This window comes from Fischerella muscicola PCC 7414, from assembly GCF_000317205.1.
Taxonomy (GTDB): Bacteria; Cyanobacteriota; Cyanobacteriia; order Cyanobacteriales; family Nostocaceae; genus Fischerella; species Fischerella muscicola.
In genome coordinates this window covers 57,672-105,367 of the sequence record NZ_AJLK01000058.1, presented here as the reverse complement: position 1 = coordinate 105,367, position 47,696 = coordinate 57,672, and the positions used below count along the sequence as shown (strand labels likewise).

Below are 47,696 nucleotides of genomic sequence, written 5' to 3'. Positions count from 1 at the left end.
TCAGTGCACCATGTTCTTGCTCATCTTTATCCTATGAGAGTTGTTTTTCTAGATTAAAGTAATTTATGACACCAGTACTTTAGTAATTAGACTTAATTTTTTAGGTAAAAAATTAACTTCAACCAGTAAATATGTGATTCAGGGAAAATGGGGACGATCGCAAAAAATCATCATCCAAAGAGGGCAGAAAGTTAATTTTGTGGATATTAAAACTTCATTTTCAGCCTTTTGCCTGGATACGCCCCAGCGAAGATTTTCCCCCCTTGTCTGCCTTTTTGGGATGCTCCCTACATTCGTACCAACACTTGTCGGATAATATCTGCTGGTACTTGATCTGTTACTGTTACTGCCCCAATTTGGGTTGGTAATACAAACCGGACTTTACCCGCTTTCACTTTTTTATCAATCTGCAATGCTTCAATAATCGCTTCAATATCCAACCCTGCTGGTAATTTAGTTGGTAAACCTGCTTTTTCTATTAAGACATCTTGCCGTTGTGTCTGTTGTTGCGTCCACATCCCTAACTCCACAGCAATCTGCCCTGCTGCTACCATGCCAATAGCAACTGCTTCACCATGCAGTACTTGTCTATAACCTGTTAAGCTTTCTACTGCATGGCCTATGGTGTGTCCGTAGTTGAGTATTGCCCGTAGTCCGGCTTCTTTTTCATCTTTACTGACGACATCAGCTTTGGCTTGACAGGAGCGAGTTAATATAGTGTCAATTAATTCTGAGTGAATATGTCCCATCTCATCCAAACGCTGACTCGCTTCTAACTCGGCAAACAATTGGGCATCCCAAATTACACCATATTTGATAACTTCTGCCATACCTGCGCGAAACTCGCGTATAGGTAGCGTTTTCAACACATCGGGGTCAATTAATACTAATCGTGGTTGATGGAATGCCCCAATCAAGTTTTTACCTTGGGGATGATTGACGCCTGTTTTCCCACCTATGGCTGCATCTACCATTGCCAAGAGGGTTGTAGGCACTTGTATAAAATTAATACCTCGTAGCCAAGTCGCTGCCGCAAAACCTGTCATATCACCGATGACGCCGCCTCCCAAAGCTACCATCGTGGCGGAACGTTCTAAGCGATTTTCCAGTGCTGTGTTGTATAAATTTTCTATTGAAGCTAAAGTTTTATAGTGTTCGCCATCAGACAGGATGTGGCTTGCTACTTCAAAACTGGCAGCTTTGAGTGATGCGATCGCTGTTTCTCCATACAATTGAAAAACTGTCGGGTTAGAAACTAGCAGGACTTTCTTACCTAAGTGCAAATTAGTCATGAATTCGCCTAATTGCTCTAGGCTACCTGGTGCGATCGCAATATCATAAGACTGCTGCGGTAGATTTACTTTAATTACGGAAGCCATCACCAACCCCTTTGCAAGCGCGTGTCGGATATTCTATCGCAATGTTGTGCTAGGTTCACGATTGGATGGCGATGTAACTAAAACCGAAATGATTACTCCTTAAGATATAATCCCACAGGCTATTCGTCCTCCGCCTGCCTCCGCTGCCTCACCGTTAGCTTTTTGTTGATCTGGTAACAGGTGAATGATAATAGCGCTACCATTACCGTCAAACACGCTGACGGGTCCTTCACTGAGGGTAACTCGACTAGTCACTGCATTGTATATTGCCTCTCCCTGTTCATCCACTTCTAAGTTTGGCAAATCACCTAGATGATACGGATGGTTTGCCTCTACAGGAGTTTCCGAACCAAAAGGGCCAGGATCAAAATGTCCACCACTGGTACTAAAAGGAGGATCAGCATCAGAGTCACACACGCCTACAGAATGAATGTGGAGTCCATGCAGACCAGGAGTTAGATTTGCCGGGTTGCCTTGAATCTTACCCCGAATCCGTACCGCCTGATTACCTAGCTGTGTCAGGATGAGTGTGCCATTAATGTTCGTACCCGCAATATTCACTTTTGCTTGCAAGAGATTGGGTGGAAAAGTGGGTCGTGCCAATTGCAGTCCGCACAATAGCACCAAGCACATGGAAATTCCGAAAAAAACAAAGATTTTAACAGTGAAAACTTCCTCACCATGACCTCCGATGGTAGCGATAAATAACTTAATTATCTGAACAGATATCTTTAGTGTTATTGTCAACGTGGCGTAGATGCATTGCGGTTTCTAAGGTGAGCCTAGACTTTTAAGGATTTTATGCTCCTGTTTTTTCTGTATTCTATGGCAAGTCTGCACCTACGCAATCACACGGTTACAGTTATTTATCTCTACACCACCTGAGTTCGACATATCGGTAAATATCCCACTTTTACAGTGATCAGTGAGCAATTATCAGTTATCAGTGATAGATAGCTGACAACTGAATAACTGATAACTAATAACTGTTAACTATTCCCTCGCCCTATTTTCAACCACTAACCACTAACAAATGATTCAATAGACTTTGAGAGTAAACAATTGTGGAGAAACGTAATGTTAGCTGTAGTATCTTATGTCGTCTTCTTGGCTATCTTTTTTGGCATTGCTGTCGGTTTACTTTTTGGTCTGCGTGCCGCGAAGATTCTTTAAAAGATAAGGGAGTGTGAGGGGTGTGAGGGGTGTGAGGAGTGTGAGGAGTGTGAGGAGTGTGAGGGGTGGAAAACACTTGTATTCTCCCCCTACTCCTCATACTATATATTTCTGTCGCTATCAATACCACCGCATAGGATGTGGAAAACACTTGTATTTTTCCCCTACTCCTCATACTCCCCCTACTCCCCCTACTCCCCATCACCCCATCACCCCATCACCCCATCTCTCTACAAAGCTGCGACCTTCTCCTGACTAACAAACGGCGGACGCATTTCTAAACCAAGTAAATTTAGCATTTCTTGGTCTGCGTCATAGCCAGGACAAGGAGTGGTAACGGTCAACATATGTCCGTCATCGCTAGAAAATATAGAATTAGCCCCTGCTAAGAAGCATAAAGCCTGTTCAATTTGAGAAAGTTTTGCCCTGCCTGCACTCAAGCGCACGTCAGAAGCTGGCATAATCAAACGTGCAGTGGCTATCATCCGCACAACATCCCAGATGGGGACGTCTGGTTGATTTTCTAGGGGTGTGCCTTGAACTTTGGAGAGAATGTTAATCGGTACAGACTCTGGATGGGGATGCAAGTTTGCCAAAGTGTGCAGCATAGAAACGCGGTCTTCCACATTTTCACCCAAGCCAAGAATACCACCTGAGCAAACAGTGACGTTGGTTTGGCGGACATTGTTAATTGTATTTAGGCGATCGCCATAAGTTCTAGTAGTGATAATAGTGCTATAGTATTCTGGCGATGTATCTAGGTTATGGTTGTAGGCGTAAAGTCCTGCTGCTTCTAATCGCTTGGCTTGGTTCTCTGTCAGCATTCCCAAAGTGCAGCATACTTCTAATCCTAATGCTGTTACTTCTTTGACCATGTCTAATACTTGGTCAAATTGGGAATTATCCCGCACTTCTCGCCAAGCTGCACCCATACAAACGCGACTGACACCACTATTTTTTGCTTGCTGGGCGATGTTAACTACTGTTTCCTTATCTAAAAGTGCTTGTGGTTTAACTTCTGTTTTATAACGAGAAGATTGGGCGCAGTAGCTACAATCTTCAGGACAAGCTCCTGTTTTAATAGAGATTAACTTACAAACTTGGATTTGTTTAGGGTTGTGATATTGGCGATGCACACTAGCTGCTTGGTAAATCAGTTCTAAAAAGGGTGTATCGTATATTGCCCTGATTTCTTCTTTTTGCCAATCGTAGCGTATTCCCACGGCTTTGCCTACCTTCTTGATCAATTTGCTGATTTATTTAGGTTACGTCACACACTGTGTTTTTGGCGTTAAGCGATCGCATCTGTGATTTTGGCTCAGAAATCAGGTTATCAAGAATTGAGCTACATCGCATGAGAATTTTAACAATAAATGTGGAGTTGATATGAAATAGTGAATAATTTCATTCATCATGGCATTAAATCTTTGTTTCTAGGTAAATAATAAATTTTGTAAATTTAAATATTTTCTTTAGCAAATTACTATTTCAAGACATAAGCAATTTCAAATTACCTCACACCTGAAATTTGAAGTTGCTTTTTTCATTTTCACTGCTAAATTAACAAGAAGAGCAACTCCTACCTCAATTTTTGTAAACTACATCACATTTTCTTTTTACTAACTAAGTCAATGAGTAAAGAAGCTAATAAAATTGTTAAAGTACATGAAGTTTCTGCCACCACATCTTCTACCTTAAGTACTTATATTGATAGAACTGTCGAAACATTAAAATTTAGCATCAGCACTATCAAATTTCCAAAAGAGGTATCAGGGGCAATCCTGACAACATTAATTCTATTAGTATTAGGGCTTTTGCTGATTCTTGGCAATCTCAGCAATACTTTAAATCAACAAACATCTTTAATTAAACAATTTTATACAAATACTGAATCAACAGTTGATTACCAACATCACGTTATTTTATCTGATTACATTAAAACAATTGGGAACATAGTTTTAACAGATAATTCGCAAACAAAGCTAGAAAAATCAGCGATGATTAGAGCTATGACTCAGGCAACATTACAAGAGTTAGACCCAGAAAGCAGGCGTTATGTGGTCATGTTTTTGTATGATATCAATTTACTTAAAACCTCATCAAAAAAACAATTACCATTACTTTTTGGAGCATCTGTAAGAGATGCTAAACTCCAAAATTTAGATTTAAGATTTGCCACTTTCCAAGGTACTAATTTAAGTGGTGCAGATTTACGTGGTACCGATTTAAGAGGGGCTAATTTAGAAAATGCTATTTTGAAAAACGCTTGTTACAACAAGTTGATCTTATTGAATAAAGGTTTTGCACCAATTGCAGTTGGGATGCAAGAAGTATTAGATAGTCAAGAATGTGTTTCAGCGAGATCACGTTGATTGTAAAATTATGGAAATTGAACTACCTGTAATTATCACTAAACGCCTCTTATTACGCATGGCTACCAAAGAGGATATACCTGAGATTATCCAGTATTTTACTGATAACAAAACCTTTTTTACTCCCTTTTATCCTTGTTGGGCTGATTGTTTTTTCACGGAAGAGTATTGGCAGTTGCAGCTAGAATTAAATTTACATGAGTTTAAAAATGATTTTTCTTTACGATTATTTCTATTTTTAAAAGAGAATCCTAGAAAAATCATTGGAACTATTAATTTTAGTAACTTTGTCCGAGGAGTAGCGCAATACTGTAATGTTGGATACGGTCTTGCAGAAGCAGAACAAGGTAAAGGTTATATGACAGAAGCTTTGCAAGCTGCGATCGCATATATATTTAAAGAACTAAATATGCACCGCGTTATGGCAAATTATATGCCTCATAATCAGCGCAGTGGGAATTTATTGAAAAGATTAGGATTTGTCGTAGAAGGATACGCCCGTAATTACTTATTAATTAATGGGCAATGGCAAGATCATATTTTGACAAGTTTGATTAATCCTGATTGGCAAGCTAGGTAATGTCAATTATCAATCGTCATTTGTCCTCCTTGTCTGGTTTGTCTCCCTTATCCTCCTTCCCTTTCCTCGTCCCACACTCCCCCCATCTCCGACTATGATCAACAGAAGGTAAACTAACTTGTACTCATAATGACTCTGGCTGAAACTCCCCATAACACTAATTCTAAAAATCCTTTTCTCAGTCTTAACTACGAACCCGCCTTAGAGTCCTTAGGCGATGACTATTACGACGAAGTTGCACCTGCGGAATTTCCTCAACACATTTTACGGTGGCGCAATGACGCATTGTTACCAAAGCTGGGGTTAAATCCACAAGCAGTCACAGACCAAGACTTTATCACTGCTTTTGGCAAATTTGCAGGACGCAAGCCTTTATTAGCATTGCGATACCACGGTTATCAATTTGGTGAATACAATCCCCAACTAGGTGATGGTAGAGGTTTTCTCTACGGTCAAGTGCGTGGTATTGATGGTGAACTTTACGATTTCGGTACAAAAGGTTCTGGTAGAACACCCTATTCCCGTGGTGGCGATGGAATGCTGACATTAAAAGGGGGTGTTCGTGAAGTTTTGGCAGCGGAAATGTTACACAGAATGGGTGTACGTACTTCCCGCTGTCTCAGCATGATTGAAACAGGTTTATCCTTGTGGCGGGGTGATGAACCTTCTCCTACTCGTTCTTCCGTAATGGTACGGATGAGCAAATCACACATTCGCTTTGGTACTTTTGAACGGTTACACTATTTCCGCCGTCCAGATTTGAGCAAAAAGCTATTAGATCATGTAATTAAAGAATACTATCAACATTTAGACGAGAAACAAGATAAGTATGCTTTATTTTATGCAGAATTAGTTCAACGGACAGCAGAATTAGTAGCACAGTGGATGGCGGTTGGTTTCTGTCATGCAGTCCTAAATACTGACAACATGTCAATTACAGGGGAGAGTTTTGATTACGGCCCCTATGCTTTTATTCCTAATTACGATCCTTTTTTCACTGCGGCATATTTTGACTATTACAAACGCTATTGTTACATTAATCAACCAGAGATTTGTAAGTGGAACCTTGAGGCACTCCAGGAAGCATTAAAAGCTGTGATTCCTCAAACAGATATGGAAGCTGGGTTAGCACAATTTGATGATTATTATTTAGCAGAATATCGTTGTTTCATGTTGAAAAAATTAGGTTTTGAAACACTTGCTAATCCAGAAGCCGAAGAACTGTTAAAAGCAATTATTGAATTTTTAAAGCATTATCCAGTTAGTTATCATCACTTTTTTGCTGATATGGCTACTTGCTTTTCTAGCAAATGGAGAGATGATGCAAGTGTGATTCTTAGTGACTCAGAAATTGGGCAATCTTTAGGCAGATCCGAATTATTTTTAAATTGGTCGGGGATATATCATAGAATTTTAACGAATTTGACGCCAGATGAAATAGAAAAAGTATCTCAAACTCTAGTTCGTTATAATCCTCAAACTGTGATTTTAAGACCTGTGATTGAATCGATTTGGGAGCCAATTACTCAAGAAGACAATTGGCAACCTTTTTATGAATTACTCAATCAAATTCAATCTCAAATTTAATTTATTTGTAGATATGTTCAAATCAGGGTAGGTGCTAGTTGATTGTGAGCATTTTAAGGCAGTCACACCACTACTTAAGATTTACTGGTACAAAGTATGAAAATAACTGAATTTTAGTGTTATGCAAATTCATGCAAAAGTTCTAATAACTGTGCTTCGCTCAATTGGGTAATTCCCAACGCTTCGGCTTTTGCCAATTTAGAACCCGCATCTTCTCCCACAACTAAATAGTCGGTTTTTTTACTAACTGAGTCAGTAACTTTTCCACCTGCTTTTTGAATCAAAGATTTGGCTTCATCTCGTTTCAAAGTGGGCAAAGTACCAGTAATTACAAAAGTTTTACCTGCAAGTTTTTGATTGTCACCATTACCTATTGCTGTGGTGTCTTCTGTGGTGGCAAATTGTAACCCTGCTGCTTGCAAGCGTTGAATTAATGTTTGATTGGCGCTGATACGAAACCATTGATAAATGCTATCGGCGATTTCTGCACCTATACCATAAACCCCTTCGATTTTGGCACTTGATGCTTCTGCTAATTGTTCAACACTTGAGAATTTTTCTGTTAACAATTGGGCTGTGACATTACCAACATGACGAATGCCTAAACCATATAATACTCTTGACCAAGGTTGGTTTTTGGATTGAGCGATCGCATCTACTATTTTCTCTGCCGACTTTTTCCCCATTCTTTCTAATCCACATAATTTGTCGCTTGTCAAGTCATATAAATCGGCAACGGAATGTACTAATTCTTTATCGACAAGTTGATGTACCAGCTTTTCGCCGATACCGCGAATATCTAGGGCATCACGGCTAACCCAGTGTTCAATTGCACCTTTGAGAATAGCAGCACAGGAAGTATTGACACAGCGAGTTACGGCTTCTCCCATTTCCCGCACTACGGGTTGACCGCATACTGGGCAATGGCTGGGCATGACAAAGGGTTCTGTGTCTGGGGGACGGAGTTCTTTGAGGACGCGCACGACTTCGGGAATGATTTCCCCGGCTTTGCGGACAATTACAGTGTCACCGATGCGGATGTCTAATTGGGCAATGCGATCAGCATTATGTAGTGTAGCACGAGATACAGTTGTGCCTGCTAATTGTACGGGACGCATCTCTGCTAAGGGAGTGAGTGCGCCTGTTCTGCCGACATTCACAGCAATATTTTCTACACGGGTGGGTGCTTCTTCGGCAGCGTACTTGAGTGCGATCGCCCAACGGGGAAACTTTTGTGTAAACCCTAGCTGTTCTTGCAGCTTAAAGGAGTTGATTTTTACCACCACCCCATCAGTCATATAGGGTAAATTCAGCCGTTCTGTATCCCAGTGTTGATAATATTCTGCAACTTCTGCTAAAGAAGCACACAGCCGTTGATTGGGATTAACGCGAAAACCCATTTTTTGCAATAATGCCAAAGCTTCCCATTGACTACTTGCAATACTCGCATCGTCCATACCCGGAATTTGTAGCGTGTAGGCAAAAAAATCTAATCTTCTTTGCGCCACAATGCGAGAATCTAGCTGTCTGAGAGTACCGGCGGCGGCGTTACGAGGATTGGCAAATAACGACTCACCTGCTTTTTGTCTTTCTTCATTGATTTGTTTAAATACATCTAAGGGTAAGAATGCCTCACCCCGCACTTCTACTCGTTCAAAATTTTTCAATCCTGCTAAATTTAACCGCAAGGGAATTGAACGAATTGTTCGCACATTTTGAGTGATGTCTTCACCCACCACTCCATCACCCCTAGTTGCACCTCTGGTAAGAACACCATTTTCATAAGTCAAAGCCAAAGCATTACCATCTATCTTTAATTCACAGACGTACTCTGCTGCTGTTTGTGGGGGTACTTGTCGCCGCCAGCGCTGATCCCAAGCCTGTAACTCATCGATATTAAAGGCATTTTCTAAACTGTATAGTGGGATGTTGTGGCGAACCGAAGTAAACTGTGTAGCTGGTTTTTCACCCACACGCTGAGTCGGGCTATCCGGTGTCACCAATTCTGGATACTGGGTTTCCAGGTTTTGCAATTCTCGATACAACTGGTCATAAACTGCGTCCTCCATGATTGGAGAATCAAGAACATAGTAGGCATAACTAGCCTGTTGTAATAACTGTCGCAATTCCTGAATTCGTTGTTTTACTTCTGGTTTTATCAGTTCCACCAAAGATATCTCCTTTTTTGCCCAAACATACAGACTTGTTGCAGAAGTCGGGAAATGGTAAAAGGGAAAGGCAGAGGAGGCGCGGGTTCGCCACCTGTGGGCGAACAAGGAGCGCCGTGGCAGAAGGGGTTCCCCACAAATTCGCGATTCGGAGAGCGAATTTGTGGGGCCCCCGCAGAAGGCAGAAGGACAAATACTAATACTTCATCTTACCCTTCTCTTAACTAGCTATATAGCTTAATCAAATTTAACGAACCCAGTCCTCTACTTCATAGAGGAAACGGGTTCCCCCAATCAACTTGCGATTTGCAGAAGTGCTTTGGACAAAAACAACGTATTTTTCCAGGTTACTGGGTTTGATGCGAACCGTTGCACCCACAGGTAGCCCTAACATTTCTCGGGCTGCTTCCCCTTCAAATAAATCACCTGTTGTTCTATCCATCAAGATAATTTCTTTATGACCTTGGATAGTTTCAGTTTTGGTAAACTCATAAAAACCACGTCCGACTTTAAATTTGAGGTTATTTTCTTCAACAAAAACTTTTATTGAGATATCTTTATCAACTTCTAATACTTGGAAACGTCCAGGTGGAACCGCCCTCAAATCAGCAGCTTCATAATAGGATTTTCCCTCCCGCTTCATCATGGAATTAAATATTTGATTTAATCCCCGACTCATGCGTCCTTGATCAATTACTTCTTGTTCGTAAGCTTGCAATTTGTCATCAGATGATTGCTGATAGCAAACAGCCAAGAATAAATCAGTAATATAGGAAAACTGGTCTAGGTTGACATGAAAACCACCAGATTTTTCTGCAAGTTCTTTATAAAAAAGAGTGGCGTGGGAACGGTTAAGGGCTTGCACTCCATATACCATTACTCCCTTGTCGGCTAAGATATCAACTTCTTGACGCCAATTTAATTTTTGCGGATTGTGTGCTGGTGGATGGGGGACATCATCACCGATTAACACTAGGGATTTGGAAGCACCATCAGACCAAGATAAAGATTGGGCTTCATGTAATACTAGTTCATAACATTCTGGTGCATCACCGCCACCAGTTGGTTCGACGTTTTGGACAAATTCGCAAATTGCATTGATGTCACTGGAAATATCAAATTTTTTGATGACATAGGTGGAACCTTGATCACAATAATCCCCATGAGCGATAATACCTATTTTCATCTGGGGAATTTCGCTCATTAGGCGTGTGACTGTTTCTTTGATTTTTCGTCTTACCTGTGTTAGGCAAGGATACATACTTCCAGTGGTGTCAAAGCTGAAAACAACTTCAATGTTGGTGTTCATGGCTACTTAATAACGAATTTGCAAAATCACTGATGCTTCTACACGGTGTTCACCTGGAATTACGGGTGTAGAGTAACAGCTTGTTCGTGAGATATACAGTAGCTATACTGCGAGTGGCAGATAAGATGCTTTGGAGGCTGCGCTCATAGCCAATTTTTGAAATTGTGCGATCGCCTCATCGGATTGTAACTTATGAAACAGGAATTTGAATGATAAATTCAGTTCCTTGTTCTGGTGATGAAACACATTGTAATTTACCACAATGATTTTCAGTAATAATTTGGTAACTAATTGCTAGTCCTAATTTATTTTCGTGAATTTTAGGTTGTGTTGAAAAAAAAGGTTGAAATATTTGGCTTTGCAATACATCTGACATGCCCTTACCATTATTAGCAATAGTGATTTTGACTGCCTCTTTGTCAATGTTAGTGGAAATCCGAATTTGAGGATTCGCCCTTTGTTTTTTATCCTTTAATGCCCAATGACTTATAACAAATGAATTATCTAGAGAATCAATAGAATTGACCAATATATTCATAAATACTTGATTAATTTGTCCTGAATAGCATTCTATTTTGGGTAAATTACCATATTCTTTGACTACTTGGATGGCAGGACGTTTTGGCTTGGCTTTCAAGCGGTGCTGTAGAATGAGTAAAGTTGTCTCAAGTCCTTGGTGAATATCAACAAGCTTTTTTCGCTCTCCATCAGCGCGTGAAAAATTTCTTAGGGACTGCATGATGCCACGTATGTTGTCAGTTCCTAACTTCATTGAAGATATCAGTTTCGGTAAGTCTTCGAGAACATGGTTTAGATCCATCCGCTCTATTTTATCTTCAATATCACTGCCTGGATAGGGAAAATTATTTTGGTAAAGTCTCACTAGACTAATCAATTCTTCTACATAATATTTAGCGTAATATAAATTTGTAGAAATCAAGCCTATCGGGTTATTAACTTCATGAGAAATCCCAGCAACTACCTGACCTAAAGAGGAAATTTTTTCTGATTGAATTAATTGTAATTGAGTTTTTTTAAGTTGTTCTAGAGCCTGAAAAAGTTCATAGGTTCGTTCTTCTACACGTTTTTCTAATTGTTGCTTTTGCTGATCTAATTCTATATTTAATCGTCGCATTTTTAAGTGTAATTGAACTCTTGCCAATACTTCATTTTGCTGAAATGGTTTAGTTATATAATCAACTGCTCCCAAACTTAAACCTTTAACTTTTTCTTCTATATCTGAAAGAGCGGTAATAAAAATAATAGGAATATCCTTTGTAGATGGATCTGCTTGCAATCTACGACAAGTTTCAAATCCATCTAATTTTGGCATCATTATATCTAATAATATTAAATCAGGTGGATTGTTTTTTGTCTGTTCAATTCCACTGATGCCATCCATTTCCACTAATACTTCGTAGCCTGCACTGCTTAAAGTAGCATACAGTACTTCTAGATTTGTAGGGCTATCATCTATGGCCAAAATAGTTGCTGTGTTACTATTTTTCTCTGATTCTTTTTCAATAAATAACTGTTGTTGAATATTAGTATCTTTTACCATTTTTGATGAATGTAATAAATTTATGGAATATTTTTTTGAAGAAAAATACGAATTTGTTTGATATTAAAACACTGAACTAATGAGTCTAATTTTTTGACAAATTCCTGATATTGCTCATCCATTGTTGCTAGCTTCTCTAATTCTTGTTTAATTCCTTTAATTTGTCCCTTCTTAGCATACTCTAATAACATAGCTAATTCTGCCTTTGGTGGTACCACCATTGTTTGTGAACTCGATAATTTTTCAGAATAGTCTTGCTGCTTATTTTCTACCTGTTCATAAATCCAATTTAATTGGAGATATTTTGAAAGCATACGGTAAAGTTCTTTTACTTTTACTGGTTTGACTAAAAAGTCATTTGCACCTGCTGCTAAACTTTTATGTCGCTCATTATCAAATATACTGGCAGAAGAAAGAATGACTATAGTATTTTGCATTGTTTCTGACTGTCGTAGTTGTGATAGCATTTCTCTGCCATCCATGATCGGCATTGCGGTATCGGAAATAATTAAGTCTGGCTGATATTGATGAGCTTTTTCTAACCCTTCTTGCCCATTACTAGCTTCTATAACGGTGAAGCCAAGAGTTTGTAAAAGATTAACAATTAATGAGCGGTTTTCCCAACGATCATCGACAATTAAAATTGTTTTTCTGCTACCAGAATAAGCAATGATTTTCCCAGTGCTAGTAATAATACTACTTTCTGTCCAATCGTCAGCAGTTGGACATTCTATTTCAAATTCAAAGATACTACCTTTGCCTAACTCGCTCTTGACGGATATACTACTACCCATGATTTCTACAATTTTTTGACTAATAGTTAATCCTAGTCCTCTACCTTCATTTTGGCTTTTGTAATCTCCTAGTTGCTCAAAGGGTAAAAATATTTTTTTTAACTGTTGTTTACTAATACCTATGCCAGTATCTTCTATTGCAAAATACATGTGTACATGGGAAGCTTTTTCCTGGCTCTCTCTAATTTTTACCTGCAATGTTACACTTCCTGTATCTGTAAATTTAATCGCATTGCTAACCAAGTTGATTATGACTTGCCGTAATCTTTTTTTATCAGTAGTAATGCCTGATGGTAAATTTTCTGGGGGTTGGTAAATAAATTCAATATCTTTTTGTTCTGCTTGTATCCGGCAGATTTCTACTATTCCTTGTAGAAAAGAAGGCAGATGAAAATCTGATGGAAAAAGCTGCATTCTATTTGTTTCTATTTGGGAAATATCCAGAATATCATTAATTAATGTTAATAAATGAGAACCACATTTATGAATAATTTCAATACCACGTTGTTCTCTTTTGGTTATATTCTGAGAACGCTGGAGGATTTCAGCATATCCTAAAATACCATTTAGTGGTGTGCGAAGTTCGTGACTCATATGAGCCAAAAATTTACTCTTGGCATGATTAGCAGCATCAGCAGCAAGTTTGGTTTCTTTTTGTTCTTCTAAAAGGGTTTTAGTATAGCCAATCAGTTGATTCAAACTAATTGCTAATTTTCCCAACTCATCAGTTGTAGTTACAGGCGCTTGCAAGTCAAAGTTAGATTCTCTGATCGCTTTTTGAGCAACATCTGTAATTGTTTGAACTGAACGAGTGATCGCTTGATGGGTATAAACTATTAAAAGCACAGTAATGCTGAGACTTAATCCTATGCTGGCAACAATGATTAGTATTCGTAGTCTTTGAGCTTGAAGTAAAGCAATCTCTGCTTGCTCCTCTTGTTTTTCAGCTACTACAATCACAGTTGCTAGTTCATTTTGGAATTGCAACATTTTATTGCTATTCTCACTCGCTGCAAATTCTGCTAGCAATTGATTAGCTTTTTTAAGCTTATTGGCATTGAAAGCTAGTGGTTCAATCTGACGTAAGGTTAATTCCAAACTAGAGGAGAAGTTCTTCCAGGTGCTGTGATGCTTAATTAGTAGCGGTTTTAGTTCTTTGATTACTGAATTTGCAGCAGATGAATTAATTTGTTTAAGTAATTTTCTTGCTGCGGTAATTTGTTGAATTGCTGCTAATTCTGCTTTCTGAAAAGTTTGTGGAGTTTGGAAATTAGCAGAAATTTTTGGGAATAACTGTAAGTTAAAAAGAGTATTTTGGAGTTTACTTAACTGCTGACGCTCTTGACGAATGATTCTTCTTTGCTGATCTGCACGATGCAGGTAAGAATCACCTGAAACAACCCCTACAGTAGTTCCCAAAACCATAATACCAAGTGCGATCGCATAACCAAAATATATCTTGGTACTGATGCTAAAATGATTGATTACCTGATTAACTTTATTTTGAAGATTAGATGGCCAGCTAGATAGATGCAGAGAGGTTTGTTCATCTCTGTTGGCATCAGACTGAGAAATTTTCTGCCTAGAAGCTGGATAAGTCATGCGTTTATGGTGGTTGCATGTAGCTATTGTGGAAAAATCTATAAGTTTTAATTATATTCAGGTGCGATCGCTTGCGTATCTGGTTACATTTGTTATGGTTCCCGTAGGCAAAGAAAAACTAACACAGTGAAGCGATGATAGTCAGGGATAATTACAGATTCATGGGAATAGCGATCGCGAGTTCTGTTGCTTCTCCCACTTTGCAACCTTAGCAAGATGTTAAATATGCTACTTCGGCTCGCAACTGCACTATATGTTACTAACTTTCATCGTGAAATTCCGGAAATAGATTACTGTTTGTAGAATTATCTAGTGATGAAGTGAGGATGTTTACACAAAAACCGGGTTTTAATCATAGAATTAAAACCCGATTTCTTGACTGAGGTTGCACAATTTAAACTAATCTATTGAGTTTCCATCCACGCAATACACTTGTGCATTTGCTCTTTCATAGTTTCTGCATCTGTGTGATACCTCCGACCATGACCTGGAAGCACCCACTCAAAAGTATAATTAGCCAACTTCCGCATAGACTGAATTACTTCTGACCAAGAATAAAAACAATAATTACGGAAGGCTATTAGCTGCTGAAGTTCATCATCCCAAGCCAGATGATCCCCAGCAAAGAGAAACTTATTTTTGTAAAGTAGAACTGTGTGTCCTTTACTGTGACCGGGAACTGGGATAATCAATAAATCGGGAGCAAGCTGAACAGGTTCCGAACCAGCCAATTGAATTTCGACATTACGAGTATCCCGATTGATATCATCTTTGTGTAGAATACGTTGACAGCCAAAATGCTCTGCATACTTTTGATGATCCGCTACATCATCCATATGGGTTAGGAACATATAACGTATTCCCCCCATTTCTTCTAAACGCTTGACTAAAGGCGGTGTAAAGCGAGGAGAATCTACTAAAACATTACCTTCTGATCGTTGAATAAAATAGCCAGCTCCACCATAGGATTTTTCCGAATGGTAGCCACAATCGTAAACATTTTCTTCTACAGGAATCGGAAAACTTAGCTGAACAATTTTGATATCTTGAGGCTTCTCAACAGTACCAATTGAACTAGTCGGACAAGATAAAAGTGCTTGCAATGCTTTTAATCTTTCTTTGTCGTTTGTTGGTTGATGATAAACTGCTGACATGCCCTCAGCTTCAATAAATACCTCCGGAGCCATCCAACGACAAGTGTCACAGTCGATACAAGTGGTATCGACATAAAAATCGCCACTAACATTTTGAGGGCGACGCAGATTTAAATGAGCCATATTAAACCTGTGAATTTCTAGATACGGTAATTAAGCTTGTATTACTACGCTAGCAAATGTGAAAGCTTAAGATATTAAGTAACGTTTTGAGTAATGGGGCTAAAACTATAATTATTTTTTTATATTATTTCTTGATTTGTAATTGATTGACCTATGACTGAAATTGTCTTCTTAGTTGAAGATGATCCAGATAGTGGTTACATTGCAAGGGCGTTAAGTGAGTCTATTTTTACTCAAGCTGATGAGTTGAAAAGTCTGCGGAAAATGGTATGCAATGATATTCATTGCCATTTCCTGATGAGCAAATCCTTCCTCAAAACATTAGTTTGCAAAAGTCAGCATTTAATTCATAGCGCTTCCCACTCTTCTCGGCTAATCTTAGCTTGACGTAAGATTCTACTTAGTAAACTTGGGCTGATGTCTCCCTGATGTGGATTGGGAATTGTTAACTTAAGTTCTCCTTTGACCATGTATTGATGTTTCCCACCAGGATAGGGGCCATCAAAACCAGCTTCTTTCAGGTAATAAACTAAGTCACGCCGACTAATTGCTCCAAATGGTGGCATTAGGCGGCCTCTTTGCTAAAATTCAGGTCAATACCATCAATGATTGGTAGAGTATGACCTAAACGCAGTCCTAAAATAATCCATCCCTCCAAGGCGTCTTGCAACTCTTCTCGACAAGCTTCCAATGTCAAAGCACTTGCCCAAACACCCGGACACTCTGGAATTTCACTATAAAAAGTTCCATCCTCAAGCAACTCGTAAATTGCCTTATGCATGGCTGCACTGATGTAATTTGTTAGCATTTTATCTAGCGATCGCTCTCCAATTTTGGTTCAAAGCTGTGTCATCTTTAGTGTTCATCTCACAGTTTAAACTAAATATCAAGAATAACCATCGCCTTCCAACCATCATTTATTTTTTCTACTTGAAATTGATGTAAAGTAACAGCTTTCACATCTACTAACTGTTGATGGCGTTGAGGGTCAAGTTTTTCTCCTTGGAGTACAGCAGTAAGGTGATATTTACCATCTTTCTCCTCAAAATTAATTTGCTGTGTTCGTAACAAAAGTTGTTCGCTGTCTTTGTAATAAATCAGTTCTTGCAGGAAATTAAACAGTAAGAGGTCTAATTCATCATCATCCAAGCTGATATTTCGCGTTTCTTTTGGTTCTATCGAATCCAAATTTTCAATCATAGTATTGATTGTGGCATTACCTGCGGCTTTGAAAAGCTTTTGCAAATCTTCTCCCCAAGCACAAAAAGCAGTATCAGCAGTAGCAACATCTTCCAAAAATTCGTAATGCATAAAATTCTCAATCTTAATTTTCTCTGTATTCTCTGTGTTCTCTGCGGTTCATTCAATATTATTTATAAGTAAGTCGGTACGAATGTACCAGACGTGCCATGGCACGTCTGGTACAAGTTGGGGTCGTCATTTGTCATTGCTCATTGGGTAGGGGCAAAGAATTTTTACTGGTAGGTTCAGTTTTGATTCAAGATACACATACAAATGCTTTGCCCTTACAGATATACTTAATTTTCGTAACATAGTTAGATTCATTCCCGCCTAATTACTTAGCTCCAAAAGAAGTATTTCATTGCTCACACAATTTTAATTTGTTAATAATTTCTGATTTCATCATCCTTACATCTTTACCAATAAAAACTAATTCTGTTGCTGATTGTGGAAATAACTCTAATTCCCAACGTCCAGCCACAAAATTAAACAAATAAATGCCTTCTAAAAATCTGATAAATCCTTTAGCGCGATAAACTTCGTTTTCCAAACTATCAGCAAATTCTTCAAAACACTGGCGATTAAAAATAGCAGAAGAGCTATAACTAAAGGATTCAAATTCTGGTTGATGAACGTGGTGTGGTGGTGGTTGTACTTTTTCGCGACTAATACCAAACAGCAAATCTGGATCTACCTTACCCCGTACAGTATGTACAATCACAGCAGTTTCATTAATCGAATTTAGCTTTTTCTCAATGGTTTGTAATTCAGTTTCAGAAACTAAATCAACCTTGTTTAAAAGAATAGTGTCCGCTGCTTCAATTTGAATTCGGGTTGTGTGACCAACGGAGGGATATTTAATCATGGCATCGGCATCAATAACTGTAATCACTCCATCGAGCCGCACTCTCTGCAAACTTTCTTGAATGTCAAAAACTAAAGCATCTGGTTCTGCGACTCCGGTTGTTTCCACCACAATATAATCGGGATCAACGTTATCTATGATTTCATTCACAGCAGCTTCAAATTCACCTAGTAGCGAACAGCAAACACAACCACCACCCAAATCCGCCATCTGGACGTTTTTACCTTGGATTATTTTCGTATCGATCGCTATTTCGCCAAATTCGTTCATCAAAATGGCAATTTTTCTAGGGAAAGTGTCAAGGATGTGACGCAAAAGTGTTGTTTTACCGCTTCCCAATGGGCCGGTAATTACTGTTAATGGTGTACGTACTGCCATAAGAATCTAAAATCTGAACTTACGTTTAAGTTGTACTAACTCATAGAATTCTTGCAAAAAACTGTTTTATGGTAGAAACGACCACAGATGAACACAGATGTACACCGATAATTTATCTGTGTTCATCTGTGTTTATCTGTGTTCGATTTCCAAAAGATAATATTTGTCATAGTTTAAATTCACATTAGGTTTAATTAGCATTACCCCTTGATATTTCCAATCGGTGTTAACCTGACTACCCGCTTGCTAATCCCTGCTAACTCAGCCGCTTCAATGACATCATCAATATCTTTGTATGCTCCACCCGCTTCTTCTGCTAATCCTGAATAAGAGGTACTACGAACATAAATACCCCGGCTTTCCATCTCTTTTTTGAGTTTTTCGCCACGATAGATTTTTCGTGCTTTCGCTCGACTCATCGTCCGTCCGCTACCATGAGCTGTGCTGAAGAAAGTTTGGTCGCCACTGGGTACACCTACTAATAAATAAGAGCCAGTTTCCATACTGCCGCCAATAATTACTGGTTGACCAATATTTTTATACCGCTCAGGTACATCTCCCATCCCAGGAGCAAAAGCACGAGTTGCACCTTTACGGTGGACAAGGAGCGATCGCTCTTGGCCATCAATAATATGACGCTCTAGTTTGGCGGTATTGTGGGCGACATCATAAATCATATGCATACCTAAATTTTGGGGCGATCGTCCCAAAATTTCCGAGAACACCTCCCGAATCCGGTGCAAAATCACTTGACGATTAGCAAACGACATATTAATGCCGCATTTCATCGCCGCAAAATAAGCTTGACCTTCAGGAGAATTAAAAGGCGCACAAGCTAATTCTCGATCCAAAATTTTGATCCCGTACTTACTTTCCATCACCTTTAGGAAAGTTTGCAGATAGTCAGTTGCTACCTGATGACCAAATCCCCGACTTCCACAGTGAAACATCACCACCACTTGATTAGGAATAGTAATTCCCAAACTCCGGGCTAATTCCTGGTCATAAATATTCTCTGGTCGAGCAACTTGAATTTCCAAATAGTGGTTCCCAGACCCCAAAGTACCGATTTGATTGAAACCTCTATCAATCGCTTTTTCACTGATTTTGTTGGCATCAGCACCCTGAATACACCCGTTTTCTTCTACCAATTCCAAGTCTTCTTCCCAACCGTAACCATTACGGACACACCATTGCGCGCCTTCTTCCACCACTTTCCGAAACTCATTGCGGGAAAGTTTCACAAACCCAGTGCTTCCCACCCCAGCAGGAACCCTTTCGTATAGTCTGTCTACTAACTTTTTAATATACGGTTTCACTTCGTCATAAGTTAGATTTGTTACCATCAACCGCATCCCGCAATTGATATCAAAACCGATACCACCAGGAGAAATCACACCCCCTGCTTCTACATCCATCGCCGCCACACCACCAATCGGGAAACCATAACCAAAATGTCCATCTGGCATACACAAAGCGTACTTAGTTATGCCTGGAAGTGTAGCCACATTAGTAACTTGGTCATAAACAGCGTCGTCCAATTCCTGAATTAACTTTTCCGTTCCATAAATCCGCGCCGGAACACGCATTCCCTGTTTGTAAGAAACTGGAATTTCCCAGATAGTGTCAGAAATTCTTTTTAAATCTTCTATCATCGCCATATCCAGCACCCCCGCGCTTTGTTCGGTGTTTGCTGTCAGTAAAAAGACTTGCCACAAAATCCCATCAGTTCGTGGCGGGAGTCTCAAAATATGCTAATCAACTTTTATATGTATAGATTTGAGGATAAAGTTTCTGCTTAGTTGAAACCTCTGTCTAGAGAAATGTGTGACATACTGCCGTTAGCCAGAATACAAGCGGATGTCTAATCAACAAATTTCAGCCACTTATGTAGCAAGTGCTAATCTAGTTCTAGTTGACAGCAAATCTCCTATTTTTCAAGTATCAAAACTAACTATCAAACTTTTGTAGAACTACAGCCTTATCAGTGTGCATCATCGGTGTGCATCTGTGTTTATCTGTGTTCGTTTTTCCCTAAGATTTTTATGCACTACAACCAATACGAACAACAATACAAACAAGAAGTAATAAATTTCTTTAACAGCAGAACTAGTTACGACAACGATTACACCATTCGTCGCACTCTGCCTTTACTAGAGTTAGTTCACCTACAAAAGGGACAAAAATTATTAGATATAGCAACTGGCACAGGTATCATTGCCATTGCTGCTGCCCAAATTGTTGGCTCAGAAGGAAAAGTAATTGGAGTCGATTTTTCTTCAGAAATGCTTAAGCAAGCACAACAAAAGATTGAGGAATTAGGCTTGCAAAATATTGAATTAATAGAAGCAGATGCAGAATATATCGACTTTAAAGATGAAAGTTTTGATGTAATTCTTTGTTCAACAGCAATCGTTTACTTTACAGATATTCTTGCTGCTTTACGCAAATGGTATCGTTTTCTTAAGCAAGGCGGCATTGTTGGCTTTTCTTCTTGCTCTCAAGAATCATGTGAAGCACCACTCATCATTGAAGTTTGTGCCAAACATGGTATTTTCCTGACAAATATTAATGAGCCAACAGGAACTCCCCAGAAGTGTAGAAATTTGCTCCAAGAAGCTGGTTTTAAAGATATTAAAGTCAAAAGTGAACAATTTGGTTTTTATCGTAGTATTGAGCAAGCTCAAGAATGGAATGGACGATGGTTTCACCCTAGAGAAAATCCCTTATTACAGCTTTCTGCGGAGCAAATGCAAGAATTACAAGCAGAGTATCGTCAACAAATAGAAGCAATGGCAACAGAACAAGAGATTTGGTATGAAAATATGACGATTTTCGCAACTGGTCGTAAATGATTAATTGGGTTGACACGATAAATATTGCGCTAAAAAAATACATATTTTAACATCACAATTGATTTCAAAAAAACAGATAATAAATTGATTTTTAAAATTAGAATTTCCAAGTTTATAGATAAATATTTCATAGTCAAATATTAGAGATAGAGAACTACTTTTGACAGATGTAGGTTATACCTTTAGACATATGAATCTCTGATAGCAGACACATAAATTAGGTATTAAGGTTATCGCTCTCCTGATTTTGTAAGCGAAGCTAAAAGGATTTTTGAGAAGTCAAAGTTTAATCACAATCGCTGCTAAGAAATTGTAACTCAGCACTTTTCAGATATCCTTGCAATCACAGCAATTACCATTAATTAATTCCCAGGAGAAACTCATGATTATTTCTGATCTGAATCACATCGAATCTGCTGACTCTAGTCAAATTACTGGTGGTCACTGGAAAGGCTACTACGGAAGAGGCAAATACTACGGAGGATACTACGGATTCAAAGGCAGAGGATACAAACACTACGGCCATTACAAGCACAAATATTGGTAACTTGCACTAGTTTGTAGTATTAGGATGCGATAGCCTCTGAACCCTCGTTACCAGGTTTAACCTGGTAACGAAAAAGTAGTCTTTTGTAACTAACTACAAGGACTATAACTGGTATCAAAGCATGTGATCTAATTGGTCGTAGCGAAGTACCCGAAGCAGTCAAACAAGCTGCCCAACGTTAATCACCTATTAAGTGAGAAAAAGAATAGATTACGTAGGTTCAGCTAGAATCTGTTAAACCGTGACTAATGTTCGATAACTAATACCTAAATTAGGGTACTAAGGTTATCGTTCACCTGATTTTGTAAGTGAGGCTAAGAGGATTTTTGAGAAGTCAAAGTTTAATCACAATCGGTGCTAAGAAATTGTAGGTCAGCACTTTTCAGATATCCTTGCAATCACAGCAATAACCATTAATTAATTTCCAGGAGAAACTCATGATTGTTTCTGATCTGAATCACATTGAATCTGTTGACTCTAGTCAAATTATTGGTGGTCAAAACAAAAAAGGCAAAGGGAAAGACAAAGACGAAGACAAATACAAAAAGAAATACAAATGCTATAAATGCTACGATTGTTACAAAGACTAAAGACTGACAAGTTGCACTAGTTTGTAGTATCAGGATGCGAAGCCTTGAAACCCTCGTTATCAGGTTGAACCTGGTAACGAGAATATTTCTATAATTCATTTTTCTTTTTATAAACAAAATTATTGGATAATTGAATTAGTGTCAGCCCTATTAAAATCTCGCTAGAGGATTCAAGATGAGTATTTTACGTCAAATGGCGTTGAGTGCTTTTTTTGCTCTTTTCTTAGCAGCTATTCTTGGTGTTGTTAAGAATCAACCTTCTTTAACGGCTTCGGCTGGTATAGCTGCTGGTGTGTGTGGACGCGCTCTTTCTGCAATTAAATAATTTAAAAAACCGGGTTTTTCAAAAAAACCCGGTTTAATTCCAGTCAGTTAACTTTCACACCAAATGCAACTGACTGACTACAAAACTGATTGCATGATGGGTAAGAGGAAGACTATCAACTACCATAGCCAGACACAATAGCATCATGTAAGAAATGGAATAGAGAAATAATCCTCTTGCTAAATTTCGATCGCTTGGATCACGCAGCAATTGCCAAGCTTTGTAAATGAATACTCCGCCTAAATATAATGCGATCGCACCATAAACAAATCCTGTTTGCTGCAAGGGATAAACTAGCATTAGTGTGGCTGCGACTGTGATCAGGGTATACCACCAAATCTGTTGTACAGTTGCTGGATTACCTGCCACTACTGGTAGCATTGGTACACCTACTTTTGCGTAATCTTCCCGAATCATCAAGGCTAAAGCCCAGAAGTGGGGCGGTGTCCACAAAAAGACAATTGCAAATAATAACCATGCTGTCCAGCTGAGATTACCAGTAACAGCCGCCCAACCTACCAGTGTGGGGATTGCTCCTGCTGCCCCACCAATGACGATATTGAGGGTGCTGTGACGCTTTAGCCAATGAGTATAAATTAACACATAGAAAATTATGCCAGCCATTGCTAGCAAAGCAGCTAGCAAGTTGGCAAATACTGACAATAGGCTAAAGGAAATAACAGCAAGAGCGATCGCAAAAATCAGAGCATCACGCGACTGTATTCTCCCAGAAGGGATGGGACGATGACGGGTACGCTCCATCTCATAATCTATATCCCGGTCATAAATACAGTTAATTGTCTGGGCGCTAGCAGCAGCTAAAGTGCCACCAGAGAGAGTGACTAACAATAGCATCGGGTCTACTTGTCCCTTTGCTGCGATCCACATACTGCCAGCTGTTGTAATTAAGAGTAACGGGATAATCCTGGGTTTGGTTAGCTGGTAGTAGCTTTGCAGAACCTGTAAAAATGATTCATGCTGCTTCGAGACATTAGTCTCAATCATCTTGGCACTATTTCCTTAATCTTGAATAATTTGTATGCTGCCGCCATGAGTATCAGTTATCAGTTATCAATGATCAGTCATCAGTGATCATTGATAACTGATAACTTCTAACTGATTTAATTCGGAATTGGATTGGCAGTCTCAGTGTTTGATTCAGCATTAATACTGCGATTTGCTACCCAATCACGTAAAGAAAGAACAGTGAACACCACCAAAATACCTAGCAAGGTCGCTCCTATAGCTTGGTGAGATACTGTTAATGGCTCAACTTGCAGATGTAACCTGAAAGTGGCAAATCCCACAATTAATTGTAAAATCAATAACCCACCAGCCATATTTGCTAGTTTGCGTAGGGCTGGGTGGAGTGCTGGTGTACGCCAAGCCATGAAAACCAGTGTCAATATTGCCACCGTCGGCGGAATCAAGCCAAAAATGTGGCTGTACATCACATCACAAAGTTGATAACCCGCAAAACATTGGTGTAAAGCCCAGCGAGAACCTACTAAAGCACCGAGAAGACTCTGTACGTAAACCAAAATAGTGGCGGTTAAACCTACCCAAGGCAACTTACCCACAGTTCCGGTTGCTTGGTAGGGAGTGAGTGCAGTACCGATCGCCAGTAAAGTAGAGAAAAATACTAAAGCTGTTCCCAAGTGAGCGGTAACAATATCAAACCGCAACAGTTGCGTAACAGTTAGTCCACCTAAGATGCCTTGGAAGATAATCAAAAACAGTGCGAATGTAGATGCCCAAGGCAGCCACTTGGGTAGACAGCGACGATTCCACCAAGATACACCCACAAGTGCGATCGCGCTGACTCCAATTAATGCTGCATCCAATCTATGAAACCATTCCAGAAACACCTGGAAATTCATTTGCTTGGTTGGTACTAGTTCACCATAGCATAAAGGCCAGTCTGGACAAGCCAATCCTGCATTCATAACGCGGGTGGCGCTGCCGATCGCCATTAACATCAAGGTGGCTACACACATTCTCCACACCCAGCGCCGAATTCGATCTTTGGGATTTTGCTGTTCTACTGCCGCTACATTTTGTTGTTCTAAGACAAATTCGCTCATGAAAGATACCCTTGAGTTGCTCTTCGTGAGCCATCAAATTCAAACGTTTGCTTATTGATTTTAGATTTGAGATTGCGGATTTTAGAGTTAATCCAGGCCAGCTTCAGAGGCTGGGTAATCTTGGATTCTCAATGGAGGATTTTTCAATAATTGAAACCATTTCAAAATCCAAAATCCAAAATCCGTCTTGAAAAGCTTTGAGGTTCCCTCCGGGACGCTTCGCGTAGACGCGAAGCGGCTTCAAGGTTAGAGTACGGAGGAAACCTCCGCTCAAACTTTTCGCAAAATCCAAAATCCAAAATCCACACCTCCACCCTAGCTTATGGAAACAGGGGTAAAAGTTCGGCTCTCACTTATACTGTGAAGCACCTTCGTTACTGTGTGCCTAAGCTTTAGGTATTTTTCAAGTTGTAGGCAATAGACAGCTGGAGATACTTCTAGCTTTAGGAAAGTTTTCTGGTCATTGGCATCCATCCTCCGGCATATCTAAGCAATACATTCTGTTGATGATCGAAAAATCAGCTTAAAAATTAATAATGATTTTACGTTCTGGGACTATATGTCCTATAGGCTGGACTACCGTAGTAAGTGAGCAGTTCTGTCCAAGTAGTAAAGTCATTAACCCTATTAACCGTGAAAATTCCAAGTTCAATCTGGACATTACTTATCGGCATTGTGCTGACACTGGTCAGCCTCTGGTATGGCCAAAATCATGGCTTGTTGCCTACCCAGGCTTCCGATGAAGCTGTTTTAGTGGATGGTCTGTTCAATGCAATGATGACCGTATCCACAGGTATATTTTTAATTGTCGAAGGCGTTTTAATATACAGTGCCTTTAAATATCGCCGACGTGCAGGTGATGACACAGATGGTCAGCCAGTGCATGGTAATGTACCGCTAGAAATTCTCTGGACAGCGATCCCCGCGATTATTGTCATTGGTATCTCTGTCTACAGTTTCGATGTCTACAATGAAATGGGTGGCTTTGATCCCCATGCTATTCACGATGCACCTGTAACACCCCAAGCCATGAAAATGCCAGGGGCAGCGATCGCAGCAACTTTGACCGATACACCTCCTAGTGATCAACCCAACCTCAATCAGCAAAAATCTGATGAGGCGATGCAAGATCCAGCCACAGCAGCAGTCCGCAATGCTGATCAAATTCCTCAAAAGCAGGACGCCCCGGGTGTCGGCAGTGTTGCTCCTACAATTGGTGCTAGTCGGGAAAAGCAAGGCCAACCACCCGAACTTGTGGTTAACGTCACAGGTTTACAGTATGCCTTCATTTTCACCTACCCAGACACAGGCATAACCTCTGGTGAATTGCACGTTCCCATCGGACGGGAAGTGAAACTAAATATGTCCGCAAATGATGTCATCCATGCTTTCTGGGTTCCGGAATTCCGCCTCAAGCAAGATGTTATCCCCGGTCGGCAAACAGAGGTTCGGTTTACACCCAAAACAGAGGGCAGTTATGCTGTAGTTTGTGCGGAACTGTGTGGGCCCTATCATGGTGCGATGAGGACACAAGTAGTAGTAGAAAAACCAGAAGCCTTTGAGAAGTGGGTACAAGAACAGCAGGTTGCCAGTGCTGAAACTCTCAATCAGGCCGTTGCTGTCAACCCTGCGGAACTATCCCCAGCGCAATATCTTGCCCCATACACTCAAGATATGGGAATTCAGCCAGAAATGTTACATCAATTGCACAAGTAGTTATTTGTTCATGGTTGATTGTTGGTAGTTGTTTGGGAAGAACAAACAATCAACAACCAACGACCAACAACCAACAAACAACAATTCTTATGACACAAGCACAAATACAAGAAACAGCTAATATCCCTGCTCAGGCTGAGGAACCAGGGATCAGAAAATGGTGGGAATACTTTACCTTTAACACTGATCACAAAGTCATTGGTATTCAATACCTAGTCACCACCTTCATTTTCTACTGTATTGGTGGGGTGATGGCTGATTTGGTACGCACCGAACTCCGAACCCCAGAAGTAGATTTTGTGACTCCCGAAGTCTACAACAGCTTGTTTACGCTGCACGCCACAATTATGATTTTCCTGTGGATTGTGCCTGCGGGTGCGGGTTTTGCTAACTATGTCATGCCCTTGATGATTGGGGCAAAAGATATGGCATTCCCTCGCCTCAATGCCCTGGCTTTTTGGATCATTCCCCCAGCCGGTTTGATGCTAATTGCCAGTTTAGCTGTAGGCGATGCCCCGGATGCAGGTTGGACTTCTTACCCTCCCTTGAGTTTGGTAACAGGCCAGGTGGGTGAGGGAATCTGGATTATGAGCGTCCTGCTGTTGGGTACATCCTCAATTTTGGGGGCGATTAATTTCCTCGTTACCCTCCTGAAAATGCGTACCCCTGGTATGGGGTTCCATCAAATGCCCCTATTCTGCTGGGCGATGTTGGCAACTTCAGCGTTGGTGTTGTTGTCTACACCTGTGCTAGCAGCAGGGCTAATTCTGCTTGCCTTTGACTTATTTGTAGGCACAACATTTTTTAATCCCACAGGCGGTGGTGATCCAGTTGTTTACCAGCACATGTTCTGGTTCTACTCCCACCCAGCGGTTTACATCATGATTTTGCCCTTCTTTGGGGTGATTTCAGAAGTGATCCCCGTTCACTCTCGTAAACCCATTTTTGGTTATAAAGCGATCGCCTATTCTTCTTTGGCAATTAGCTTTCTGGGTTTAATTGTGTGGGCGCACCACATGTTCACCAGTGGTATCCCCGGTTGGTTACGGATGTTTTTCATGATCACGACGATGATCATTGCCGTGCCTACTGGTATCAAAATTTTTAGTTGGTTAGCAACTATGTGGGGTGGCAAAATCCGCCTAAACAGTGCCATGCTCTTTGCAATGGGCTTTGTGGGTACTTTCGTTATCGGTGGTATCAGTGGTGTAATGTTGGCAGCTGTGCCTTTTGATATCCACGTCCACGACACCTATTTCGTAGTTGCCCACCTGCATTACGTCCTGTTCGGTGGTAGTGTTTTGGGTATCTATGCCGCTTTCTACCACTGGTTCCCAAAAATGACGGGACGAATGGTCAACGAATTTTGGGGTAAAATTCATTTTGCCTTGACAATTGTTGGTCTGAATATGACCTTCTTGCCCATGCACAAGCTGGGAATGATGGGGATGAACCGTCGTATTGCCCAGTATGATCCCAAGTTTGCTTTGCTCAACGAAATTTGTACCTACGGTTCTTACATACTGGCAGTTTCCACATTGCCTTTTATTGTCAATGTGATTTGGAGTTGGATGTATGGGCCCAAGGCTGGGAACAATCCTTGGAACGCCCTAACTCTGGAGTGGATGACCACTTCACCACCAGCATTTGAAAATTTCGACAAACCCCCTGTATTAGCTACTGGCCCTTACGATTACGGTTTGGAAAGGGCTAAAGAAGGTGTACCTTTATCTAGTTCCGATCCAGCTTTATCTGCTGGCCCTAATTCCGTCTTACGCGCCGATCCTGACGAACCCTATCCATCTATCGCTGCTGAAAAAGGCGAACGCTAACGGTTTTGGATTTTGGATTTTGGATTTTAGATTTAATCCAAAATCCAACATCTAAAATTTGAAGTTTCCTCAATAACGCAATACCTAAGAAATTCATGAGTCAAACTATTGACCCAGCAAAAACAGCCCTAAATTATCACCACACAGCAGAAGCTGCTCACCACGAAGAACATCATGACTATCGTCTGTTTGGACTAATTGTGTTTCTGATTGCCGAAGGGATGATTTTTATGGGTTTGTTCGGAGCCTACCTAGCTTTCCGTTCGACATTGCCTGCTTGGCCGCCGGAAGGTACTCCAGAATTAGAACTGTTACTTCCTGGAGTCAACACCATTAACCTAATTGCCAGCAGTTTTGTGATTCACAATGCCGATACCGCCATCAAAAAGAATGATGTGCGGGGTATGCAAATGTGGTTTGCCATCACTGCTGTGATGGGGATCATTTTCTTGGCGGGACAGATGTATGAATACTTCCACCTGGAATTTGGTCTGACTACTAATTTATTTGCCAGTGCATTTTACGTTTTGACTGGTTTCCACGGACTGCACGTGACGATTGGTGTTTTAGCAATCTTAGCGGTGCTGTGGCGATCGCGCAGAAAGGGCCACTACAGTAGTGAAAAGCACTTTGGCATTGAAGCTGCTGAAATTTATTGGCACTTTGTAGACGTGATTTGGATCATCTTATTCGGATTATTGTATATACTGTGAGTATTACTTTTTACTCCACTCTCTGATGACACAACCCCCAATAGGGGGTTTTTTATTTGATGAAACTTAGGAATTTCATAAAAGAAAAGACCTCGTCCTTAAGGACGGGGTTTAACAATAAAAATCAGGAGTTATGCATAAAAAATGCTACTCCTGAGTTTTACCTTCTATCTTTATCGTCAAAATAACAGTATTTTCAGTAGCATTTTTACCTAGCTTGTCACTAAATTAGAACGCCAAGAATTTGTTATAACTTCACTACTCTTAGTACGCCCATCTGGGGATACATAATCCTTTCTCGTTGTAGTGCTACCAGAATTCTGATTACCCTCATCTCCACCTTCTTCACCGAGAGCTAAAGTAGTCAATATATTTTGAACTCCTAGAGGAACAAGTTCAGGAGCAAGAAAGTAGTTATATCCACCTCTAACTTTTTCGCTTTGCTCATGGCTAAGTTCTTCAAAGCACAAACCAATTTTTTCTAACTCAGAAATATCTAAATCAAAAGGATGACGCATAACAGACTCCTAGAATTTTTCAAGGCAAAGTCAAAAGTAAAAAGTCAAAACTTGACCTTTGACTTTACGTAACCTGTTCAATTTCCCCTGGTTTCAAGAAAGCTAGGGAATCAAAAAATTAACCAAACCGAATTGGGGTAAAAATTAGAATTTAATTTCTACCCCTAACTAAAATTTAATGGTTGTGTCTCTGTATTTCCAGTTTAATTGCGTAATTTAATTTACCTAAATGTGAAGGTAAAATTTCATTTTTCAGCAAAGTCCCACTTCAGATGCTACATCCGCTCCAACACCTGGATACCTAACAAAGACAGTCCCAACTTCAAGGTTCTTGCTGTTAAATAACACAGTGCTAAACGTGATGTTCTGATTGGTTCCTCTGATTTGAGAACAGGACAGTTTTCGTAGAATTTGTTAAATTTATCACTAAGTTGATACAAGTATTCACATAACCGATTCGGCAATAAATCCTGCTCAACATCACTAATAATTTCATCAAGCTGTAACAAATGCTTTGCTAAAGTTAATTCTGTGTCTTCTTGTAACAGAATTTTGGCATCTGTACCCAAATTTTCAAAATCTATGTTACCTTCGCGGCTAATTCCTTGGGTACGGACGTAAGCATAGAGCATGTAGGGTGCGGTGTTACCTTTGAGGGAGAGCATTTTGTCATAGCTAAAGACATAGTTGCTGGTGCGGTTTTGACTCAAATCTGCATACTTCACCGCACTGATCCCAACTACTTTGGCAACGTTTGCTTTGAACTCTTCTGTTTCTTGTCGTCCCTCTTGTATTAGTCTATTTTCTAGGTCTGCACGCGCTCGAGCGATCGCTTCATCTAGTAAATCCCGTAACCGTACCGTATCCCCAGAACGGGTTTTGAATTTCTTGCCATCTTCACCCAGCACCAAACCGAAGGGAACGTGAACAAGTTCCACATCATCGGGAACCCACCCCGCCTTACGGACTACTTGAAAAACTTGGGCAAAATGGTTTGCTTGTCCAGCATCTGTAACATAAATTATGCGTTTGGCATGATCTTCTTGAATCCGGTAGCGAATAGCAGCTAAATCTGTGGTTGCGTAGTTGTAACCACCATCAGATTTTTGTACAATCAAAGGCAGTGGTTCACCTTCTTTATTGGTAAATCCTTCCAAGAAAACGCATTTTGCCCCTTGATCTTCTACCAGTAAACCAGCCTGTTCTAAATCTTCTACAACTTTTGGCAGTAAGGGATTGTAAAAAGACTCGCCCCGTTCTTGCACCTTAATATCTAACAAGTCGTAAATAACTTGAAACTCTGCCCTTGACTGTTCACACAACAATTTCCACGCATGAATTGTATCTGCTGCGCCTGCTTGTAATTTGACAACTTCTTGGCGTGCTTGTTCTTGGAAAGCTTCATCTTCATCAAACCGCTTTTTAGCTTGCTTATAAAAGGTGACTAAATCACCAATATCTAAAGCATTAGCAGTTGTCAGGGCTTCTGGGTAAACTTCCCGCAGATATGTAATTAACATCCCAAACTGCGTTCCCCAATCACCAACATGATTCAACCGCAGCACGTCATGACCCCGAAATTCTAAAATTCGGGCAATGCTATCTCCGATAATTGTGGAACGCAGGTGTCCGACGTGCATTTCTTTGGCGATGTTGGGACTAGAAAAATCCACAATTTCCCGCTTTGACGTTTTCGCTTTGGCAACTCCCAATCTGGAATCTGCTTGCATCGTCGCCAGTTGTGCTTCTAGGTATTGTGTCGTGAGTTTGAGATTGATAAAACCAGGCCCAGCAACTTCCGGTGGTTTGCAAATATCAGATACATCCAATTGATCAACAATAGCTTGAGCGATCACCCTTGGCTGTTGTCCTAAACGCTTTGCTAAAGATAAAGCTACATTCGCCTGATAATCACCAAATTTAGGATTGCTGGCTGCAACCAACACCGGATCTACTCCGGCGAACTCCGCACCAAAAGCTGTCACCAAAGCTTGCTGTAATTTTTCTTTTAATAGTTCTTGTGTAGCGTTCATATATATTGTTGGGAAGCAGGCAGTAACTAATTAGATATCTTTCACGACCTGATTATTCTAGCTTTAAAATGCGATCGCGTAATCCAAGTAGAGCATTGCGTAAATTTAAACGCAGAGGGGCGCGGAGGTAGCGCAGAGGGAAGTAGAGTTTTTTTCTATTTTACCCTTTCAGTTTTCTGCTTCTGCCATCTGCCCTCTGCCTTCTTCAAGCAAAACCTTATCCTGAAACAGTAGAAATTTTGGCAAATAATAAATTAAGTTGAATTATTGAGAGTAACCAAATTTCTTTTGGCAAATATGACTCATCCCTTTTTAGAACGTTTGCACAGTCCCCAACGCCCGGTTATTGTCTTCGACGGTGCGATGGGAACTAATTTGCAAAGGCAAAATCTCGTCGCTGAAGATTTCGGTGGCCCTGAGTATGAAGGTTGCAACGAATACCTAGTTCATACCAAACCTGAGGCTGTGGCGAAGGTTCACCGCGATTTCCTGGCTGCGGGTGCAGATGTGATCGAAACCGATACTTTTGGCGGTACATCTATAGTATTGGCAGAATACGATCTGGCTGACAAAGCATATTACCTCAACAAAACTGCCGCCGAACTGGCAAAGCGCGTCGCCGCAGAATTTTCTACTCCAGAAAAACCCCGGTTTGTAGCTGGTTCAATGGGGCCGACAACCAAATTGCCAACTCTGGGACACATTGATTTTGACACGATGAAAGACGCATTCGCCCAACAAGCAGAGGCATTGTGGGATGGAGGTGTCGATTTATTTATTGTCGAGACTTGTCAGGATGTGCTGCAAATCAAAGCAGCGTTGAATGGTATTGAAGAAGTCTTTGCCAAAAAAGGCGATCGCCGTCCTCTCATGGTTTCTGTGACAATGGAAACAATGGGGACAATGTTAGTAGGTACGGAAATCAATGCTGTACTGACTATTTTGGAGCCTTATCCAATAGATATTCTGGGTCTGAACTGTGCGACTGGGCCAGACCTGATGAAACCACATATTAAGTATCTTTCGGAACATTCACCTTTCGTAGTTTCTTGTATTCCCAACGCGGGTTTACCAGAAAACGTCGGTGGACAAGCACACTATCGCTTGACACCAATGGAATTGCGGATGTCATTGATGCATTTTGTTGAAGACTTAGGTGTCCAAGTAATTGGGGGTTGCTGTGGGACACGTCCAGAACACATTCAACAATTAGCAGAAATTGCCAAAGAACTAAAGCCGAAAGTTAGAGAACCAAAGCTAGAACCAGCCGCAGCATCAATTTATAGTATTCAGCCTTACGAACAAGACAATTCTTTCTTAATTATTGGTGAACGGATCAACGCCAGTGGTTCTAAAAAATGCCGCGAATTGCTGAACGCGGAAGATTGGGATGGACTGGTATCGATGGCGAGGGCGCAAGTCAAAGAAGGCGCACACATTCTGGATATCAACGTTGACTATGTCGGACGTGATGGTGTCCGGGATATGCACGAATTGGTTTCGCGCATTGTCAACAATGTGACACTTCCCTTGATGCTCGACTCCACGGAATGGGAAAAGATGGAAGCGGGTTTAAAAGTAGCAGGTGGTAAGTGTTTATTAAACTCTACCAACTACGAAGATGGTGAACCGCGTTTCTTGAAAGTGTTGGAGTTAGCGAAAAAGTACGGTGCTGGTGTAGTCATTGGTACTATCGATGAAGAGGGGATGGCACGGACTGCTGACAAGAAATTCCAAATTGCTCAGCGCGCCTATCGTCAAGCCTTGGAATACGGTATCCCAGCCCATGAAATATTCTTTGATACTTTAGCTCTACCAATTTCTACGGGCATTGAAGAAGATCGAGAAAATGCCAAAGCCACTATTGCAGCCATCCGTCGCATCCGCCAGGAATTGCCTGGTTGTCATGTAGTTTTGGGTGTATCTAATATTTCCTTTGGTCTGAGTCCCGCAGCCCGGATAGTACTGAACTCAATGTTCTTACACGAGGCTATGGCGGCGGGTATGGATGCGGCAATTGTTAGCGCTAATAAGATTTTACCACTTGCAAAAATTGAGGAGAAGCATCAACAAGTCTGTCGCCAGCTAATTTACGATGAGCGCAAATTTGAGGGTGATGTCTGCGTTTATGATCCCCTAGCGGAATTAACCAAGATGTTTGAAGGGGTGACAACAAAACGCGACAAAGGTGTAGATGAAAGTCTCCCGATTGAAGAACGTCTCAAGCGTCACATCATTGATGGTGAACGCATTGGTTTGGATGCAGCACTCGCCGAAGCGTTAAAAAAATATCCGGCTTTGGATATTATTAATATCTTCTTGCTAGATGGGATGAAAGTAGTAGGTGAGTTGTTCGGTTCTGGACAAATGCAGCTACCTTTTGTGTTGCAGTCAGCCGAAACCATGAAAGCGGCGGTGGCTTATCTTGAACCGTTCATGGAAAAATCAGAAGCTGGCGATAATGCCAAGGGTACATTTATTATTGCCACAGTCAAGGGTGATGTTCACGATATTGGTAAAAACCTGGTAGATATCATTCTGTCCAACAACGGTTACAGAGTTATTAACCTGGGGATTAAGCAGTCGGTGGAAAGCATTATCGAAGCATACGAGAAGCACAAGGCTGATTGTATTGCAATGAGTGGGTTGTTGGTCAAGTCCACTGCCTTCATGAAAGAAAATTTGGAGGTATTTAACGAGAAGGGAATTACTGTTCCTGTAATTTTGGGGGGTGCGGCGCTAACTCCCAAGTTTGTTTATGAAGATTGCCAGAATACTTACAAAGGTAAGGTAGTGTATGGCAAGGATGCATTTTCAGATTTGCACTTTATGGACAAATTAATGCCAGCCAAAGCCTCTGGGAAGTGGGATGATTTGCAGGGATTTTTGGGTGAGTTTGCCCAAGCACCTCAAAATGGACATAAGGAACCTGTGGTAAGAGAAGAAGTTGAAGCAAAAGTACCCGTTGAACCAACAGAAGTTGACACGAGGCGTTCAGAAGCAGTGGCGGTAGATATCCCACGTCCCACGCCGCCTTTCTGGGGAACTAAGTTGTTGCAGCCGAGTGATATAAGTTGGGAAGAGGTTTTCTGGTATTTGGATTTGCAAGCTTTGATTGCGGGACAGTGGCAGTTTCGCAAGCCGAAGGATCAATCTAAGGAGGAATATCAGGCTTTTTTGGATGAGAAGGTGTATCCGATTTTGGAGGAGTGGAAGCAGCGGATTGTTGCAGAGAATTTGTTGCAGCCACAGGTGATTTATGGGTATTTCCCTTGTCAGGCTGAGGGGAATAGTTTGTATGTTTATGATTGGAACCGCCAAGACGCAGAGGACGCAGAGGTAAGAGCAACTTTTGAGTTTCCTCGACAGAAGTCGTTGAGGAGGCTGTGTATTGCTGATTTCTTTGCGCCGAAGGAGTCGGGGGTGATTGATGTGTTCCCGATGCAGGCGGTGACGGTGGGTGAAGTGGCGACGGTGTACGCGCAGAAGTTGTTTGCGAATAATCAGTATACTGATTATTTGTATTTCCACGGTTTGGCGGTGCAGATGGCGGAGGCTTTGGCTGAGTGGACTCATGCACGGATTCGTCGGGAGTTGGGTTTTGCTGCCCAGGAACCGGATAATATTCGGGATGTGTTGGCACAGAGGTATCGAGGCTCAAGGTACAGTTTTGGCTATCCGGCGTGTCCGAATATTCAGGATCAGTACAAGCAGTTGGAGTTGTTGGGGGCTGAACGGATTAATCTGTATATGGATGAGAGTGAGCAGTTGTATCCGGAGCAGTCTACGACGGCGATTATTTGTTACCACCCGGTAGCTAAGTATTTTAGTGCCTAACCTCACAAGAAAAGCCCCTCTGGTGAACTCGCAAAGAGGGGTGCCTAAGGCGGGTAAAGCGATGGGTAAATCTCTGCTTTTGGACATCAATCCATTAGAAGATCCAGAACCATTTGAGCATGAGCAATAATCATAACTATAAATTGTTCTGCTATAGATAATTCTGCTTTTTCTAGGTTTGCGATCGCCTCAATATATTAGTGGTTCATCGCATTAATTTTGCTGGGCTACAAGATCCCCGACTTCTTCAAGAAGTCGGGGATCTTGCAACCTATCATAACTAATGAGACAGGCCACTAGTTTTATGTATTATAATAAATCCTCTACAAACTTTACCTATCAAAAGCTTGTATCATCCCTTGAGTATAAGGTAACAAAATTTTTTGATGTTCTGGTTTTACACGACTAATAATTTCATCTATTAATATTTGATTCCATTGTTGTAATACTTTCCATTTCACCTGTAATTTCTCCATTACCATTACACATAAATCTACTAGTTCTTGTTCTATTGGTATGAGGCTTTCTTCTAACACACATAACCAAAGGTAAGCTTGGAACATATTCAAGTCACGAATGCTTGAGTGTGCAACAGTAGGAGTACTTAATAAACCACTACGACTATAATGATTAGGAAATAATTCCACTAGTTTGTAGTAAACAGTTTTGGCAATTTCTTCAGCCGCAGGTAGCTTTTGCTCTACAAGAGTAAAGACTGGTGAATCTATATCATGCTTGGCACTAGCAGCACATACTCGTTGCCAGGGAATTGCAACTTGCTCTTCAATAAAATGAATGTATGGACTAAGCAGTATTTTTTCAATAGGTGTAATTTGATTTAAAATTAATTTATTAGTAAATTTTAATTGCGTAGTCATAAACCCTAACGTACACCAGTCTTTACATGCCATGTGTTGCTCTTGAAATTTTATTAATGTCGGTTCCATTTTATATGCTAATTCCTTAATCGTTAATATTCCGAATTCAGCAACAAAAATATCCTCAAATTTAAGTGAAAATTGGGAATTTTTTGTTGTTAATGCAGCAGTATATAATGCCTGCTTTTGGTAAATATCTAGTAGAGCTTTATAAACAGTAAGCGCAGATTCTGTTATTTTTTTCGCTTCGTTAAAGTCTAAAAGATTTGGAATATAATTGTGCAGAGATTTTGTTTGTAGCCATGCCATCTGGCTGTTGATATCTAACAAGTTATTTTTTAATCTAGCAGCAGTTTGTATTCTGCCTTCTGGTGAAGCAGTTTCCATTAATGAAGCGATTGATATTTCTTGAGATAAGGTTAAATTAGATAAGTCAGGTATGTAACGTCTTACCCAAAGCTTTAGTAAGCGTTCCACAGAAGGTGTTATGACATAATGAGTGGTTTTGAGCATATATTTTGGCTTTATTACGCCTATTTTTATAAATTTGATGACAAAAAAGAGATTTAGTGCTGTTTTTATTTGTCTAAAGTAAAATAATTCAGATTAAGTCCTGTCCCTCTGTTATTCCCTGACTTTACATCTACATAACCTTTTTTTAACTTTGCGTTTACGATTTTCAAATGATTTGTGTCAATGCTGAAAAATATTTACATTTCTTTGCACTCTAGCAAATATTTGTTTAGAAAGCAGGGCTGCGAAATCCAGATGGTGAGCCAGTTTGAACAATTGAAGAATCTGTTCAAAAATTTTTGGAAAGTTTCCGGAATTGGCTGGCATGGTTTAGTAGATAGTTATAGAGCGGTAAAGCAATTTTGCTCAACTATATCTCAAGATTTATACCGAATCCTCTAACCTTAACCAATTATCTTAAAAGTCCCTCAGCCATAGCCTCTCTCCAACATATGGAGAGGGGCTATGTTATTTATGTATTGACAAAAATGATACAGTTTGGAGATACTGTTTAGTAGAAACAATAAGAGTATTTATTATGACTTTTCATTCAATAAAATTACCCAAAATAATGTAGATCGAGCATCTTAATATTAAGGTTGCTAGTCTGAGCATCAAAGAATTATTTTGAATTTTTTCATTAAAAGTGTATGTATAAGAGATTATTTATTGCCTTGATCCTGAGTGTGATCGCATTTTTATCAGTCCTAGTTATCCCTAGCTTAGCTACACCAACTGAAGCGATCGCGCAAAAACCAGCAATTGACTGCTCTAAAGCAACAGCGACACCAGAACTGAGATATTGTTCTCAACAATCATACGCAGCCGCAGACAAAAAGCTAAATCAAGTTTATCAAAAAGTCCTTGCAATCACTAAAAGAGAGCCAAAGCAACAACTTATTAAAGGACAACAAGCATGGATTGTATTTCGTGACAACACCTGTGATTTTGAAGTCTATGAATCTCGTGGTGGGACAGGTTATGAAATCTTTCGTAATCAATGTTTGGAACGACTGACTAAACAACGCACTAAAGATTTAGAAAATTATTTGCAACTCAGAACTTAGGAAAGCTTGTGTACAGGCTGAATGTACTACAAAAATTACATATTGGATTTGTGTGAATCTAACCAATATTTTTCGGAAAACCATAGATTTCTATGGTTTATTTTTAACTCAGTTTCATAGTTGATAGCGTTTCGCATAATATAAGCATTTAATCGAACATGATATAAATTGAAGTAAAGACTATTGACAATATCAAAATCTGTAGTCAATTATTGCAAAAAATTACTGCGAGTCACATTTGGTAAAATAAATATTTTTGCTGAGAAAAGTAATGCTAATTTAAAAAGTAGGCACAGATAAGTTAAAAACTTCAACCACAGCTTCTAGATTAGGGCTTGTGCCTCCGGCTCTAGTCTAATCGCAACAATCCAAAAGTCCTTGCATCCTTTGAATGTGTTTTCGCCTTGAGTTCGTTTAGTTGTTTTGGAGGTTTTTGAACGCACAGCCAAGAATGCCTGCCTAGCTGGAATTGATTGAGGATGCCCTAGACTGAAGGATGTATAGTTGCGAGTTCTGTCCACTTTAGTTGAGTTATTTTTATCTGAATTTCGACTCGTATAAATTTATAAGGATTTTTATAAACTACCGCTAGTTAATGACGTTGCTCGGTCATAGCCAGCGGTAGTTTAGTTTTGGCTAATTTTCTAGAGTAATAACAGTTACTTCTGGTGGGCAAAACAAGCGTCCTGGTGGGTAAGTTCCTAATCCCCGGTTGACGTATAACTGATTTTTTCCCACTTGATGAAATCCTTGTGCCCATTCCCAGTGTAGCATCACTTTCGCCGGATTACCTCGCAAAAATGGTATCCATCGCCTGATTTTTCTGGGTATTTTGTAAATAAGTTTTTTATAGTAAACTACTACTGGGCCAATACCTGGTAATATGATCTGACCACCATGAGTATGACCAGATAGTTGTAAATCTACTCGCCATTTTTCTAGAATTTCGGCAGTATCTGGATTATGCGACAAAACGATGCAAGGTTTTGTAGGATCTAATTGTTTCATCACGGATGTAGGATCAAATTCCCGTGACCAAAACTCAGCAAGTCCTACTAAAGGTAGTTCTTCTCCCAAAGGATAAGCAATTTCATTCCAAAGGACTTTGATTCCGATACTTGTCAATGCCTTTGTTACTTCTGTTTTTGAATCATAATTACGATAGCGTAAATCATGATTGCCGAGTACAGCATAAATCCCAAGGCGACTTTGTAAGTTTTTGAGTCGCAATACTAGCTGGTGAATAGGAGTTGGCTCGTCTGTAATGTAGTCACCAGTTAGTACAACTAAATCTGGTTCTGCTTCATTACTAATAGCGATCGCTTTTTCTAACATCCTTTCTGACAGCCGTAGACCATCATAATGTAAATCTGACATTTGCACCAGCTTTGTACCCTTTAATGATGCTGGTAAATCTGCTATATTGACCGTTAATTGTTCTACATTCAAAGGGCCAGATAATAACCAGTGCATCGTGCTGAAACAACTCCTAAAGATGAGCGACTTAAGCTTAACAAATATTCATCTTTTTGGTTTGAGCCAGCCGACTAACTTTTTAAAAAATTTATATAAATCAATTTGTCTATAGTTTTTTACTAAGGTAATACTAAAAAAAATTTATCCAATATTTCGTAGGGTGCGTTATGGCGGAAGCTATCACACACCCTACCCTTTGAAGTAACTTTAGCCTTTTAAAGGCCTCAGCAACCACCAGCCCAAGTTATCCATTTATGGGATAAACCAGTGTGCATAATTACCCCACTCATTTCTCTTTCAGTTACGGTTGCTCCGGTAATATTGACACCATTGAGTTCTGCTTCATTCAAGTTGGTTTCAATCAAATTTGCTTGATTAAGATTAGCTCCACTTAAATCCGCACCACTCAATTCTGCTTCACTCAAATTTGCCCTCGTTAAGTTAGCTCTAACTAAATTTGCACCTCGCAAATCTGCACGACTTAAATTAGTTCCCTCGAGATTAGCATTAATTAAGTCTGCTCCAATCAAGTTGATCTCGCTCAAATTTGCACCGTTCAAATCTGCTCTGGTTAAATCTGCATCCGTCAGATTTGCTCGACTAAAATTACACCCGCTTAAATTAGCTTGGCTGAGATCTGCTCCACTCAAATCTGCTCCACAAAAATTTGCTCCACTCAAATCTACTTCACGAAGGTTTGCTTTATGGAGATTTACACCAACAAAATCCCGTTCTCCTGCTTCATATCGGCTTAGGAGTATATTAAAGTCCATATTATTCGCCTCGCAATAATTACAAGTGAGCAAGTTGAGTTTTAAGTTTCACTCCATCCAAACCACACAAGTATTGAGTTGATAGCAGCTGAAATTCTTTTCGCTATATCTTGTTCTATTATTGTGCTAGAGTTTTTCGCTCATGACACACTTGCTTAATGGAAATATGCATACTCCTTTACCAATCAGTTAAGAGTTGATAGTTAACAGTGAACAGTAAGCCATTAGGTTTAATAATTAATAACCGTCCCCTCCTACTTCATAATTCATAATTCTTAAAATTTCAAAATATCAATTAGCTTTTGCTTAATTACTTCACTGACGATTTGATTTCCTTTTAGATTAAGATGGATGTGATCGTGATATAAAGTTTTGGGTTTTGGTAGTATTGAATTTCGGTAAAAAATCTATATATGCTATTTGCTGAGTTTTGGTAAATTCACTCAGACGTTGACGTGCTTTAATTTCATAATCGCGGGAACCGGGTGAACCAATTTCGCGCAATAAGGGAGTCATAACGAGTAGAAATTGGCTATTGCTTTGACGCGTTAATCCTTGAATTTTACCAATTGCTTCCAAATTTCTACCAACGCGATCGCCACCTTCTTTGTGTATTGCTTCTAGTTCTGGTATCAGCAGGGGCTTGAAAATATAATTTCGCAACACCTCCACTAGTGCTAAAGGCGGTTTACGATCTGGGTAGTTGCGATCGCGCCCTACTGGTAAAGATGTCGGAGCAGTAGCAAATAAATCATCGGTATTAATTAATAACACTACTACCTGAGCGTTAAAACTACCAAATTTCTCTAAATATGCTAATTCGTTTCTGGGTCCCCAGGAATTAGCTGAAGCATTTAATACTTGAATTTTTTGGTAATTACTAAGATTTGTTGCTCTTAAAGAATCTTGAATCAGGCTAGAAATAGTATTATCCTGATCTGTCCACCAACCACCGTTGACAATTGAATCACCTAACAACAACACCCGCAGCGTAGAAGAGGAAGGTGTCTGCTCAATTGCTTCACTTCGCATAGAGTATTGATTAATTTCAATGCGATTGCCGTAACGACAGGTGCGCTGATTAGGAGCTAGTAAATAGCCAATTTGCTCATCCGTAATATAAGTTAAAGGATTACCAAAACCAAAAAGCGATCGCATCCCTATTTCTATAGCCACAAACAAACCCAATGTTAAAGTTAAAATTATTACTAGTATTTCTTTCACCTGTAAATGCCTCATCAATGATTTAGTACTTGGCTGATGTTTATTGTTTGGCAGAAAGAACCATCTTTCACCAATAAACAACAATTTTATTGTTATAACTTATACTTTTTATTTTAAGTATTAAGTAATTATTTGTATAATATCCGCTAGTATTTCTTTTGATATAAGTAATATTGGTGATGCTGAATTTACAAAGCTTAAACAAAATATTAGTTAAGCATCTCATATCATTTGCGAACGGAAAGATTACAATCGAGACGGACAAACCATTCCTGTAATTATGAGGAGGATTACAAACCTATGTCCGATTTAAATCGAGGAATCATGAAATTTGATGGGGCAGACTCCCCGAAAGTAGTCACTATTTCCACCGTACTACTTTTGGGAGCGATCGCCGGTCTGATTATTTGGGCACTACAAGCAGCCTATGCAGTAAATTAATTTCAGTAGCGGCACAAGAATTAGGCCAATTGAGTATATTTATTCAGCTAAATCAACTTATTTTTTCCTTGGAGTCTTGGAGTCTTGGTGGTTCAAAAATATAGTCTATATACCACCAAGACACTAAGCCACAAAGTAGAACATTCATTTGTACGACTCACAACTTTAATAGTTACCAGTTCTATCCCTTGGGTAACACTCGCCCCGCCAATAAAAGCTGATATGTCTTCGCTTTGCACTTATTTACGGCTGTTGTAGGGCGTTTTTTGTTTATTTTTTTTTAATCCTTTACTTCTGCCTTCAGCATAGCTGCCCCCTGCCTTCATGAAGTATTAAGAAAAAGTCCTAGCATATACTAAAATTTTGACATTTGAGATTTTAGATTTGAAGAGGAATCTAAAATCCAAAATCCAAAATGCTTGAACTCTGGGGTGTCTTAGTTATTGTCATTTTCTGCCCATTACTGGGTGCATTACCGTTAATTGCCTGGATTACGCAAACTCTGACAGGGCGGCAATTGGCGGAAGTCGGTACTGGCAATATTGGAGTATCGGCTGCTTTTTATCACGGTGGCACATTTGTAGGAATTTTAGCAGTCTTATCAGAAGCTGCTAAAGGAATTGCCGCTGTCTTGATTGCTCGTGCTTACTTTCCAGATGGTTCGGCTTGGGAATTGGTAGCTTTAATTGCTCTGGTTATAGGCAGATACTCGATGGGTAGAGGTGCAGGCACTACAAACGTTGTCTGGGGATTTACAGTCCACGATCCACTCGCAGCAGGATTTATATTTTTAGTTACAGGTGTCAGCTTTACGATTTTGCGCGATCGCCGATTAGCAAAATACGTAGTTCTGATTATGGTTCCGATCATTGTGGGAATTTTGCATATGGAAGATCAATTTCTGATCCTCGCTGCTGCTGGGTTGGCTGCTTTATTAGCCTGGATTTACAAACAAATACCTGATGACTTGAATCTTCCACCTCAAGATGCAAAACCCGATTCCCAAGCAGTATTGCAGTTTTTGCGCGGCGATCAAAGTATTCTTTCTCTAGACGACGAATTAGATGCTGCGGTTGTGGGGAATAAGGCAGCAAAATTATCTCAAATCAAACGCTGGGGTTATCCTGTGCCTAAGGGATGGGTGTTAATGCCTTATGAAGATCCCCAACAGTTGATTAACTTCTTGCAACCATCAGAATTATGTCCTTTGGTGGTACGTTCTTCGGCGATTGGTGAAGACTCAGAACAAGCTTCTGGTGCAGGACAGTACGAAACTGTTTTAAATGTTACCACCAAAGAAGGTTTGGAAAATGCGATCGCTAAAGTCCAAGCTTCCTACAACGAACCCCTAGCAGTTCAATACCGACGCGATCGCAATGTTACAGATACAGCGATCGCAGTACTGGTTCAGCAACAAGTCCAATCAGTGTATTCTGGCGTAGCGTTTAGTCGCGATCCCATGACGCAAGAGCAGGATGCAGTCGTGATTGAAGCTTTACCAGGAAGCGCTGTTCAAGTTGTATCTGGACGTGTGACACCAGAACAATACCGCGCTTTTGTTGTCGATACAGAAAATTTAGCACTGATTCAGCTAGAAGGACAAGGACGAGTACCAGCAGCATTAATTAAACAAGTAGCATACTTAGCCCGACGTCTAGAAGACCGTTATCACGGCGTTCCCCAAGATATTGAATGGAGTTACGATGGCCAAACTCTGTGGGTACTACAAACTCGTCCAATTAGTACCTTATTGCCAATCTGGACACGCAAAATCGCCGCCGAAGTTATTCCTGGATTAATTCGTCCCTTAACATGGTCGATTAATCGTCCTTTAACTTGTGGTGTGTGGGGAGCAATTTTTGCTCTGGTCTTGGGTGAAAAAGCTGTAGGATTGAATTTCAATGAAACAGCGACATTGCATTATTCTCATGCTTATTTTAATGCCACTCTCTTAGGACAGATATTCCGGCGTATGGGACTACCCCCGGAAAGTCTCGAGTTTTTAACGCGGGGAGAGAAGTTAAGTAAACCGCCGTTAAACTCTACATTGGAAAATTTGCCTGGACTGCTGCGGTTGTTAATGCGGGAGTTATGGTTAGAGAGGGAGTTTAAGCGGGATTATCGTAAGCATTTTTCCCCTGGTTTATCGCGCTTGTCTTCAGAATCACCAGAGGAACTAGATCCGCCGCAACTGTTAGCGAGAATTGACTATATTTTAGATTTGCTGCACCACGCCACCTTCTACAGTATTATGGCTCCCTTAAGTGCAGCCATGCGTCAAGCTATATTTAAAGTCAAAGACAGCAAATTAGATAACAGCCTCACACCAGAAGTAGCAGCATTGCGATCGCTGCAAGAATTAGCCGCCAAAGCCAAGCAGCAATTCCCACGTTTCAAACCAAATACTGTGTTTGAGGAGATGTCCCAGTCTGACTCAGGACAAGCAATTCTGGCTGAGTTTGAACAATTGCTGCAACGTTATGGTTATTTGAGTGAGGTAGGGACTGATATTGCCGTTCCTACTTGGAAGGAAGAACCCCAAGCAGTAAAGCAGTTATTAGTACAGTTCATGCAGGGAGATGAACCGCCAAGACGCCAAGAACGCCAAGGAAAAAGAAATAAAGGTTTTGTCCAACGGCGTGTGGATTTGAAAGGGCGAGTCACAGAAGTTTATTCTCAATTATTAGCTCATTTGCGGTGGTCGTTTGTGGCATTGGAACAGATTTGGTTAAATTCAAGTTTATTGAGCGAAACTGGAGATATCTTTTTTCTAGAATTTGCAGAAATCCGGCGTATGATTGAGGGGATTGACACAGATTTGGTTGAGCAGTTACCTGAGATCATCAAATTGAGGCGATCGCAACTTGCGGAACATGCTCAAATTAATCCAGTGCCACTGTTAGTTTACGGCAATACTGCCCCGGCTTTACCTCTGCGAATTGCTCCTCTGTCTCCTGATCACACGTTACAAGGCATCCCCGCCAGTCCCGGACAAGTAGTAGGACGGGTGAAGGTGTTACGAAATTTACAATCAATCCCAGATATTGACAAGGAAATAATTTTAGTAGTTCCTTATACTGATTCTGGTTGGGCGCCTCTACTAGTGAGAGCAGGAGGATTGATTTCGGAAGCTGGTGGTAGGCTTTCCCACGGAGCTATCTTAGCTCGTGAGTATGGCATCCCGGCAATTATGGATGTACGAAACGCTACCTGGATTTTACAGGATGGTCAAAAAGTACGCATTGATGGTACTAGGGGTATTGTGGAAATATCTAACGACCTGAGACCAGAATGAAAATTGTATCCCTGAGCGAAATACCACAAGAGCCTGTTTCACATAATCCTGAAATCAAGAAACAAGTAATGTTGCGGCTTGGTGAATTGCCTGGTTTAACCAACTTTTCCCAAGCACGTTTTGCCCCCGGACAAACAGCCTCAGCACACGCACACGATGATATGTGTGAAGTATTTTTTGTTGAGGCTGGTTCAGGGATCATCCGTATCAATAATCAAGAATATTCCTTATTACCAGGAACTTGTGTAGCCGTAGAACCAACAGAAACACACGAAATAGTAAATAATGGTACGGCGGAATTAGTTCTTACCTACTTTGGTTTGCGAGCCTAGAGGGAAGTGGGGAGACATGGGGGATAAGGAGGACAAAGAGTCCAGTAGTCCAGTAGCGTTATGGCGGAACGCCTAACGCACCGCCAATAAATATTAAAGTATAGTGCGTTATACCCTAAATTGGATTTTGGATTTTAGATTTTGCGAAAAGTTTGTAGACACGTAGACGCAACAGCGGCTTAAGGCAGGGTAGTGGCTTAAGGTAAGGGAAGAGTACGGAGGGAACTTCAAAGCAAAGCTTTTCAAGACGGATTATGAAGCACTTATCCAGTAAATGTTTCAGATTTCCATCTGTTGCAATCATTTTTCAAATTGGTATTACTTCGTTAAGGTAAGGTACGCTTGAAGCTTGAGTGTTGAGGTTTGAAGCTTAGTTGTTGAGTCTTGAAGCTTGAGTGTTGAGTCTTGAAGCTTGGTTGTTGAGTCTTGAAGCTTGGCTGTTGAGGTTTGAAGCTTGGTTGTTGAGTCTTGAAGCTTGGCTGTTGAGGTTTGAAGCTTGAGTGTTGAGGTTTGAAGCTTGAGTGTTGAGGTTTGAAGCTTGGCTGTTGAGGTTTGAAGCTTGGTTGTTGAGTCTTGAAGCTTGAGTGTTGAGTCTTGAAGCTTGGCTGTTGAGGTTTGAAGCTTAATTGTTGTTAGTCTAGGCTTGTTAGTCTAGAAACATCTGTACTTAGTACAGCAATTTTGATCCAAAAGAGGGGAATTATGGCACACACAATTGTTACTGATGTTTGTGAAGGTGTTGCGGATTGCGTAGACGCCTGTCCAGTTGCTTGTATCCATGATGGCCCAGGCAAAAATATCAAAGGCACTGATTGGTACTGGATTGACTTTGCTACCTGTATTGACTGCGGCATATGTATCCAAGTTTGCCCAGTAGAAGGTGCGATCGTTCCAGAAGAAAGACCTGAGTTGCAAAAAACGCCAATGTAGTCAATAGTCAAGAGTCAATAGTTATTTTTAACTTGACTATTGACTAATATTATTAATCACTAACCACTAACCAATGTACAGACGTGCCATGGCACGTCTGGTACAACCACCAACCACCAACCACCAACCACCAACCACCAACCACCAACCACCAACAAACAACTAACTAATGACTACTGATTACTTACTAGAAGTTGAAAATGTCCACGCTGGATATATTAAAGATGTCGATATTCTGCAAGGTGTAAATTTCCGCGTTTCTCCTGGGGAATTAGTGACAGTGATTGGCCCCAACGGTGCAGGTAAATCGACTTTAGCAAAAACCATTTTTGGATTGTTGACACCCCATACAGGCACAATCACTTTTAAAGGAGAAAACATCACCGGATTAAAATCGAACCAAATCGTGCAGCGCGGGATGTGTTACGTACCGCAAATCGCCAATGTTTTTCCTTCCCTAACAGTAGAAGAAAATCTCGAAATGGGCGCTTTTGTCCGCGATGTTTCTCTTCAACCACTCAAAGACAAAATATTTGCCATGTTTCCCAGGTTACGCGATCGCCGTCGTCAACGCGCTGGTACACTCTCCGGTGGCGAACGTCAGATGTTGGCAATGGGCAAAGCTTTGATGTTAGAACCCAGTCTACTGCTTTTAGATGAGCCTTCCGCTGCCCTATCTCCGATTTTAGTAACTCAGGTATTTGAACAAATTCAAGAAATTAATCGAGGAGGTACAGCCATAGTTCTAGTAGAACAAAACGCTCGCAAAGCCTTAGAAATGGCCCATCGGGGTTACGTACTCGAATCTGGACGCGATGCAATTACAGGCCCCGGTCAAGAATTATTAAACGACCCCAAAGTAGGAGAATTATATTTAGGAGCAGGCAAGAGACACTAACAATTGCTAATAGCTAATGGAAAATCCATCGGTGTGCATCGTCTTGCACTGTGTTATATTTTACACAATCTTAGTAAGATCAAGCTCGTATGATCACTTATAATTCCCATTTAACCTCACCCCGCCTTCGGCACCCCCCTCCGAACTCGCAACAGAGGGGCTGGGGGTGAGGTTTTTTGATTATAAGTAATTAACAGAACTCAATATAACAACTTCAAACCCACATAAAACACAAGATAAAAGCAACACACAGAAAACCCATCCGTGTGCATCGCCTTGCACTGTGTTCGTTTCCAAGACAATCTTTTAGACTATCCGAGTCACCTGCTGATTCAACCGGGGCTTGCCAAACCGTTCCCAAGCATTACCACCCCGTAGAAACAGTTCCATCCAACGTAATGGTTCTCCGGAATCAGCACAAGACCAACCCGAACTACCAGGAGCAAAAGCCAAAGTTCCTTCCGGAACTTTAAAACTACCATCAGAATAGATAGCATCACTGACCACATCTCCAATACGGATCACAATCTTG

The 47,696-nt window shown here is 40.4% G+C and carries 42 protein-coding genes and 1 pseudogene (1 of these 43 only partly in view); 21 read left to right on the top strand and 22 right to left on the bottom strand.

Features of this window, described 5'->3' with window-relative positions; all coding sequences use genetic code 11:
- Window positions 1–287: 287 nt before the first annotated feature.
- Window positions 288–1,379, bottom strand: coding sequence for a 3-dehydroquinate synthase (gene aroB / locus UYI_RS0108505; protein WP_016866253.1), 1,092 nt, complete (start codon window positions 1,377–1,379; stop codon window positions 288–290).
- A 99-nt stretch (window positions 1,380–1,478) separates the two neighbouring features.
- Entirely contained in the window at window positions 1,479–2,126 is a 648-nt protein-coding gene (locus UYI_RS0108500; protein WP_235147923.1) for a superoxide dismutase family protein, read from the bottom strand.
- 330 nt (window positions 2,127–2,456) lie between these two features.
- Between UYI_RS0108500 and petL the strand changes: the two genes are divergently transcribed.
- Window positions 2,457–2,552, top strand: coding sequence for a cytochrome b6-f complex subunit PetL (petL, locus tag UYI_RS34640; protein ID WP_009457099.1), 96 nt, complete (start codon window positions 2,457–2,459; stop codon window positions 2,550–2,552).
- 230 nt (window positions 2,553–2,782) lie between these two features.
- On the opposite strand, the gene bioB is transcribed toward petL, so the two are convergent.
- Complete coding sequence (gene bioB / locus UYI_RS0108495; RefSeq protein ID WP_016866251.1) at window positions 2,783–3,775, bottom strand: biotin synthase BioB; 993 nt, start codon at window positions 3,773–3,775, stop codon at window positions 2,783–2,785.
- Window positions 3,776–4,183: 408 nt separating this feature from the next.
- On the opposite strand from bioB, the gene UYI_RS0108490 reads away from it, so the two are divergent.
- The 3 genes from UYI_RS0108490 to UYI_RS0108480 all read left to right on the top strand — a co-directional run bounded on the left by UYI_RS0108490 (window position 4,184) and on the right by UYI_RS0108480 (window position 7,091).
- The gene (locus UYI_RS0108490; RefSeq protein WP_016866250.1) at window positions 4,184–4,924 is read left to right on the top strand and encodes a pentapeptide repeat-containing protein; all 741 of its coding nucleotides are present in this window, start codon (window positions 4,184–4,186) and stop codon (window positions 4,922–4,924) included.
- A 10-nt stretch (window positions 4,925–4,934) separates the two neighbouring features.
- Window positions 4,935–5,504 carry a ribosomal protein S5-alanine N-acetyltransferase gene (gene rimJ / locus UYI_RS0108485; RefSeq protein ID WP_016866249.1) on the top strand — a complete coding sequence of 190 codons (570 nt, stop codon included), beginning with the start codon at window positions 4,935–4,937 and terminating at the stop codon, window positions 5,502–5,504.
- Window positions 5,505–5,633: 129 nt separating this feature from the next.
- Entirely contained in the window at window positions 5,634–7,091 is a 1,458-nt protein-coding gene (locus UYI_RS0108480; protein ID WP_016866248.1) for a protein adenylyltransferase SelO, read from the top strand.
- A 119-nt stretch (window positions 7,092–7,210) separates the two neighbouring features.
- On the opposite strand, the gene ligA is transcribed toward UYI_RS0108480, so the two are convergent.
- Complete coding sequence (gene ligA / locus UYI_RS0108475; protein ID WP_016866247.1) at window positions 7,211–9,259, bottom strand: NAD-dependent DNA ligase LigA; 2,049 nt, start codon at window positions 9,257–9,259, stop codon at window positions 7,211–7,213.
- A 54-nt stretch (window positions 9,260–9,313) separates the two neighbouring features.
- Here ligA and UYI_RS36665 point away from each other — a divergent pair, with 54 nt between their 5' ends.
- Window positions 9,314–9,487, top strand: coding sequence for a hypothetical protein (locus tag UYI_RS36665; protein WP_016866246.1), 174 nt, complete (start codon window positions 9,314–9,316; stop codon window positions 9,485–9,487).
- Window positions 9,488–9,506: 19 nt separating this feature from the next.
- On the opposite strand, the gene UYI_RS0108465 is transcribed toward UYI_RS36665, so the two are convergent.
- The 3 genes from UYI_RS0108465 to UYI_RS0108455 all read right to left on the bottom strand — a co-directional run bounded on the left by UYI_RS0108465 (window position 9,507) and on the right by UYI_RS0108455 (window position 14,525).
- The gene (locus UYI_RS0108465) at window positions 9,507–10,568 is read right to left on the bottom strand and encodes a vWA domain-containing protein (RefSeq protein ID WP_016866245.1); all 1,062 of its coding nucleotides are present in this window, start codon (window positions 10,566–10,568) and stop codon (window positions 9,507–9,509) included.
- Between the two features lie 190 nt (window positions 10,569–10,758).
- On the bottom strand, window positions 10,759–12,129 hold the full coding sequence (locus tag UYI_RS0108460) for a hybrid sensor histidine kinase/response regulator (RefSeq protein WP_016866244.1): 1,371 nt from the start codon (window positions 12,127–12,129) through the stop codon (window positions 10,759–10,761).
- Between the two features lie 20 nt (window positions 12,130–12,149).
- Entirely contained in the window at window positions 12,150–14,525 is a 2,376-nt protein-coding gene (locus UYI_RS0108455) for an ATP-binding protein (protein ID WP_016866243.1), read from the bottom strand.
- Between UYI_RS0108455 and UYI_RS39585 the strand changes: the two genes are divergently transcribed.
- Window positions 14,524–14,655, top strand: a complete 132-nt coding sequence (locus UYI_RS39585; protein WP_016866242.1) for a hypothetical protein — start codon at window positions 14,524–14,526, stop codon at window positions 14,653–14,655. The two genes, UYI_RS0108455 and UYI_RS39585, sit on opposite strands and share 2 nt — an antisense overlap.
- A gap of 274 nt (window positions 14,656–14,929) precedes the next feature.
- On the opposite strand, the gene UYI_RS0108445 is transcribed toward UYI_RS39585, so the two are convergent.
- From UYI_RS0108445 to UYI_RS0108430, 4 genes are all read right to left on the bottom strand, one after another.
- Window positions 14,930–15,802, bottom strand: coding sequence for an MBL fold metallo-hydrolase (locus UYI_RS0108445; protein WP_016866241.1), 873 nt, complete (start codon window positions 15,800–15,802; stop codon window positions 14,930–14,932).
- 347 nt (window positions 15,803–16,149) lie between these two features.
- Window positions 16,150–16,368 carry a type II toxin-antitoxin system HicA family toxin gene (locus UYI_RS0108440; protein WP_016866240.1) on the bottom strand — a complete coding sequence of 73 codons (219 nt, stop codon included), beginning with the start codon at window positions 16,366–16,368 and terminating at the stop codon, window positions 16,150–16,152.
- The gene (locus UYI_RS0108435; RefSeq protein WP_016866239.1) at window positions 16,368–16,610 is read right to left on the bottom strand and encodes a type II toxin-antitoxin system HicB family antitoxin; all 243 of its coding nucleotides are present in this window, start codon (window positions 16,608–16,610) and stop codon (window positions 16,368–16,370) included. Before UYI_RS0108435 ends, UYI_RS0108440 begins: the two co-directional genes overlap by 1 nt.
- A 71-nt stretch (window positions 16,611–16,681) precedes the next feature.
- Complete coding sequence (locus tag UYI_RS0108430) at window positions 16,682–17,113, bottom strand: archease (RefSeq protein ID WP_016866238.1); 432 nt, start codon at window positions 17,111–17,113, stop codon at window positions 16,682–16,684.
- A 98-nt stretch (window positions 17,114–17,211) separates the two neighbouring features.
- On the opposite strand from UYI_RS0108430, the gene UYI_RS37600 reads away from it, so the two are divergent.
- Window positions 17,212–17,358, top strand: a complete 147-nt coding sequence (locus UYI_RS37600; RefSeq protein WP_016866237.1) for a hypothetical protein — start codon at window positions 17,212–17,214, stop codon at window positions 17,356–17,358.
- Between the two features lie 44 nt (window positions 17,359–17,402).
- Here UYI_RS37600 and UYI_RS0108420 read toward each other — a convergent pair whose 3' ends face one another.
- Entirely contained in the window at window positions 17,403–18,287 is an 885-nt protein-coding gene (locus tag UYI_RS0108420) for a CobW family GTP-binding protein (RefSeq protein WP_016866236.1), read from the bottom strand.
- 200 nt (window positions 18,288–18,487) lie between these two features.
- On the bottom strand, window positions 18,488–19,948 hold the full coding sequence (locus UYI_RS0108415) for an RtcB family protein (RefSeq protein ID WP_026085827.1): 1,461 nt from the start codon (window positions 19,946–19,948) through the stop codon (window positions 18,488–18,490).
- Between the two features lie 384 nt (window positions 19,949–20,332).
- On the opposite strand from UYI_RS0108415, the gene UYI_RS0108410 reads away from it, so the two are divergent.
- The 4 genes from UYI_RS0108410 to UYI_RS37970 all read left to right on the top strand — a co-directional run bounded on the left by UYI_RS0108410 (window position 20,333) and on the right by UYI_RS37970 (window position 22,604).
- Window positions 20,333–21,142: a class I SAM-dependent methyltransferase gene (locus UYI_RS0108410; RefSeq protein ID WP_016866234.1), complete on the top strand. Its 810-nt coding sequence runs from the start codon at window positions 20,333–20,335 to the stop codon at window positions 21,140–21,142.
- Window positions 21,143–21,524: 382 nt separating this feature from the next.
- Window positions 21,525–21,689, top strand: a complete 165-nt coding sequence (locus UYI_RS36660; protein WP_157226316.1) for a hypothetical protein — start codon at window positions 21,525–21,527, stop codon at window positions 21,687–21,689.
- 437 nt (window positions 21,690–22,126) lie between these two features.
- Window positions 22,127–22,279 carry a hypothetical protein gene (locus UYI_RS37975; RefSeq protein ID WP_016866233.1) on the top strand — a complete coding sequence of 51 codons (153 nt, stop codon included), beginning with the start codon at window positions 22,127–22,129 and terminating at the stop codon, window positions 22,277–22,279.
- A gap of 175 nt (window positions 22,280–22,454) precedes the next feature.
- Window positions 22,455–22,604: a hypothetical protein gene (locus tag UYI_RS37970; protein ID WP_009455060.1), complete on the top strand. Its 150-nt coding sequence runs from the start codon at window positions 22,455–22,457 to the stop codon at window positions 22,602–22,604.
- A 54-nt stretch (window positions 22,605–22,658) separates the two neighbouring features.
- Here the strand turns inward: UYI_RS37970 and UYI_RS0108395 are convergent, their stop codons facing one another.
- A complete protein-coding gene (locus UYI_RS0108395; RefSeq protein ID WP_016866232.1) occupies window positions 22,659–23,609 on the bottom strand; it encodes a heme o synthase in 951 nt (316 codons plus the stop codon).
- A gap of 116 nt (window positions 23,610–23,725) precedes the next feature.
- Window positions 23,726–24,688: a COX15/CtaA family protein gene (locus UYI_RS0108390; protein WP_016866231.1), complete on the bottom strand. Its 963-nt coding sequence runs from the start codon at window positions 24,686–24,688 to the stop codon at window positions 23,726–23,728.
- 633 nt (window positions 24,689–25,321) lie between these two features.
- Here UYI_RS0108390 and UYI_RS0108385 point away from each other — a divergent pair.
- From UYI_RS0108385 to UYI_RS0108375, 3 genes are all read left to right on the top strand, one after another.
- Window positions 25,322–26,404 (top strand): cytochrome c oxidase subunit II, encoded by a 1,083-nt coding sequence (locus UYI_RS0108385; protein ID WP_016866230.1) that lies wholly within the window; start codon window positions 25,322–25,324, stop codon window positions 26,402–26,404.
- An 89-nt stretch (window positions 26,405–26,493) separates the two neighbouring features.
- Window positions 26,494–28,236: a cytochrome c oxidase subunit I gene (ctaD, locus tag UYI_RS0108380; RefSeq protein ID WP_026085826.1), complete on the top strand. Its 1,743-nt coding sequence runs from the start codon at window positions 26,494–26,496 to the stop codon at window positions 28,234–28,236.
- Window positions 28,237–28,331: 95 nt separating this feature from the next.
- The gene (locus tag UYI_RS0108375) at window positions 28,332–28,949 is read left to right on the top strand and encodes a cytochrome c oxidase subunit 3 (protein ID WP_016866228.1); all 618 of its coding nucleotides are present in this window, start codon (window positions 28,332–28,334) and stop codon (window positions 28,947–28,949) included.
- A 212-nt stretch (window positions 28,950–29,161) separates the two neighbouring features.
- Here the strand turns inward: UYI_RS0108375 and UYI_RS0108370 are convergent, their stop codons facing one another.
- Entirely contained in the window at window positions 29,162–29,467 is a 306-nt protein-coding gene (locus UYI_RS0108370) for a hypothetical protein (protein WP_016866227.1), read from the bottom strand.
- A gap of 275 nt (window positions 29,468–29,742) precedes the next feature.
- Window positions 29,743–31,500: an arginine--tRNA ligase gene (gene argS, locus UYI_RS0108365; protein ID WP_016866226.1), complete on the bottom strand. Its 1,758-nt coding sequence runs from the start codon at window positions 31,498–31,500 to the stop codon at window positions 29,743–29,745.
- A 297-nt stretch (window positions 31,501–31,797) separates the two neighbouring features.
- Between argS and metH the strand changes: the two genes are divergently transcribed.
- Window positions 31,798–35,337: a methionine synthase gene (metH, locus tag UYI_RS0108360; RefSeq protein WP_016866225.1), complete on the top strand. Its 3,540-nt coding sequence runs from the start codon at window positions 31,798–31,800 to the stop codon at window positions 35,335–35,337.
- A 332-nt stretch (window positions 35,338–35,669) separates the two neighbouring features.
- Here the strand turns inward: metH and UYI_RS0108350 are convergent, their stop codons facing one another.
- Window positions 35,670–36,728 (bottom strand): hypothetical protein, encoded by a 1,059-nt coding sequence (locus UYI_RS0108350; protein ID WP_016866223.1) that lies wholly within the window; start codon window positions 36,726–36,728, stop codon window positions 35,670–35,672.
- Window positions 36,729–37,378: 650 nt separating this feature from the next.
- Here UYI_RS0108350 and UYI_RS0108340 point away from each other — a divergent pair.
- Window positions 37,379–37,795 (top strand): lysozyme inhibitor LprI family protein, encoded by a 417-nt coding sequence (locus UYI_RS0108340; RefSeq protein ID WP_016866221.1) that lies wholly within the window; start codon window positions 37,379–37,381, stop codon window positions 37,793–37,795.
- Between the two features lie 636 nt (window positions 37,796–38,431).
- Here the strand turns inward: UYI_RS0108340 and UYI_RS0108335 are convergent.
- The 3 genes and pseudogenes from UYI_RS0108335 to UYI_RS32240 form a co-directional block, all read right to left on the bottom strand.
- Entirely contained in the window at window positions 38,432–39,268 is an 837-nt protein-coding gene (locus UYI_RS0108335; protein WP_016866220.1) for a metallophosphoesterase, read from the bottom strand.
- A gap of 227 nt (window positions 39,269–39,495) precedes the next feature.
- Entirely contained in the window at window positions 39,496–40,044 is a 549-nt protein-coding gene (locus UYI_RS0108330) for a pentapeptide repeat-containing protein (protein ID WP_016866219.1), read from the bottom strand.
- A 275-nt stretch (window positions 40,045–40,319) separates the two neighbouring features.
- Window positions 40,320–41,268: pseudogene (locus UYI_RS32240) on the bottom strand (SGNH/GDSL hydrolase family protein).
- Between the two features lie 300 nt (window positions 41,269–41,568).
- Between UYI_RS32240 and UYI_RS37965 the strand changes: the two are divergent.
- From UYI_RS37965 to UYI_RS0108300, 5 genes are all read left to right on the top strand, one after another.
- A complete protein-coding gene (locus UYI_RS37965; RefSeq protein WP_016866218.1) occupies window positions 41,569–41,709 on the top strand; it encodes a hypothetical protein in 141 nt (46 codons plus the stop codon).
- A gap of 415 nt (window positions 41,710–42,124) precedes the next feature.
- Window positions 42,125–45,004: a glycerol-3-phosphate acyltransferase gene (locus tag UYI_RS0108315; protein WP_016866217.1), complete on the top strand. Its 2,880-nt coding sequence runs from the start codon at window positions 42,125–42,127 to the stop codon at window positions 45,002–45,004.
- Window positions 45,001–45,336, top strand: coding sequence for a cupin domain-containing protein (locus UYI_RS0108310; protein WP_016866216.1), 336 nt, complete (start codon window positions 45,001–45,003; stop codon window positions 45,334–45,336). The genes UYI_RS0108315 and UYI_RS0108310 overlap by 4 nt, the downstream gene beginning before the upstream one ends.
- Window positions 45,337–46,038: 702 nt before the next feature.
- The gene (locus tag UYI_RS0108305; RefSeq protein WP_016866215.1) at window positions 46,039–46,266 is read left to right on the top strand and encodes an indolepyruvate ferredoxin oxidoreductase subunit alpha; all 228 of its coding nucleotides are present in this window, start codon (window positions 46,039–46,041) and stop codon (window positions 46,264–46,266) included.
- A 169-nt stretch (window positions 46,267–46,435) separates the two neighbouring features.
- Window positions 46,436–47,164 carry an ABC transporter ATP-binding protein gene (locus UYI_RS0108300; protein WP_016866214.1) on the top strand — a complete coding sequence of 243 codons (729 nt, stop codon included), beginning with the start codon at window positions 46,436–46,438 and terminating at the stop codon, window positions 47,162–47,164.
- 306 nt (window positions 47,165–47,470) lie between these two features.
- On the opposite strand, the gene UYI_RS0108295 is transcribed toward UYI_RS0108300, so the two are convergent.
- Window positions 47,471–47,696: the 3' portion of an SAM hydrolase/SAM-dependent halogenase family protein gene (locus UYI_RS0108295; protein ID WP_016866213.1), read on the bottom strand. 566 nt of this gene lie beyond the right edge of the window; only the last 226 of its 792 coding nucleotides appear in the window; its start codon lies off the right edge, out of view; the stop codon is at window positions 47,471–47,473.

Excerpts from the sequence above, each read along its gene's own strand:
- aroB (WP_016866253.1), bottom strand. The coding sequence starts at position 1,379 with ATGGCTTCCGTAATTAAAGTAAATCTACCGCAGCAGTCTTATGATATT.
- petL (WP_009457099.1), top strand. The coding sequence starts at position 2,457 with ATGTTAGCTGTAGTATCTTATGTCGTCTTCTTGGCTATCTTTTTTGGC.
- UYI_RS0108490 (WP_016866250.1), top strand. The coding sequence starts at position 4,184 with ATGAGTAAAGAAGCTAATAAAATTGTTAAAGTACATGAAGTTTCTGCC.
- rimJ (WP_016866249.1), top strand. The coding sequence starts at position 4,935 with ATGGAAATTGAACTACCTGTAATTATCACTAAACGCCTCTTATTACGC.
- UYI_RS0108480 (WP_016866248.1), top strand. The coding sequence starts at position 5,634 with ATGACTCTGGCTGAAACTCCCCATAACACTAATTCTAAAAATCCTTTT.
- UYI_RS36665 (WP_016866246.1), top strand. The coding sequence starts at position 9,314 with ATGGTAAAAGGGAAAGGCAGAGGAGGCGCGGGTTCGCCACCTGTGGGC.
- UYI_RS0108465 (WP_016866245.1), bottom strand. The coding sequence starts at position 10,568 with ATGAACACCAACATTGAAGTTGTTTTCAGCTTTGACACCACTGGAAGT.
- UYI_RS0108460 (WP_016866244.1), bottom strand. The coding sequence starts at position 12,129 with ATGGTAAAAGATACTAATATTCAACAACAGTTATTTATTGAAAAAGAA.
- UYI_RS39585 (WP_016866242.1), top strand. The coding sequence starts at position 14,524 with ATGCGTTTATGGTGGTTGCATGTAGCTATTGTGGAAAAATCTATAAGT.
- UYI_RS0108455 (WP_016866243.1), bottom strand. The coding sequence starts at position 14,525 with ATGACTTATCCAGCTTCTAGGCAGAAAATTTCTCAGTCTGATGCCAAC.
- UYI_RS0108445 (WP_016866241.1), bottom strand. The coding sequence starts at position 15,802 with ATGGCTCATTTAAATCTGCGTCGCCCTCAAAATGTTAGTGGCGATTTT.
- UYI_RS0108440 (WP_016866240.1), bottom strand. The coding sequence starts at position 16,368 with ATGCCACCATTTGGAGCAATTAGTCGGCGTGACTTAGTTTATTACCTG.
- UYI_RS0108435 (WP_016866239.1), bottom strand. The coding sequence starts at position 16,610 with ATGCTAACAAATTACATCAGTGCAGCCATGCATAAGGCAATTTACGAG.
- UYI_RS0108430 (WP_016866238.1), bottom strand. The coding sequence starts at position 17,113 with ATGCATTACGAATTTTTGGAAGATGTTGCTACTGCTGATACTGCTTTT.
- UYI_RS37600 (WP_016866237.1), top strand. The coding sequence starts at position 17,212 with ATGGCACGTCTGGTACAAGTTGGGGTCGTCATTTGTCATTGCTCATTG.
- UYI_RS0108420 (WP_016866236.1), bottom strand. The coding sequence starts at position 18,287 with ATGGCAGTACGTACACCATTAACAGTAATTACCGGCCCATTGGGAAGC.
- UYI_RS0108415 (WP_026085827.1), bottom strand. The coding sequence starts at position 19,948 with ATGGCGATGATAGAAGATTTAAAAAGAATTTCTGACACTATCTGGGAA.
- UYI_RS0108410 (WP_016866234.1), top strand. The coding sequence starts at position 20,333 with ATGCACTACAACCAATACGAACAACAATACAAACAAGAAGTAATAAAT.
- UYI_RS36660 (WP_157226316.1), top strand. The coding sequence starts at position 21,525 with ATGATTATTTCTGATCTGAATCACATCGAATCTGCTGACTCTAGTCAA.
- UYI_RS37975 (WP_016866233.1), top strand. The coding sequence starts at position 22,127 with ATGATTGTTTCTGATCTGAATCACATTGAATCTGTTGACTCTAGTCAA.
- UYI_RS37970 (WP_009455060.1), top strand. The coding sequence starts at position 22,455 with ATGAGTATTTTACGTCAAATGGCGTTGAGTGCTTTTTTTGCTCTTTTC.
- UYI_RS0108395 (WP_016866232.1), bottom strand. The coding sequence starts at position 23,609 with ATGATTGAGACTAATGTCTCGAAGCAGCATGAATCATTTTTACAGGTT.
- UYI_RS0108390 (WP_016866231.1), bottom strand. The coding sequence starts at position 24,688 with ATGAGCGAATTTGTCTTAGAACAACAAAATGTAGCGGCAGTAGAACAG.
- ctaD (WP_026085826.1), top strand. The coding sequence starts at position 26,494 with ATGACACAAGCACAAATACAAGAAACAGCTAATATCCCTGCTCAGGCT.
- UYI_RS0108375 (WP_016866228.1), top strand. The coding sequence starts at position 28,332 with ATGAGTCAAACTATTGACCCAGCAAAAACAGCCCTAAATTATCACCAC.
- UYI_RS0108370 (WP_016866227.1), bottom strand. The coding sequence starts at position 29,467 with ATGCGTCATCCTTTTGATTTAGATATTTCTGAGTTAGAAAAAATTGGT.
- argS (WP_016866226.1), bottom strand. The coding sequence starts at position 31,500 with ATGAACGCTACACAAGAACTATTAAAAGAAAAATTACAGCAAGCTTTG.
- metH (WP_016866225.1), top strand. The coding sequence starts at position 31,798 with ATGACTCATCCCTTTTTAGAACGTTTGCACAGTCCCCAACGCCCGGTT.
- UYI_RS0108350 (WP_016866223.1), bottom strand. The coding sequence starts at position 36,728 with ATGCTCAAAACCACTCATTATGTCATAACACCTTCTGTGGAACGCTTA.
- UYI_RS0108340 (WP_016866221.1), top strand. The coding sequence starts at position 37,379 with ATGTATAAGAGATTATTTATTGCCTTGATCCTGAGTGTGATCGCATTT.
- UYI_RS0108335 (WP_016866220.1), bottom strand. The coding sequence starts at position 39,268 with ATGCACTGGTTATTATCTGGCCCTTTGAATGTAGAACAATTAACGGTC.
- UYI_RS0108330 (WP_016866219.1), bottom strand. The coding sequence starts at position 40,044 with ATGGACTTTAATATACTCCTAAGCCGATATGAAGCAGGAGAACGGGAT.
- UYI_RS37965 (WP_016866218.1), top strand. The coding sequence starts at position 41,569 with ATGTCCGATTTAAATCGAGGAATCATGAAATTTGATGGGGCAGACTCC.
- UYI_RS0108315 (WP_016866217.1), top strand. The coding sequence starts at position 42,125 with ATGCTTGAACTCTGGGGTGTCTTAGTTATTGTCATTTTCTGCCCATTA.
- UYI_RS0108310 (WP_016866216.1), top strand. The coding sequence starts at position 45,001 with ATGAAAATTGTATCCCTGAGCGAAATACCACAAGAGCCTGTTTCACAT.
- UYI_RS0108305 (WP_016866215.1), top strand. The coding sequence starts at position 46,039 with ATGGCACACACAATTGTTACTGATGTTTGTGAAGGTGTTGCGGATTGC.
- UYI_RS0108300 (WP_016866214.1), top strand. The coding sequence starts at position 46,436 with ATGACTACTGATTACTTACTAGAAGTTGAAAATGTCCACGCTGGATAT.